Source organism: Halovibrio variabilis (assembly GCF_007991175.1).
Classification (GTDB): domain Bacteria; phylum Pseudomonadota; class Gammaproteobacteria; order Pseudomonadales; family Halomonadaceae; genus Vreelandella; species Vreelandella variabilis.
In genome coordinates this window covers 1-57671 of the sequence record NZ_BJXV01000021.1, presented here as the reverse complement: position 1 = coordinate 57671, position 57671 = coordinate 1, and the positions used below count along the sequence as shown (strand labels likewise).

Sequence of the window (57671 nt, the reverse complement as noted above, 5' to 3'; positions counted from 1 at the left end):
AGACTGTTTAAATCAGTACCTATGAGGAGTTCTATGCGACTGCGCATCCTGTCTGATCTACACCTGGAATTTTTTGATGGCCACCGCGAGCTGCCTGAGGTGGACGCTGATGTGGTGGTGTTAGCCGGGGATATTCATCGCAAGAGTGAAGGATTGGCTTGGGCCCGCCACCGTTTTCCGCACACGCCGGTTATCTATGTGCCCGGCAATCACGAATTCTACGATAGCTGTATGCCACTGCTACGCGATGAGCTGGCGCTTGAAGCCGAGCGGCTCGACATTGAGCTTCTGGACAACCGTGCCGTCACCCTCAATGGCGTACGCTTTTACGGCACTACGCTATGGACTGACTTTGCGCTTTACGCCGGTGATCCAACTAAAAATCCCGCCGATACTGAGTCTAAAGCGCTGCGCTACATGCCCGATTATCGCATCGTGCAGATCGCTCCAGGGCGTGTTTTCACGCCCGACGCAAGCCGTCAACTGCATGCCGAAGCGCTTGACTGGTTAGAAAGTGAGCTGGCTAAACCCTTTGATGGGCCCAAGGTAGTGGTAAGCCACCATGCCCCGCTGCATAACTGCATTCCCGGCCAGTACCTGGGCGATGTGCTTTCCCCTGCGTTTGCTTCCAACCTGCCTCATCTAATGGGCCAGATGGATCTATGGGTGCACGGGCATGTCCACGAACCCGTGGATATTCTGCGTAACGGCACCCGTGTCATTGCTAATCCTGGCGGTTACCCTCATGAGTTTACGCCAGCGCTGTTTAAACCAGATGTTGTGGTTGAGGTTTAAAGGCTCAGTTTTTCCAAAGTTAAGTTTTAAAAGCTTAGTTTTTAAAAGCTTAGTGATAGGCCTGGGCTGCCTATAGGGATGTGAGCTGTATGGCCGCTACTGCTACTTTGGTTTAAATTTTGATCTTTGTTCTTGCGTCATATTGGCGCAATACTTATTGTCTCAGTTGTATGATGTATTACAAAGGTTGTTGGCTAACTAATCATGTCGGCTCGTTGAGTGGTCAGCATATTTTTAAAGAGGGCGCAAAGTGACATTTTCAAGAGAAGCTGTAACAAACGCTATCGGCGATGGCTTATTGTCGTTCCCGATTACGGATTTCGATAGCCAAGGCCGTTTCGATGAAGCGAGCTACCGTAAGCGCCTGGAATGGTTCATCAGCCACGAGATCTCGGCGGTCTTCGTCGCAGGTGGCACGGGAGAGTTTTTCAACCTGTCACTTGAAGAGTATCGCGAGATTGTCCGTGTTGCCGTTGAGGTGATTGATGGGCGTTTGCCGGTCATTGCCAGCGCGGGCTTAAGCGTGGCAACTGGAATCGAGTTTGCGCAAGCAGCAGAAGAGGCGGGCGCCGATGGCATCCTGCTGATGCCGCCGTACCTCACCGAGTGCCCCCAAGATGGCCTGGTGGAATATGCCCGTCAGATTTGCGATGCCACGGCCGTCAACGTGATTTATTACAACCGCGGCAACGGTATCTTGAACGCCTCATCGGTTCAGCAACTGGCCGACCAGTGCCCGAATTTGGTAGGGCTGAAAGATGGCAAAGGCGATATTCAGGCGTTAAACAAAATCGTCAAAACCGTGGGTGATCGTCTGGTGTATATCGGTGGCGTACCCACGGCGGAAATTTTTGCCGAGGCCTATGTCTCCATTGGCGTGAACACCTACTCATCTGCCGTTTTCAACTTCGTACCGGAAATGGCGGTGAAATTCTACAAGGAATTGCGTAAAGGTAATAAAGACGTGGTGAAACAGATCACCAACGACTTTTTTATTCCTTTCGTGGATCTCAGGGATCGAAAAGCGGGCTATGCCGTTAGCCTGATAAAAGCAGGCGCTGACATCGTGGGTCGTCCCGCGGGTAGTGTCCGCGCGCCACTTGTAATGCCAACCCAGGAGGAGTGTCAGGAGCTTAAAAAGCTGATCGATAGTGTTAAGTAGTGAGATAAGAAGCCGCTTATTCCTAAGCTGCTAACTCATTAGGCCACTGAGCTATAACAATTTAACAATGAGCAAAAGAGGTGAAAGTATGATCGTTTCCAACAAGTTAATGACCAGTGTCGGTTCCGCAGCGCTGATGGCAGCATTGAGTGTCAGCTCAGGTGTTGCCATGGCCCAGGACGGCCCACTGCGCGGCAACGTGCGCATCGTCATCGGCTCGACCTCCACAGGGGGCGATACGTATCAGAACTCCAGCATCGTTGCTGATCACCTGGCTGAGCACCTTGATATCAATATGAAGGTTGATGCCGTTGGTGCGAGTTCTGCATTTCGGACGCTGGATCGTGATTCCCGCGGCAATACCCTAATGATCTTCCACGATCAGTCTTATCTGGGTTACCTGTACGGCGTGCAGGGCTACGACAACATCTTTGAGAAGTATACTGTCGGCCCAACCGTGGCTATCAATCCGGGTAACGCTTATCTGGTGCCTAAAGATTCTTCCTATGAAAATCTTGAACAAATCATGGCAGCTGTTGGTGATGGCGAAACCGTGCGTGTTGCCATTCAGCCCGGCGGCGTCTCGGAGATTGGGTTCAGTGCGCTGAAAAATGCCATCTCTATTGAGTACCCGGGGATGGAAGATAACCTAGTCGCCGTCAATACCGGTTCACAGTCAGATAAGAACCAGCAACTCTTTGATGATCAGGTCGACATGATCCATGGCTCGGTACAGGCCAATGAGCAGTACACCCGTCTACCCGAAGATGATCAAAAGGCCATGCGTTTTGTTTGGTTGACGGCACGCCAGAGCACCATCGAGCAGGCGCCGGAAGAAGGCATGGGCAAGACCTCTCGCGAGCAGCTGCTGGAATATGTAGAGCCGAACGTGCATGTCACCATGGGAGACGATGAGAACTTCACGTTCGATAAAGAATTCTTCTTCCTCTATAACAAAGACATGGATCCAGCGATTGTTGAGCAAATCGATGAAGCGCTAGCGGATATCTATGCGGAAGGTGAAATACAGGAGATTCAGAAGAACGCCTTCTTTATTCCTAACTTCAAGCCTTCTGATGAAGCCGCCGCGTATCTCACCGAGAAAATGGCTCGCTACGAAGAAATTATCAGCAACATCAAGTAAAGCGTATAGCACCCGCTGCGTGTGCGGCGGGTGCCACACCTATGCGTGAGCCGCTATAGAACTATGGTAAGCAGGATACCCTGCTGCTTATGCCCGGAGCCGTTATGGAATCAGGTCTTTCAAGTCTGCTTAGTGTTTCAATCGATTTTGAGACCTCCCACCTGTTCTTCCCGAGGATTATCCACTGGATCTTGGCGGGACTCTTTGCCCTGATTTTAGTGACGAAGGTAGCACCCTTCATGGCCGCGGTGAAACGGGGAGAGCGCAAGCTGCCCATTGTGGGGGAGGCTAGGGATAGTTTCCGCTTTTTCGGCACTCTTGTCTTGATTGTGGCGTATTTCTACCTAATGGCGGTAGTGGGCAACATGTTCCCTTATACCGGGTACGGTTTCCTGTTTGTCTCGATGGGCTTCGTCTTACTTATGGCGTTTCTATATATGCATGAGTGGACGAAAAAGGCGGTGATCACCGCTGTGATTACTGCCATTGTCGCGCCCAGCCTGGCCTGGTTTGTTCTGGCCAAGCTGTTCAAAATTACTCTGCCGTGACCGAAGTGAGTGCCCCTATGGAATTCCTGTCACTTCTTGATATAACTTTCTTCCTTCTCGCTGGCCTGGGTGCTCTGGTTGGCATCATTTTTGGTGCCATTCCCGGCATGACCGCCACTATGGCGGTGGCTGTCTGTTTGCCGCTGACTTATGCGCTGGGCCTTAACCATGGTCTGGCGTTGCTTCTCGGTCTTTACGTGGGGGGTATCTCGGGCGGCATGGTGCCGGCGGTTTTGCTCAATATTCCCGGCACACCCTCCTCGATTACCACCACCTTCGACGGCTATCCAATGGCGCAGAAGGGAGAGGGAGAGAAGGCGTTGCGCGTTAGTGTTATCGCCTCTGTCGTTGGCGGACTGATCAGTGCCGCTGTGCTCTTTTTCTTTGCTCCGGTGCTGGCGGACTTTTCAATCAAGTTCTCCTACGTGGAGAAGTTTTTAATCATCTTCTTAGCCTTAACGGTCATCGCCTCACTGTCCAGCAATATGCTGGTAGGGATATTTAGTGGCGTGATCGGTATCTGGCTTAGCTTGGTCGGCGTTTATAGCACCTCAGATGGTGGCAACGGCAAGACGCGCCTGATGTTTGACGCTATGGAGCCTTATCTCTACGAAGGCTTTTCGCTGTTGCCTGTGTTGATCGGCATCTTCGGTATCTCCACGATCCTGCTTGAGGCGGAAAAAGGGGTTAAGAGAGACATTGCTGGCGAGCGCGTGAAACTCGGTAAGGGTAATAGTGGCTTCTCCTTGTCAATCTTCAAAGGTCGTATGACCAATCTAGTTCGTTCCTCCTTCATCGGCACCTTCGTCGGCATGCTGCCGGGTGTGGGCGGTAGTGCCGCCTCTGTGCTGGCCTATACCCAGGAAAAAAACCTGTCGAAGGATTCTTCCCAGATGGGTAAAGGCGCACCTCAGGGGCTTATCGCCTCGGAGTCGGCCAATAATGCCCTTACCGGTGGCGCTTTGATTCCCCTTCTTTCCCTAGGGATCCCAGGCGACTCAACGACAGCTGTTTTGATTGGCGCCTTCACTCTTCAGGGGATTCAGGTAGGGCCACTGTTTATTCCGGAGAACGTCAATACCTGGTACGTCATGATGACAGCGCTAATCTTTGCAAACATCGTGATGTTCTTCTTAATGTTCTACGCCATCAAGCATATTGCCAAGGTGGTGATGGTGCCCAAGCATCTTCTCTTCCCGATTATCGTGATGATGTGTGTGGTGGGAGCCTATGCGATTAATTACGGCATCATGTTTGATGTCTGGACCCTTTTGATCTTCGGCGTATTGGGTTACGTCATTCAGAAGGTCGGGCTTGAAGTGGCTCCCTTGATTATCGGGTTCATTCTGGGAAGCCAGGCGGAAATCTACTTCGTCAAGAGCCTCGAGTCATTCGGTACTTTCTCGATCTTTTTCACCAAGAGCCCCATCGCTATGGTGCTATGGGCGTTGATTGTTGCCTCGGTCGTCTTTTCCATTGTCGTTGGTATGAAAACCCGTGCTAAGCAGAAGATGGAACTGAGCCAAGTGGCCGGCAGCACGCAAGTGAAGCCAGGAAAAGATCGTGACCAAAACAGCCGCTAACGCTCGCATTATCTACGTACACGAAGGCGACATTGTCGCCTTCGTTGTGGTGGAACACGGTTGTCTCGCCGAAGGCACTGGGGTAGATGATTAAGTCGGGCAATGCGCCAATCGTTGCTGTGAAGTGGTTCAGGTGCCCTGAAGAATGTTTCAAGTTTTTCAACTATAAGAGAGGTATACGAGATATGTTTCCTAAGATTAAACTAATGAAAGTGGTTCCTGTCGCTGGCTACGACGGTTTCTTGTTAAACCTCAGTGGTGGTCATGCCCCTTGGTTTATTCGCTGCGTGGTCATTCTTGAAGATGATGCGGGTAACCAAGGCGTTGGTGAAATTCCTTCCAGCGGCGGCATTCTTAACGGGCTGGAGCAGTGTCGCGAGCTGGTAGAAGGCTCGCAGATCAATCATATTAAGCACACCCTTAATCAGGTCCGCTTGCAGCTAGCGCAGAACGGCCGCGAAGAGCGGGGCCGTCAGACGTTTGATTTGCGCGTAGCGGTTCATGTGATTACGGGCATTGAGTCGGCGCTATTAGACCTCTATGGGCAGGCGCTACAAATGCCTGTTGCAGATCTGCTCGGTCAGTACGGCCGTCAGCGTGATGAAGTCGAAGCATTGGGTTACCTGTTTTTACTGGGAGACCCTGGCAAGACAGACCTTCCGTATCCTAAAGCGCACGACCCTCAAGATAGCTGGGACGAAATACGCTACCAAGAAGCACTGACACCTGAAGCAGTGGCTAATTTGGCCAAAGCCGCCTATGAGCGTTATGGGTTTAAAGATTTCAAGTTAAAAGGCGGTGTATTACGTGGTGAAGAGGAAGCCGACTGTATCCGCGCGCTTCATGATGCGTTCCCCGATGCGCGGCTAACACTTGATCCCAACGGTGCCTGGAAGCTTGATGAAGCAGTGCGGGTGCTGGAGCCCATCAAACATCTGTTGAGCTATGCCGAAGACCCCTGTGGTCAGGAAGAGAGTTATTCAGGGCGCGAGACCATGGCCGAGTTTAAGAAACGCACCGGCCTGCCCACGGCTACCAATATGATTGCGACAGATTTCAAACAGTTGCAGTACGCCGTCCAGCTTAATTCTGTTGATATACCGTTGGCCGATTGTCATTTCTGGACCATGCAGGGCGCTGTGAAAGTCGGAGAGCTGTGCAATGAATGGGGCATGACCTGGGGCTCTCACAGCAACAACCACTTTGATATTTCGCTCGCCATGATGACCCACGTGGCGGCCGCTTGCCCAGGCGAGATTACCGCGATTGATACCCACTGGATTTGGCAAGACGGGCAGCGTATTACTAAAAACCCTTTCCAAATTCGCGATGGAAAGCTCCAAGTGCCAAAGACACCTGGTCTTGGGGTTGAGATTGATGAAGATAAACTTATGCAGGCGCACCATCTTTATAAGTCGTTAGATACCACGCAGCGCAATGATGCCATGGCGATGCAGTTTTTAATTCCTGGCTGGGAGTTTGATCCCAAGCGTCCTGCACTCGTTCGTTAGGGCGCTTTCTAAATGACAACGGGGTAAGCAAGACGTATTAACGATAGAGAGATGAGGCCAAATGGTTAAGCGCTCGACTTTGTACTAGTTTTTTAAATCTCTCTATTGTGACTTGAGTTGACATCAGCAATATAAAAGCAGGCCATGCCGTCAGGGCTATCGCAGATGGACTAGACATATCGCCTCGTAAGCACGCATCCTGAGGACACGTAGTGGTAAACAAAAAAGCTAGGTTGTACGATATAATACAACTAGGCATAAACTAAGGATAGCTTCCATGGCCAAACCCAGCGCAACGGCATCTGCCCTAAAACCGCTTCAAGTAAATAAAGTGACGCAGCAGGGAAGTTTGTCCGTGCACGTGGCCGATCAACTGGAAGCGTTGATTACCCAGGGCAAAGTCGCAGTAGGGGAAAAACTGCCCACAGAGAACAGCCTTTGCGACTCCTTTGGCGTTAGCCGCACAGTGATCCGTGAGGCGATTACCCATCTGAAATCGCTGGGGCTAGTGGAAACTCGCCGTGGCGTAGGTACCTCGGTTCTGCATTCTTCTACGCTAGAGGCGCGGCCTGCCGAGCGTATCAATCCGACCACTGTGGAAGATATCCTGCACCTGCTGGAGCTTCGCTTAACGCTAGAGCCTGCCGCGGCGGAGCTGGCGGCCTTACGCCATGACGATGAAGATCGCCAGCGGCTCGAAGCCCAGCATGTCGCTTTTAGCAATGCATATGCTGCAAAAACCCAAGCGCGTGAAGAGGACTATTTGTTCCACTTTGCGATCGCTACAGCGACCAAAAACCCTTTTTTCCAATCGTTTTACCAGCAGTGGAGCCAGAGCGTTATTCCCCGCGCGAAGCTGCTGAGTATTGATATTAACCCGATCTCTTCTGAGCGTTATTTAGAGCGCGTCCAGGAAGAACATACCCATATTCTCGACGCTATTCTTTCCCGCGATGCGCAAGCGGCTCGCGAAACGATGTATCAGCATCTGAATCGGGCGCGTAACACCTATGCCCAATATCGTGACCACTAGCATCGCAACCAGTGATATCACTGACACTATCCTATCAAGGAGCAACCTATGACGATTCGAGGCGAAATGCTGATCGGTCAACAAACAGTGACCGGTACCCAGGCCAACATTCAAGCGGTTAATCCGGCGAGTGGCGAAAAGCTAGACCCCATCTATGTCGGCGGCAGTCGTGCCCACGTTGAGCAGGCCTGCGTGCTGGCTGAAACGGCGTATGCCACCTACCGCGAAACCTCGTTGGAAGAGCGGGCAACCTTTTTAGAAACCATCGCCAGTGAAATTGAAGCCATTGGCAGTGAGCTGGTTGAGCGCGCTATGGCCGAAACGGGCCTGCCCCAAGCGCGTATCGAAGGCGAACGCGGTAGAACCTGCGGCCAGCTGCGCTTGTTTGCTTCGGTAGTCCGTGCCGGCGAGTGGTTAGATGTACGCATCGACCCGGCGATGCCAGATCGCCAACCGCTACCGCGTGCCGACCTGCGTCAGCGCCATATCCCTCTGGGCCCTGTGGCTGTGTTCGGTGCCAGCAACTTCCCGTTGGCGTTCTCCGTCGCGGGTGGTGACACCGCTTCAGCCCTGGCCGCTGGCTGCCCGGTGGTGGTTAAAGGTCACTCTGCACACCCAGGCACTTCGGAGCTGGTCGGGCAGGCGATTCAAAAAGCCGTAAAAGCCTGCCAGTTACCAGAAGGCGTGTTCTCGCTGCTGTTTGGTGCCGGTAGCGAAATTGGCCAGGCGTTGGTCGATGACCCGCGTATTCAGGCCGTTGGTTTCACCGGTTCACGCAGTGGCGGTATGGCGCTGATGAAAACCGCCCAGGCGCGGCCCCAGCCGATTCCGGTTTACGCCGAAATGAGCAGCATTAACCCGGTTTTCTTGCTGCCGGCGGCACTTAAGGCGCGCGGTAAAGCGCTGGGCGAAGCATTTGTCGGTTCGCTTAACATGGGTGCAGGCCAGTTCTGTACCAATCCCGGTCTGGTGATTGCAGTAAAAGGCCCGGAGTTGGACACCTTCATTGAAGCGGCAAAAGGCGCAGTAGAAGCCAGCGGCGCGCAGACTATGCTGACGCCGGGGATTCATCACGCCTATCAAGAGGGTGTCTCGACGCTGAGCTCAGATGCCAAGGTGCGTGAAATCGCCCGCGGCCAAACTGGCAGCGATTATCAGTGCCAGACAGGCCTGTTTGCTGCATCAGCAAGTGATTTCCTAACCTCTGAAGCGCTGCAGGCGGAAGTGTTCGGTGCCACCTCGCTGGTGATTGAGTGCGAAGATGCGGCGGAAGTGAAACGTGTTGCTGAACAGCTAGAAGGCCAGCTAACCGTCACACTGCATATGGATGACGCCGACCTGGATACCGCTAAAGCGCTGATGCCTACGCTTGAACGCAAGGCTGGGCGTATTCTTGCCAACGGTTGGCCCACCGGTGTCGAGGTGTGCCATGCCATGGTACACGGCGGTCCGTTCCCGGCGACCTCTGATTCACGTACCACGTCGGTAGGCTCGGCGGCCATTCATCGCTTCTTGCGGCCGGTTTGCTACCAATCCCTGCCTGAGGGCTTGCTGCCCGAGGCGCTTAAAGAGGGGAACCCGTTTAACGTTTCTCGTTTAGTAGACGGCAAACGCGAGCTGTAATTGACCACTTGTTAGTCAGCATAGCTTTACATAGCGGCCTTCGGGCCGCTTTTTAATGCGCGTTTATTTGGGGGCTGGTTAAAAAGCTGACTAGACTCGGTTTGAAGGCTTCACTATTGCAAGCCAACTCAGTACACCGGGCCTGGGTGTGAACAAAAATCAAACTGGAGAGCGTTCCCATGGAGACCCTCGAAGTAGTCATTGGCCCGCTGCGTGATGGTCTCTATGCCATCATGATGCCCGTCAGTAACTTTATCTGGAGTTACATACTTGTCTATCTGCTGCTAGGTGCGGGCCTGCTGTTTACCATTATGACCCGGGGTATGCAGTTTCGATTGTTTAGGCACATGGCCTATGTGACGTTCAGCGCACGCGGTGCCGGGGATGGCATTAGCGGCTTCCAGGCGTTTGCCACATCGATGGCGGCGCGGGTCGGCACTGGGAATCTAGCCGGGGTGGCCCTGGCGCTTTGGATTGGTGGGCCGGGGGCCATCTTTTGGATGTGGGTGACGGCGCTGGTGGGCTTCGCCACTGCGTTTATTGAGTCGACCTTGGCCCAGGTTTATAAGCACCGCAATGAGGATGGCGTATTTCGCGGCGGTCCTGCCTACTATATCGAGCGCTGCTTAGGGTGGCGCTGGCTAGGTGCGCTGTTCGCGGTGTTTCTGATCATTGCTTACGGTTTAGCGTTTAACGCCGCCCAATCCAATACCATTGCACAAGGTATGAATGGCGCCTTTGGCATACCCAACTGGATCACCGGCGTGGTGATTGCCATATTGGCAGGCTCGGTTATTTATGGTGGTCTCAAATCGGTGGCGCGGACTGCCGAGAAAATTGTCCCGGCAATGGCAATTGCTTACCTGTTAGTGGCGCTATGGATCCTGTTGACTAATCTGCCAGCAGTGCCCGATATGCTTTCGCTGATTGTAATGAGTGCCTTTGGACTTGGCCCGGCCGTTGGCGGTGCTGCGGGCTACGCGATCAAAGCGGCGATGGAGAATGGCGTCAAGCGCGGCCTGTTTTCTAATGAAGCGGGCATGGGCTCAACGCCCAATGCGGCGGCTCAGGCAACCGTGAAACACCCGGCCGCCCAGGGGCTGGTGCAATCCTTTGGGGTGTTTGTCGATACCATTGTGATCTGTAGCTGCACGGCGGTGGTGATTCTGCTTTCCGGCGTTTATGAGCGGCTGATGTCAGACTCGCCGGGCGACAGTATCGAAGGTATTCAGCTCACCCAGGATGCCATGGTCGACCATCTAGGCGGTTTTGGAGAAATATTTATCGCCCTGGCGATTCTGTTTTTTGCCTTCACGTCTATCTTGGCCAACTTCTCTTTCTCGTCGGTGAATATCGAGTTTTTGTTTCGCCGCCACGCCAAAAAAGCGGTCAGCGTGTTCAAGGTGATTATTATCGCCATGGTGCTGTTAGGCTCAGTGGCAGAGCTAAGCGTGGTCTGGGACTTTGCCGACTTGGCCATGGGGCTAATGGCGACGACCAACCTGTTTGCCATTCTGATCATGGGGCCGATTGCCGTGGCGGTATTGAAAGATTATGAACGCCAACGCCGTGACGGTATTAAAGAGCCGTTATTTGATCCGGCCATTCTTAAACGCCCTGAACTGGTGGATGCGGATGTATGGCCAGTGAAAGAGGCAAACCCCGTGGGTGAATCAAAATAGCCGTAAACGATAGCGGCCTTGTCGTAGCGGCTTGTCAGTAGCCGATGTAGGGCCGCTTTTTTATCAATGTTTTTCTACTAATAGTCCACATGAGGGCGCTGCCCAGCGGGTGTTGGCAGTAAATACCACGTCACATACCACGGGAGAGTAATAGCGGCGTACTTCATCATCGACGCGTGCGCGTAATGAATCCTGGTTGGTGACCGAAACGTCGGATGCTTCTGGCAGCACCACATGCACGATGACATACAGCAGGCGCCCGGGGCGCACTAAGCGTACGCGCACTTCTTGCGTATCAGTGTCAGCGAGTGCTCGCGCCACGGCTTGGCGTACCGGCGCCGCGATGGTTTCTTCTGGGGTTTTGTTGAGGAGTTCCTTCAGCGCTTGGGATGCCATGCGCACCGGGACACCCAAACAAAGCAGCACGACGCCAATCACTAGCAGCGGGTCGATATAGGGCAGCGCTAGCTGCCAGTTTGCCCGCTCTAGCAGCAGCACGAGGCAGAATGCAGCGAGTACTGCTGCCGAAATAACGCTGTTGATCACCCAATTGCTCTTATCCGCCTCAATCAGTGGGCTGCGTAAATGGCGCAGGCTTTTGTGCATTACCCAGGCGGTGAGTGAGCAAGCCATAGTGGCAAAAAGTGCGTAGACAATGGCGATGCCTGCCGCGATAGCGCGCCCGCCTGTCAATAGCGCACCAATGGCGTCCACCAAGGCAAATACCGCGACACCAAAAATCAGCAGCCCTTTGCACAGGTTCACCAGCGACTCAAAGTAGCTATAGCCGAACGGGTAGGATTCGCTGTCGGGGCGGCTGGCTAATTTGCTCACCTTGATCGTCACTAGCGCTACGCCAAAATAGATAAGGTTAAATAGCCCATCCAGAAGGATTGCTTGGGAGTTAGACGCCAAGGTGGCGGCGATACCCGCACAGCCGATGAGTAGCGCCATAAAAGCGGAAAATGCCAACGTACTTGATTCAGTTTTCACGAACTTTTTTGCTCCACAGCGCACATAGGGAATATGGATGGTCAGCATAGCAATTTTGTTAGCAACTTATCTAATCCGGGTAGCTCATGTCAGTGTTTGCTGGGCGGGTTTGGTAAGCCTTTGCAGTTGTACTAGCCTTACATGGCATAGACATCATTAACGTTAGCCAAACCGGAGGGGTAGACGATGCCGATGTTGAGCGTAGGAACGCAGAACGGTACACCCGTTGAGCTTTATTATGAAATGCACGGGGCTGGTAAGCCGGTGGTGCTCATTCATGGTTGGCCACTCAGCGGTCGTTCCTGGGAAAAACAAGTTTCTGCACTGGTTGAGGCGGGTTATAAAGTGGTCACTTACGACCGCCGTGGCTTTGGCTGGTCTACCCAACCTTACGGTGGTTATGACTACGATACCTTGGCAACCGACCTAAAAAAGCTGATTGAAACGCTCGACTTGAACGATGTTAGCTTAGTGGGCTTTTCCATGGGCGGTGGTGAAGTGGCGCGCTACCTTTCAACCTACGGCACGGCACGTGTCCTGAAAGCCGTGTTTGCCGCCGCGGTGCCGCCTTACCTGTATAAATCCGACGATAACCCTGAAGGTGGCCTGGATGATGCCACGGTTAAGCAGTTTCTAGACGGGGTAAAAGGCGACCGTATCGCCTTTCTGGAAGAGTTTACCAAGAGCTTCTTTGCCGCAGGCGAACGCAGCGATTTAGTCAGCGAGCCGAACCGCCAATATCACCGCGATATTGCGGCGTTTGCGTCCCCCCAAGCGACCTATGAGTGTATTAAATCGTTCAGCTATACCGATTTTCGCAACGACCTGCCCAACATTGATGTGCCTACATTAGTGCTGCACGGCGATTCAGACGGCATCGTGCCCTTTGAAGTCAGCGGCAAGCGAGCCCAGGAGTTACTGCCCAATGCCCAAACGCACGTGATTAAAGGCGGCCCGCATGCTATCAATGCCACCCATGCCGAGGAGTTTAATCAGGCGCTGATTACGTTTTTGGATGATTAAGTTTTGGATGAATAAGCGTTATGGTGAATAACGATTGAGAACCACTGCCTGCAACGACAACGCCGCCCTTAAGGGCGGCGTTGTCGTTTTATCGAAGCTAATCAACCTCTTTACCCCTCAATCCACACCTCATCGCCTTTGAACGCGATCTCCCAGGTACGCAGTTTGACGTTCTCATCCTCTAAGCACTGGCCGCCTTCAAGGCGGAAGTGCTGCTTGTAGATAGGCGAGGCGACCACCGGCGCGCCTTTCAGGTCGCCGACGATGCCCCGGGCGATCACGTTGGCGTTAGAGAAGGGGTCATGGTGGTCGAGGGCGAAGAGCTCATCGCCCTTTCCTTTTTCCGGCCCAGGCAAGTAGAAAATAGCGACCTGGGCAGGGCCGTCGCCGGTTTCAAGCCAGGCGGCGACACCAGAGAAGGCTACCAGATCATCTTTAGTACAAACTTTTTGCCACGCCGTGTTGTTTTCAGAAGCGTGGTTTTGAGAAGCTTCGCTGTTTTGAACATCTGCCATATCCATCTCTTTTTTCATTGCCGTTGCGGTCATGGTGGTGCCTCTTTTTTATTCAGTGACAGGGCTTAGCGTCGCTTAAGCGGGGCGAAGCTGGCCGCGCTCGGAGGTCATAATGATCGATGGGTCCGGGCGGTCGTCGTTGACGAAGCTGCGGAAGCGCTTGAGTTTCTCCGGGTCGCTGATGGCGTCGGCCCATTCGCACTGGTAAGTATCCACCACGGTTTGCATCTGGCGATCCAGCTCGTCGTTAATACCTAGGCTGTCTTCCAGAACCACCTCTTTGAGGTACGCCAGGCCGCCGTCGAGGTTTTCACGCCATACAGACGTACGCTGTAGCCGGTCGGCGGTGCGCACGTAAAACATCAAGAAGCGGTCGATGGTGCGGTAGAGCTGTTCATCGTCAAGGTCAGTGGCGAACAGTTCTGCGTGGCGCGGGCGCATGCCGCCGTTACCGCAAACGTAGAGATTCCAGCCGTTTTCGGTAGCGATAATGCCGATATCTTTGCTCTGGGCTTCGGCGCACTCGCGGGTGCAGCCGGAAACGCCGAACTTGATCTTGTGGGGCGAGCGCAGGCCCTTGTAGCGGTTCTCTAGCTGTATCGCCATGCCGACGCTGTCTTGCACGCCGTAGCGGCACCAAGTGCTGCCGACACAGGACTTCACCGTACGCAGTGACTTGCCGTAGGCGTGGCCGGTCTCGAAGCCTGCCGCAATTAGCTCGCTCCAGATATCCGGCAGGTCTTCTAGGCGGGCACCAAACAGGTCGATACGCTGGCCGCCGGTCACTTTAGAGTAGAGGCTGTATTTTTTGGCCACTTCGCCCAGCACGATCAGCTTGTCCGGAGTGATCTCGCCACCGGCAATACGCGGTACCACCGAGTAGGTGCCGTTTTTCTGCATGTTGGCCATGAAGGTGTCGTTGGTATCCTGCAAGGGGATATGCGCCGCGTCGGTGATCGGCTCATTAAAGCAGGAGGCCAGAATAGACGCCGCTGCGGGTTTGCAGATGTCGCAGCCCAGGCGGTGGGTGTCTTCGTTGCCGTGTTTTTCGATCAGCTCGCTAAAGGTTTTGATGCCTTCTACACGCACAATGTCGTAAAGCTCCTGGCGGGTGAAAGCGAAGTGCTCGCAAATCGATTTATCGACCTCAACGCCGCGGGCTTCCAATTCGTGGTCAACCACGCTTTTGAGCAGTGCGGTGCAGCCGCCACAGCCGGTGCTGGCTTTGGTGACACCTTTTACGCCGCCAAGGTCAACCGCGCCGTCATCGATGGTGGCGCAAATATCGCCCTTGGTGACGTTGTGACAGGAACAGATAGTGGCGGTTTCCGGCAGCGCGCCGGGGCCGAGCGTGGGCGCGGCGTCGCTGCTTTGCGGCAGAATCAATGAAGCGGGTTCATCGGGTAGCTCAATGCCGTTGGAATAGTACTGGAGCAAGGTGTCGTAAACGCCGTTGTCGCCCACCAGCATGGCGCCGAGCAGTTTTTTACCGTCGCTGGAGACCACCAGCTTGCGGTACTCCTGCTTGATGGGATCTAGGTAGCGGAACATCCGCGCGCCGGGGTTCTGGTTGCCGTGGGCATCACCGATCGAGCCCACATCCACACCCAAGAGCTTGAGCTTGGTGCTCATGTCGGCGCCGCCAAACTGGGTGTCGCCTTCGGTTAGCGTCGAAAGCGCAGCTTTGGCCATTTGATAGCCGGGGGCCACCAAGCCAAAAATACTCTGATTCCACAGCGCCACTTCGCCAATCGCCAGAATGGCGGGGTCGCTGGTCAGGCACTGGTTATCCACCACCACGCCGCCGCGTTCGCCAATTTCCAGGCCGCAATCGCGGGCTAGCTGGTCGCGGGGGCGAATGCCTGCCGAAAACACAATCAGGTCGGTTTCCAGCACCTTGTCGTCTTGGAAGACCATACGGTGTCGGCTCGCCTCGCCATCTTCAATGCGCTGGGTGGCCCGCTCCAGGAGTACTTGTACCCCCAGTTCCTCGATTTTTTCCCGCAGCAGCTCGCCGCCTTCGCTATCCACCTGCATGGGCATCAGGCGTGAGGCGAATTCCACCACGGCGGTATCCAGGTTTAGCCCGCGCAGGGCATTAGCCGCCTCCAAGCCAAGCAGGCCGCCGCCCACCACCACGCCGGTGGTGGCGTTTTCGGCGGCGGCTTGGATAGCGTCTAAATCATCCAGGGTGCGGTAGACCAGGCAGCCGTCGCGGTCATTGCCGGGAATTGGCGGCACAAAGGGGAAGGAGCCGGTGGCCAGGACCAAACGGTCGTAGGCGTAACGGCCCTGATCGGTCACCACTTCTTGCGCGCTGCGGTCGATCTCGATCACGGCTTCGCCGGTGCGCAGTTCCACGCCGCTTACGGCGTAGTAATCCGCCTCGCAAAGGGCCAGTGAATCGGCATCGCGTCCGCTGAAGTATTCAGATAGGTGCACACGGTCGTAGGCGCGGTGGCGCTCTTCGCCAAATACGGTGACCTGATAGCGATCAAGGGCGCCGTTATCGACGAGCTGCTCGACCAAGTGATGGCCGACCATGCCGTTGCCAATAATGATTAATTGCTGTGTGGTTGCCGTGTTCTTGGAAGACATGTTTTGAATAGCCATTATGCCGCCTCTGAGGTCGATAAATCGGGGGTGTCGTTGTGCTGGTCAGCCATGCTCGCCTGTAGCACTTCTACATCGGCTGCGCCAAACAATAGGGCTTGGCGATAAGCGTTGAGATCGGCACCTGCCAGCGCCTGTTCGAAGTACCAGGGGCCTTGGCTGGTGTCGCCATAAAGCATTGCGCCTTCAATTTGGCCGTCGCGCAGTAGCAAGCGCCGGTAGTCGCCTTGTTCGGGGTCGTGGTAGCTCAGCACTTCATGCCCGGCGCTGGCCTCAGTGGGGCCAAAGGCGTAGAGCGCCACACCGCTGATTTTGAGTTTGGTGGCGCTGGGGGCATCCGTGTAACCCTGGGTAGATGTGCCGCATAGCGTGGCAGCGAGCACCTCAACCTGACGCCAGATCGGCTCCACCAAGCCGTAGGTAGTGCCATTGAACTGGCAGCATTCGCCGAGGGCGGAAATGGCCGGGTCAGAAGTGGTAAGAAACTCATCCACCACAATGGCGCGTTCAGTGGTTAGGCCCGCTTGGCGGCCCAGTTCTGCATTAGGGGTAATGCCTGCGGCGACGATCACGCTGGAGGCGTTCAACTGGCGGCCATCGGCAAGGTGCACCGCGGCGACTCGGCCCTGGGTATCGCTCTCTAGCCGCGCTAATTGGGCGCCCGTAATAATCTGTAAACCGCGCTGAGTAAGCGTATCTTTAAGCAGGTGCGCGGCGGTCGTATCCAACTGGCGGTTCATCAGCCGTTCGCTGCGCTGGAGCACGTTCACTTTGATATCATCGCCGCGTTTGCGCAGACCTTCTGCGGCCTCCAGGCCTAATAGACCGCCACCGATGACCACGGCGTTGTCTCCGCGCTTGGCAATCGCCTCCAACGCGTCGGCATCCTGCAGGTCGCGAAAACCGTGCACACCCTCAAGCTCGATACCGGGAACGTCGGGCAGAGCAGGGCGCGAGCCGGTGGCGATTATCAAATGATCATAAACAAGCGATCGGCCGCTATCGGTGGTGACGGTTTGGCTTTTCCGATCAAGCGTTTCAACTTTTTCGCCAAGAATCAGCGCGACGTCCTGGTCGGCGTACCAGTTGGCATCGCGTAGGGTTAGCGCGTCGGGCTGCATTTCGCCCGCGAGCAACGGCGACAACAAAATGCGGTTATAGGCAGGCGCTGATTCGGCGCCAATCACCGTGATGCGCTGAGGGCGTGTTGGGTGTTTGACCAGCGCCTCAATCAGGCGGTGGCTGGCCATACCGTTGCCAATAATCACTAAGTGGCTATTGGCTGAGCACCGGGAAGTGGTTTCCATGGGTGGCTCCTCTGTGTCGTCGTTGCTTGAGCACCAAACAAAAAAACGCCCCTGTCGCGCTCTCTTTTCAGCAGATTGCGGAAAGAGAGCACAGCAGGGGCGTCGTTGCCCGATAGTATTGTTTAAAATAACAGTATTTAAAATCTGTATTTTAAGCACCGGCAACCGCCATTGGCCGCCATCTGTTTAAAACCTTGTCCAACCTTTCATAGTAAGAAGCAATTAGTGGGCCAACCGCCCGGCATATTTCTTTTTGTTAACTGAGTCAGTTGCTTAGAGGAAAATGAAAGAGACAGTGAGTGAGCGGCTGGGTCGCTAGTTTGCACAGGGATGGTGCGTTTACGGAGCGGTTGTGCACTTCCAAACAACATTTGGCCCGTGTTTAGGCCGAAAAAGTTTGCTGGCGTTTAATCCGTAAATTTTTAACTATTTGTTTATAAAGATTAATTTTTTAAATAGGCGATTCGCGGCTTGGGTTTTGCAGCATTGTTAGGTAACAAGTCAAAAAGCGCTCATTGCTAGGCGATGGCAGCAAATAACTCCAACGCCGTAAAAAAATAACTAACCGCTAGAAAATGTGTAGCTGTTAGAAAAGCAGTTGTTGGAAAAAGTAGTTGTTGAAGAATAGACAGCTGTTGGAAATTTTTCAGTTGTAGAGCAATTGTAGATTAATTGAAAAAAGTTAGTTTGCACCGATGAAGGTGCGCTGTGGCAACGACGTCCAGCCCTCTTCTCTTGATGCGTTTAAAGCGCATAGGAGGACAGGCCTGGGCGTTTTTTTATGCGTGGCGCTATGAGCAAAACCCGAGGAGTAGCTATGACTCAGGCCAAAACCACATGCCCCTACTGCGGCGTCGGCTGTGGCGTAACGGCGACCGTTGAAGCGGGCACGCTGACCGCCGTAGAGGGCGACCGTGAGCACCCGGCTAACTTCGGGCGGCTGTGTGTCAAAGGGTCTGCGCTACACGAAACCCTGGGCGACCAAGGCCGCTTGACCCGCCCGCAGGTCGACGGTGTCGACGTCTCCTGGGAGACCGCGCTGCGTGCTACCGCTGAGCGCATCAATGCCCTGCGCGCCGAGCATGGCAATCAAACGGTTGCCGCTTACCTGTCTGGTCAGCTGCTCACCGAAGATTATTACGTGGCCAACAAGCTGTTTAAAGGCTTTTTGGGCACGCCCCATTTAGATACCAACTCGCGGCTGTGCATGGCCTCCGCGGTGGCCGGCTATAAGCGCGCCTTCGGTGCGGATGCGGTGCCGTGTAACTACGAGGATTTAGAAGAGGCAGAGCTGATCGTGCTGGTGGGCTCCAACCTGGCCTGGAATCACCCCGTGCTCTATCAGCGCATTAAAGTCGCTAAAGAGCGCAATCCGCTGATGCGTTTGGTGGTGATCGACCCGCGGGTAACCGATAGCTGTGAAATCGCCGACCTCTATCTAGGCGTAAAACCGGGTACGGATGCCTACCTGTTTAACGGCTTGCTGGCGTGGATGGCGCAGCGTCGCAAGCTCGATAGCCTGTATCTTGAGCGCCACACAGAGGGATTTGACGAGGCGTTAGCAGCCGCGAAGCAAACCGCGGGCTCCATTGCCGAGGTGGCCGCCGCTTGCGATATCGACCCAGAGCGTTTGGAAACGTTCTACTACTGGTTTGCCAGCCAGTTGCACGTAGTGACGCTCTACTCCCAAGGGGTTAATCAATCGTCTAGCGGTACCGATAAGTGTAACGCGATTATTAACTGCCACTTGGCCGGCGGCAAAATAGGCTTGCCGGGGGCAGGGCCGTTCTCGATTACCGGCCAGCCCAATGCCATGGGCGGGCGTGAAGTCGGCGGGCTGGCCAACCAGTTGGCCGCGCATATGGATTACCAAACCCCTGGCGCTCTTGATCTGGTCAGCCGCTTTTGGGCCACCAAGAGCCTTACACCAACGCTGCCGGAAGCGCCGGGCTATAAAGCCGTTGCGCTGTTTGAGGCTATTGAACGCGGTGAGGTAAAAGCGCTCTGGGTGATGGCGACCAACCCGGCCATCAGCCTGCCCGATGCCGCGCGGGTGCGCGCCGCGCTGGAAAAATGCCCGCTGGTGATTGTCTCCGAGTGCGCCGCCCATACCGACTTGCTGCCCTACGCGGATATCGTGCTGCCTGCCTCGGGCTGGTCGGAAAAAGACGGCACCGTGACCAATTCTGAACGGTGTATTTCGCGTCAGCGGGGCATGCTACCGCCGCCCGGTGAAGCCCGCCACGACTGGTGGATTATAGGCGAAGTGGCCAAACGGTTAGGGTTTGGCGAGGCGTTTAACTACGCACACCCCTGGGAGATTTTCGACGAACACGCCCGGCTCTCTGGGTTTGAAAATGCTGCGGCGCCCGGCAGCCCGAAGCGGTTGTTTGATATCTCGGGCCTGGTGGGGCTGGGCCAGGATGGCTACGACGCGCTTGCCCCGATTCAGTGGCCGGTCACAAAGACCGCCCCCCACGGCACGGCGCGGCTGTTTGAGGATGGCGAATTTGCTACCGCCAGTGGCCGCGCCAAGCTGCTGGCGATCCATCCTCAAGGGCCCGAGCAGGCGCTGAGTTCGGCCTATCCGCTGCGTTTGAACACTGGCCGAATCCGCGATCAGTGGCACACCATGACCCGCACTGCGCGTGCACCGCGGTTAATGAATCACCGCGCGGAACCCTTTATGGATGTTCACCCCGACGATGCCCACACTGCCGGTGTCACCGATCAGGGGTTAGCCGTGTTAACCGCTGCGAAAGGCGAGTTTCGCGCCCGGGTGCGGGTCTCCAATGCCCAGCGCCGCGGTGAGGTCTTCGTGCCCATCCATTGGACCGACTGCTTCACCCAGCAGGCCAGAAGCAGCGTGCTGATCGACAGCATTACGGACCCGCTTTCCGGTCAGCCGGAATCCAAACACGGCGCCGTGGCGTTGGCACCTCTGGCGACCGATTGGCAGGCCACCCTGCTGGTCGCCGAGGGGGCAATAGAATCAACGCCGTGGTGCGCTAGCGCCTATTGGACACGGATTCCCATGCGCGGCTGTCAGCGCTGGCAGCTTGCCAATACCCAGCCGGAGGAGGCGTGGTTAACACGACTGAAAGCGTGGTTACCGACGCCCGTTTCTGTATGGAGTAAAGATCCTACCCACGGTCGGCTGCGCGCCGCTGGGGTCGAAAACGGCAGGCTGCGCTGGTGGCTAATGGTCGGCCCGCCCAGTGAGTTGCCCGGTTTAGCGTGGCTGGAAGCGCGCTTTAACGAGACGACACTGAGCGACACTCACCGCCGCCGCCTATTGGCCGGTTGCGACGACGGCGCTGCAGATGTCGGCCCGATTGTTTGCAGCTGCCACCAAGTAGGTCAAACTACCATTGCCAACGCCATCCGCGAGGGCGACACCAGCGTCGAAGCGTTAGGCGCCAGGCTCGCCTGCGGCACCCAGTGCGGCAGCTGTATTCCCGAATTAAAATCACTGATCGAAGAGGAGCGGCCCAATGCCCGCGCTAAGCAACCCCTTGCTACAGAAGTGGTTTAACGCCTTTATGCGGCTGTCGCAGCGCGCGCTTTCGCCGTTGGCTCGCCATGCGTCTGACGTACAGTTGCCGCTGCGAGGCAAGTGCCGCGCGGGGCAGGTTTATTTGGTCGGCGCGGGGAGTGGTGATGTCGAGCTATTAACACTCAAAGCGGCTCGGCTGCTGATGCAGGCGGACGCGGTGGTGTATGACCGTCTGGTCGGCGATGAGGTGCTGGCATTGATTCCGCGCGGCACCGAGCGCTACTACGTGGGCAAAGCCCGCGGCCACCACAGCGTACCGCAAGCCGAGATTGGCGCCTTGATGGTCAAGCTTGCCGGCGAGGGCAAGTCGGTCGTGCGCCTGAAAGGCGGTGATCCGGCGGTATTCGCGCGCATGGGCGAAGAGCTGGATGCGTTGGCTAACGCCCAGGTGCCCGCCGCCATTGTGCCGGGGATCACCGCCGCCTCTGCCGCTGCGGCCTGTATGGGCATTCCGCTCACCGACCGCGGCCATGCCCAGCAGCTGCGCTTTGTAACCGCCCAGCTATGCCGCGAAGACGGCACACCGGATTGGTCATCGTTGGCGCGTAAAGACGAAACCCTGGTGTTTTACATGGGGCTTTCCAAAGTGAGTGCGATTTGCCACGGCCTGCGCCAGGCGGGCCTGCCGGATGAGTGGCCGATCATGCTAGTAGCCAATGCCAGTCAGCCTGAGCAGCAGTCGCTGGTGGGTTCACTTGCTGATATGCCTGAGCAGCTCGCCGCCAACCCTTTGCCGTCTCCGTGTTTGATTGTGGTGGGCAGCGTCGTACAGCGGGTCGCCACCACGCCTGCTGCGACGACCACTGATGTGCTCTCTGCGCAGGCGATGTATCGCTAGCCTATGAACGCTATGTCGCAAAAAGCACTGACCATTTCGCTCGGTCAGCACTCTGACAAAGGGCGCAAACCAAGCAATCAGGATTTTTATGGCGCCTATTTGCCCACCGAACCCCAGCTGTCGACGAAAGGCATTGCGATCGCGCTAGCGGATGGCATTAGCAGCAGCGAGGTGAGCCGCGAAGCGAGTGAGGCAGCGGTGGGCGGTTTTTTGAACGACTACTACGCCACCCCCGCGACCTGGACCGTTAAAACCTCGGCCCAACGAGTGCTTCAGGCCACTAACGCCTGGCTTTATGCCCAAACCCGGCAAAGCCAGCACCGTTACGATCTGGATCGCGGCTATGTATGCACCTTGAGCGCGATGGTGATTAAGTCCACCACCGCGCACTTGTTTCACGTTGGCGATAGCCGTATCTATCAGCTTGCGGGCAACACATTGGAGCCGTTGACCGAGGATCACCGCTTCTGGGCGTCGCGGGAAATTAGCCATTTAAGCCGCGCCATGGGCGCCGGCCAACACCTGGAGTTGGATTACCGCGCTGTTTCGCTCAATACTGGCGATGTGTTTTTGCTTACTACCGACGGGGTTTATGAGTGGCTGACGAGAGCCGAAATGGCCGCGCTGGTTCATGCCCATTGGGGGGATCTTGACGCAGCAGCCGAGGCGCTGGTCGCTGTCGCTCTGGAAAAGGGCAGCGACGATAACCTCACCGCGCAAATAGTACGTATTGATGGGCTGCCTGAGCGTCATTCCAATGAGCTTTACGAAGCGATCAGCGCCTTACCATCACCGCCTGAATTACGCGCGGGGAGCGAGCTGGACGGCTATCGTATTGTGCGCCAGCTGCATGCCAGCAGCCGCAGCCATGTCTATTTGGCCGAAGAGATACAAAGCGGCGATAAAGTGGCGCTGAAAACACTTTCAACCGAATTAAGCCAAGATCCGGCAAGCGTTGAGCGATTTGTGCGCGAAGAGTGGATCGCACGGCGCATCGACAACGTGCACGTACTCAAGGCGCCTGCCCAAGAGCGCCCCCGTCACTACCTTTATACCGTGCTGGCGTACATCGAAGGGCAAACCCTAACCCAATGGATGCGCGACCACCCCAACGCCGATTTGGCCAGCGTACGGCCGATTGTTGAGCAGATCGCTAAAGGGCTGCGTGCCTTTCATCGTCTGGAAATGCTGCATCAGGATTTGCGCCCCGACAACGTGATGATCGATAGCCACGGCACGGTCAAACTGATCGACTTTGGCGCCGCTAAGGTAGCCGGCATCGCCGAAGCGGAGAGCGAAGGGCAGGACAGCGGCGATATCCTCGGCACCGCTCAGTACACCGCGCCGGAGTATTTTCTGGGTCAAGGCGGCACGCCTCAGGCGGATCAATACTCCCTGGCGGTGATCACCTATCAGATGCTAACCGGCACGCTGCCTTACGGCACTGAGGTGGCCAAAACCCGCACCCGAGCCGCCCAGCACAAACTGGCCTATCAATCGGCGCTAGGCGAAAACCGCGAATTGCCCGCCTGGGTGGATGAAGTGCTCAAAAAGGCGCTCCATCCTAATCCTCACAAACGCTTTCCGGCGCTTTCAGAGTTTGTCTTTGAGCTGCGCTCGCCAAGCTCACCGTTGCTTAAGCGCGCGCAGTTACCGCTGCTGGAGCGCGACCCGGCACTGTTTTGGAAGGGTGTCTCGCTGGTCTTGGCGCTGGTGGTAGTCGCTTTGCTAGTGCGTTGAAACGCCGCCGTGGATTAGGCAACAAAGCACGCAAAGGGGTTGAAGTAGGGCAAGCGCCGCCCCATATTAGTTAACACGCTATCAATAGAAAAGGATGTTAATGATGCAAAACGTGATGCCTAACCCCGGTTTCGGTACCTTTCGCCTGGAGGGCGATACGCTCAAGCAGAGCATTCATGCGGCGCTTGAGGCAGGCTACCGGCACATCGACACGGCGCAGTTTTACGGTAATGAAACGGAGGTTGGTGAGGCGATCCGCGATAGCGACGTACCCCGCAGCGATATCTTTCTAACCACCAAGGTATGGTTCGATAATCTTGAGCCGGCAAGATTGAAAGCCAGCGTGGATGAAAGCCTGCAGAAATTAGGTACTGACTATGTCGACCTGCTATTAATCCATTGGCCATCGCCCGATGATGAAGTGCCGATGGTCGACTATTTAACCGCGCTAAAAGAAGTAAAAGCCGAGGGGAAAGCGCGGCATATCGGTATTTCCAACTTCACCTGTGAGCAGGTGGACGAAGCGGTCAGTATTTTGGGTAAAGATGAAATTTTGACCAACCAAATCGAGGTCCATCCTTTCCTGCAGAACCGCAAACTAGCCGATCACTGTGAGCAGTATGGGATTCAAGTGACCGCCTTTATGCCCCTGGCGGTAGGCAAGGTCATGGAAGACTCGACCCTGAAGCAGATTGCCGGTGCGCATGACGCCACCCCCGCGCAAATTGCCCTGGCCTGGGTAAAACAGCGCAATATGATTACGATTCCTTCATCGACCAAAGCGCGCAATATTCAAAGCAACATTGCCGCCTTTGATCTAGTGTTAAGCGATAGCGAAATGGCGGAAATCGCCAAGCTGGATCGTAAAGAGCGCATTGCCAACCCCGGTATTGCGCCCGCCTGGGATGAGTAAGGAGGGCATGACTAAGCGGGTTGAAGAAGCTAAATGTCAACGCTCAACTTGGAACGCTAAGCAATAGAACGTTAAGCAATAAACCGTGTCATATAAACGCCTGTTGCTAGCAGGCGTTTATTCAAGTCTCAAACGAGGATAAGCCCATGAAAAAGCGCAAGATTCACGACAACGCGTTAAAAGCGCAGCTGCGCACACCGATGTTTAAGATGCAGCAGCAAACGCCCAAAAAAGGCAAAGGCAGCTACTCTAGGAAAGGACAGGGAACAAAGTCTGTAATGAAGCAGGAATATAGCCAAGCTGCTTGAGCTGGGCCTTTTGGCTTAGCATATTGAACGCATTAGTTTGCACCAAGCATTTTGGCTATATCTCTACACAAAAGTATGTCCCCCAACGCCTTGGTCATTTTGTATGGCCATGGCGTCGGTTATGCCGGTCTACTCCCGTAGTACGACAAACGGCTATTGAGCCTGAGCTACTTGTTCTACGTGGGTGGTTTGGCAGGTCTCCATTCGGTACCCCGACTGATACACGCTGCGCAGACGCAAGCCGTGTCGTCCATCCAGCTCCAGCTTGCGGCGCAGGCGGCTTACGTGGGTGTCCACCGTGCGCGTTGAAACATCGCCTTTAATACCCCACACGAGCTCCAGTAAATGAGCCCGTGTGATCAGTTCACCGATTTTTGAGAAGAAAAGCGCCGCTAACCGATACTCACGTTCGGTTAGATCAATAGCGCTTCCCGCCACGCTGATGTAATGCGCGTCGGTATGCAGGGTAAAGGTGTTGGGGTAGGCCGTGGCTGGGCGTGGTGCTGCATAACTAGAACGCCTGCCTAGGGCGTTCACCCTGGCAATCAACTCTTTGGGACGCAGGGGCTTAGCCAGAAAATCGTCCGCGCCTTGCTCCAGCGCTTTAACGACATCGTCTTCCCCCTGACTGGCGGTAATAAACAAAATGGGCCCGCGCCAGCTATCATGCTGGCGTAGGTGGGCGACAACATCCATGCCGCAACTATCGGGAAGTCGCCAATCAATAATAAGAAAATCAAACGTTTGCTGCTGAGTCGCGCGACGCAACTCGCTGGCACGAGTAAATAAAGACACCTGATGGCCTGCATTTATTAGGCACTGCTCAATAAAGGCCTGCTGGTCGAGGTCATCTTCAAGTACGCCAATATGCATAGTGATTTCCCTTATTATCGTCTTATAAACGTCATGCGCGGAGACGTGGCAAACTCATACATAAAGTTTAGTTGATATGGATGCGTTGACACAAAGGTTCACAGTTAAACCGTAAACGGCCGATATATACTCCTTGCACTTAATCGTTAATGCCGAGGTGCAGTTTAATGCGTGGTGCTTTGCTTCATAAATGCAGGGTTTTCATTACCGCCGTCGGGATTGTCATGCTGTCGTCCCAGGCTATCGCTCTGGAAGTGCCTGAAGGCCCAGTGATATTAGTGGTGAGTGGTAAGGTGGGGCAGCCAAACGTGGGTGACGAAGCCCATTTTGATAAAGCGATGTTAAAGGCCTTGGAACAGCACGAAACGATTACTCACACGCCCTGGTACGATGGTGTGACGCGCTTCTCTGGCCCCTTGGGCCGAGCCATATTAGAAGCCGCCGGTGCCGAGGGGAAAAAAATGCGTGTGATAGCGTTGAATGATTATGCGGCAACCATTCCGGTCAGTGATTTTGAGCATTACGATGTGATTTTTGCCATGCAGGCAAATGGCAAAGCGCTGCGTGTTCGCGATCAGGGGCCGCTATTCGTTATTTACCCCTTTGACCAGTACCCGGCGCTGATGAACGAAGAGATTCTAGTGCGCGCGGTGTGGCAGGTGGCGCGTATCGACGTTGAATAAAATAACCGGATAATTGCCATGCTGGCTTTATTGAAGTTCTATTTTTCCCGCAGTACCAGGGTCGCTACGTTTTCAGCGATCCTTTTTTTTCTGTCAGCGCTAACCACTGGCGGGGTTATTTATAACCGCCAGCATACGCTGGAGAATCGACTGCTCGAAAACCTGCTATGGGCCGGGTATCAGTTTGATCGAGAGGTGCGCGAGTTTCGCTTAACGCTACTCGAAGCACGATCCGATAACGCCACCGTTGACGATGTATTGCTGCGTTATGAAATTCTCTTCAGTCGGCAATCGCTGTTTTTTCAGGGTGATATAGGGAAGGTGGTGAATGAGTTTGAGAGTGTTAAAGAGCTTGTTCAGCAAACTGAAGAATTGATCTTAGCCATGGAAACGCTGCTGGAACCGCTCTGGGATGACCCGGCTGAATTAAACAGCGCCTTAATGGCTACCCTCTTGGAGAGGGCAACTAGCCTCCAGCAGTTCACCGGCACCATTTTGATCGAAACCAATGCCCATGTTTCACGCATGCGTAGCGAAGAACGCCGAGTGTTAACGAATCTCTACGGGTTGGTGCTAGCGTTGATTATCCTCCTCATGTTTTCTGGTGGAATGTTAGTTCGCGCGCTGATTCTAGAAGGGCGATCCAGTCATCATAAGGCTCAGGCGTTAGAAGCCAAGAGTCGCGAGTTGAAGGAGGCTGCCCAGCATGCTGAGAAAGCCAGCCTAGCCAAATCAGAATTTATGGCCGTGATGAGCCATGAAATCCGTACGCCGCTGAATGGCGTTGTCGGCATGACGGACTTGTTACGCGAAGAGGTTGAAACAGAGAAAGCCAAGGCCTATTTAGCCGCGCTAAGGCGCAGCGCGGAGAGTCTGCGTGCGGTAATCAACGATATTCTCGATTACACCAAAATTGAGTCCGGGTGCCTCGACCTGGATGTTCAGCCGTTTGATCTCCACCAGTGCATTGACGAACTGTGTGAAAGCTATAGGCTTCAAGCGCCTAAGGCAAACGTGATATTTAGTTACGCTATCGCCCCCACTCTGCCGCGTTATGTGATGGGCGACATCGCGCGATTACGCCAAGTGATGATGAATTTAATTAACAATGCGCTGAAGTTCACAGAAGAAGGCTTTGTAAAGTGTCATGTCAAACCACTGGCGGGGGATAATATTCTTTTTGAGGTTCACGACACCGGCTGCGGTATCAGTGGAGCCGATCAAGAACGGCTATTTTCAGCGTTCACCCAAGTGGATACTTCCATGGCCCGTCGCCACGAAGGGACGGGGCTCGGGCTGGTGATCTGCAAGCGACTGGTTGAGGCCATGCAGGGAACGATAGGGATTAACAGCCAGCAGGGGCTGGGAAGCCGCTTTTGGTTTAGCGTTAGCCTGCCGGAAACTCAATCGTTGAGCCTTTACCAACGCGGTGACAGTTGGCAAGCCGTTGCGGCTCATCAGCATATTTTAGTGGTAGAGGATAATCCGTTAAACCAAGCGGTGGCACAAGTGATGCTGGAACGCCTTGGCCAACAGGTGACCATAGCTGAAAATGGGCAAGCGGCGCTTAAACAACTTGAAGCCAACCATAGTGGGTTTGATTTAGTGTTAATGGATATGCAAATGCCCATTCTCGACGGGACACAAACCACTCGGCAATGGCGCCAATTTGAGCAAACGCATCAGCTGGCGAGACTGCCTATTGTGGCGATGACTGCCAACGTGATGCCTGAACACCGCGAACGCTGCATGCAAAGCGGTATGGACGATATGATCCATAAGCCCTTTACCCGCGATGAGCTGTACCAGGTGATTTGCCGCTATCTATTGTCTGAAGAGCTATTGTCTAAAGAGCTGTCGAGCGATGAGAGCGCTGAGCACGCCATGGGTTTGGTTTATCACCAAGCGGCTGCCACTCGCCAGCGACTGGCGCCGCGCGAAGCGGCCTTTCAACTGCTGGACGAGCGTATCTGCGCAGAGCTGAAAGACACCTTTGATCCAAGCGCATTGGATGCACTGATGAGTACGTTTTTAACCCGGCTTAGTGAACGTAGTACCCGGCTGTATGCCTGTTGGCAGTCAGAGGATCGCAACGCCTTAAGCCAAGAGGCGCATTCACTCAAGGGAGCGGCGTCCTCTTTAGGTTGCATTGCCATTGCCGAGCAAGCCAGCCGGCTGGAACTGCGGACGCTTGAAGCGCCATTCAGCGAGCTGGCCACCTATCTAGATCGCATAACAACCCTTCAGGTTGCTACTCAGCAAGCCTTGCAGCGAGCGGGCGTTCTTTGTCCCTAGGCTGATTCTGTGCCACTGAAGCCGTCAGTAAGTGCTTGCCAAACCAAGTGGTAAAGGCGCTGGCGGTTAACGGGCGAGCAATATAATAGCCTTGCCCAACCGCACAGCCCGCGTCAATCAGCCGGGCGTACTGTGCCGCCGTTTCAATACCTTCGGCAACAACGGTAAGCCCCAGACGTTTGCCCAGGTCGATACTTGAAAGGGTTATCGCCAGGGCGTTTTGATCCTGCTCTATGCGTGAGACAAAACTAGCGTCGATTTTAAGTTCGCTAAACGGCAGCCGATAGAGTTGGGTTAACGACGAGTAACCGGTGCCAAAATCATCCAATGCCAGTTTGCAGCCGCGTGTTTGCAAAGCTTCCAAGACATGGCAAACGTAGCCCAAGCATTCAACGCCCACCGATTCGGTGAGCTCCAGAGTAATATGGTTCAGTGAGGCATTGCTGTTTTGGATAAGCTGATCAAACGAGGCCAGCATGCCCTCTGCTTGAATAAAGGCCGCCGGTATATTAATCGCCACATTTAAGTCCCATCCTTGCGCCTGCCACTGAGCTTGCTGTGCCAACGCCAGCTCAAGAACACGCCAAGTGAGCGGAACAATCAGCCCGCTTTGCTCTGCTAAACGAATGAAGCTATCAGGGAAAAGTACGCCGCGTTGGGGATCTTGCCAGCGCACCAGTGCTTCAACGCCGATCACCAGGCCCCGCTGCAGATCGACTTGAGGCTGAAATTCTAGAAATAGTTGCTTATCACCAATTGCATGTGCCAATTCGTCGCTTGAAGGGGCGCTGGGCGCCTTTCTTAATGGCTTCAGGAAAGCTGTAAGCCCAGCGAGTAGCGTTGTTTTAGGTAAAAAACCTAGCATACGCAACCCTTTGGCTTTACCTACTTGAATAGCACGCGCTGCGGTTGTTTTGGAACAACTACTGACTAGCAGTATTGGGGTGTTTAAGCGTAAATCATACAAATAGTCAAGAATATCCAGGCCGGTAAACTCGCCTAACCGGAAATCCAGTAAGATTAAATCAGCATTGAGCAGGCCCGGCTGGCGGGCCAGTTCACCGAAGCTGCCCGCCGCGGCCACTTCATAGCCGTGCTGGCTTAGCAACATTTTGCCTAGCAGTTGAGCATCACGATCATCATCAATAATTAACGCATTAGACGGCATATCTCATCCTTGACGATCAGTGGTTCGCGTTGCTTATATACAGTGTTATCAACAGGCCGTTACGCTTCCTTGGGCTCAGCGAGACGCCCAAGGGAGCAAAAGGAGCTTGCGTAGGTTTAAAACGACTCCCACTCGGGCGGCTGGGCACTCGCCAGGCGCCGCGGTGCTGTAGGCGATGGCTTTTTAGTGGCGGGAAGAGAGGGGGCGCGCGATTCAAGCTGCCCGTTTTGTGAATTACTGAGTTTGAAGGCACCCACCAGTACACCAAGCCGATCGGCTTGTTCTCTTAGCTCCGCTGCGGCGGCGCTGGACTCTTCCACCATGGAGGCATTGTGTTGCGTCATGCTATCCAGCTCGTTAACGGCGTCGTTTACCTGGCCGATACCCACACTTTGCTCTTTGGCGCCGGCGCTAATTTCGGCGATCACGTCAGCCACCCGCTCAATGCTTTTGACCATTTCCTGCATCGTAGTGCCGGTTTGCTTAACCTGATCGACGCCGGACTTAGTGCGGCTTAACGAGGTATTGATCAACGTGGCAATACCCTTTGAGGCATCGCTGGAGCGGCTGGCTAATATACGTACCTCTTGTGCCACGACCGCAAAGCCCCGTCCATGCTCACCCGCACGGGCGGCCTCTACTGATGCATTGAGTGCCAGGATGTTGGTTTGAAAAGCAATGCTGTCAATTAGAGTGACGATGCTACTGATTTCAGATGACGAGTCGTTAATGGAATCCATGGTTTGCTCGACGCTGTGCATGGAGTGCAAGCCCTGCTGTGCGAGCTCCTTGGTTGAGAGCGCTAGCTGGTCAGCCTGCTGGGCTGAGTCAGAGGCGTTGTTAACCACCGCGGCAATTTCTTCCATTGAAGCTGAGGTCTGCTGTAAATTCGCAGCGGCTTGTTCAGTGCGTGCGGCAAGTTCCTGGCTGCCTTTAGCAATTTCAGTAGATGCATGCTGAAGGCTAACGGTGCTACCGCTAACTGACTGAAGCGTATCGTCAATGCGTTTAATAAAGGCGTCAAACTGTTGGGCGAGTTCACCAATTTCATCACGGCGTTGGCTCTCAATCCGCGCGGTTAAATCGCCATCGCCTTCGGTGATCTCTTTAATACGTCCACTGATTTGACGAATCGCGCGAGACATCATTAGCGGACCCAGTAATGCAATAAGTACGGCCGCAATAAAAACAACTAGGGAAAAAATGATAGTCGAGGTTTGCTGTACTTGGATTCGTTCAACCACCGCGGCTTCTGCGTCATAAATGGCCGTTTCTATATTCTCTCCCGAAACATCAAATACATCGCGTAGTGCATTAAAGTGCTCTAATGATAAACCTTCTAATAAGCTTAAAGCATCGGTGGTTTCGCCGCGCTGGTGCAGCTCAAATACTCGCTCAGCCCCTGTTTTCCAGTCACTGTATAGCGTTTCAAAGCTAGCTAAATGAGCGGTTAACGCCGGGTAGTCCTGCATTAGCTCGGTATACTGTCCCATGCGGTCATAAGTCTGCTGGGCATTTTCTTCAAAGTCGGCGATTAGCGCGTCGGCTCGGTCGCTGTTAGGGCTAGTTAAAAGATATTCGATCTCTGCTACCCGTGCTTGGTAAAGATCACGATCGCCATTCAGTGTGGCTGAAATGGCAGGAATAAAGTTGGTGATAAACGTATCTAAACGGCTTTTTACCTTGTTAACGAGCATCGCATCGGCGACAACAATAACAAGCAGTGCTAATGCAACACTGATAAAAGCAAGCGCGTACTTAACTTTTATTTGATGGAAGCGGTTCATGTGTGCCATTCCTGTAGTTAAGAAGAGTAGAGAATAATGAGAGCACATTACCTTTAAAGGATGAGTACGGTCGATGGTTTTATGGCAGGTGTCACGTTTGTTTACGATCTGTGGTTTAAGTAACTTTATAACAAATAGTCTACGCGGCTACATAACAAATTAATGGTTGTTAGAATAAGAACGATTAATGTTGGAAGGTCTATTGGTATCCTGCCGCTTGAAGCTGAAATAGCTTGGCGTAACGGCCTTCCGCCGCGAGCAGTTCCTCATGGGTGCCGCGCTCGATGATGTAGCCCTGGTCGATGACTAGAATGATATCGGCGCTGCGCACCGTCGAGAAACGGTGTGAGATTAAGATCGCCATTTTATCGCGGCTGTGTTCACGGAAGCGGTAGAACACTTCCGCTTCTGCGGCGGCATCCATGGCGGCGGTGGGTTCGTCGAGCACAATAATGTCGGCATTCTCGCGCATGTAAGCGCGGGAAAGGGCAATTTTTTGCCATTGGCCGCCGGAAAGTTCTTGGCCGTTTTTGAACCACCGGCCTAATTGGGTTTGGTAGCCGCTGGCCATCTGGGTAATAAAGTCATCCGCCATGCCGTGGCGCGCGGCCTGCTGCCAGCGTTGCTGATCGTTGAAGGCGTGGGTATCGCCAACACCCAGATTTTCACCCACTTGCAGCTGATAGCGGACAAAATCCTGAAAAATAACCCCGGTTCGCTCACGTAGCGCCTGGGTGCTCCAGTCGCGCAGGTCGCTGCCGTCTAGCAGAATTCGCCCCTGGGTGGGGTGGTACAGCCGCGTTAAAAGCTTGATTAGGGTGGTTTTGCCTGAACCATTTTCGCCCACCAACGCCAGGCTTTGACCAGGGGCTAGATGGAGAGAAATATCGTGGAGCACATGCTCGCCACCCGGGTAGGAGAAGCTAACCTGCTCAAAACGCAGCCCATCACCGGGCAATGCCCCCTGGGTTAGCGTGCCGTGTTCGGCCTCTACCGGCTGCTCCAAATACTCATACAGATTGGAAAGATAAAGGTTATCTTCGTACATGCCGCTAATCGCGGTGAGGCTGGCGGAAAGCGCCGCCTGGCCCTGTTTGAACACCATCAGGTACATGGTCATTTGGCCCAGGGTCAACGCGCCGATAATGGTTTCGACCACTACCCAGCCGTAAGCCGCGTAAAACGTTAGCGTACCCAGCAAGCCGAGTAGAAACCCCCAGGTTTCGCGGCGCAGCGTTAAACGCCGGTCCTCGGCGAATAGGCGGGAAAAAATATCCTGGTAGCGCTGAAGAAACAGGTTTTCCAGGCCAAACAGTTTGACCTCTTTAATGCTGTCTTCCCGGGCCAGCACCGTTTCTAAATACATCTGCATGCGTGTTTGCGGTGAACGCCAGCGAAATAGCTTAAACGCCTCGCCTGAAAACTTTGCTTCTGAGATAAACACCGGCAATGCGCCGGCGACCAGGATCAGCAGTGCCCAGGGAGAAAACTGCACCAGCAGTACCCCAAAGCTGCTAAGCGAAATAGCATTTTGCAGCAGCCCAAAGGTTTTATTGACCAAGGCCAGCGGTCGGGTAGAGGCTTCGCGCCGGGCACGCGTGAGCTTGTCGTAGAGCTCTGAATCCTCAAACTGGCCAAGCGATAGCTGGCCGGCTTTTTCCAGGATCATCACGTTAACCTTTTGGCCCAGCAGCGCTCTCAGCAATGATTGCTGGGCGGCCAAGCCGCGCTGAGCCAACGCTATTAGCGCGATAATCAAGGCTTCGAACGCAACCAGCTGAAGGACCGGCGTGATAGTGGCGAGCAGGTTAGGGTCGCGGGCCTCTTGGTGGGTTTCCATGGCGCTGACCACACCATCAACAATCAGTTGGCCCACCCAAGCCGCCACTGCTGGCAGCACCCCCGCCACCAAGGTGCATAGCGCGAGGCCCAGCATCATCCAGCGTGAGGTTTCCCACACCAAGCCAAGCGCGCGACGGCTGTAGCGGAAAACGCCCAAGAAACTGCTAAGCGTAGAAGAAGGCGGGGCGTACGAAGGCGGTGGCGACATAAAAAGGGGAGCGATGACCTAGCAAAAAGGAATGCCATGATGCGGTGGTTAAACGTGGATAGCCAGCCCCACCGCCGGTTGCCTTCAACGGCAACGCAATGGTCGGGGTGGCGAGTAGGACGTTTATCAATACATCGGATGAGTGCAGCCGTCTATTGGCCGCTGTTTACCAGGGCAACACGGCCCCATCGGTGCGCGGCTCGGTGCCGCCTTGCAGTACGCCCGTTTCAGGGTGGCGTAAAATGATTTGGCCCCGCCCGAAGCTGATGGAGTCGGCGACTTTGACGATGTCGTGACCGCGCCGGGCCAGCGCGAGTGCTAAGTGGTTGGGGAAGTCGGCCTCGACTTCGATAGTCTTGCCTTGGGTCCACTTCCAGCGCGGCATATCCAGCGCCGCCTGCGGGTTTAGCAGATCATCAAGCATCGCCGTGACGACCTGCACATGGCCTTGGGGCTGCATATAGCCACCCATCACGCCGAACGGCCCAATGGCTTGGTTATCTTTAGTGATAAAGCCGGGGATAATGGTGTGGTAGGTGCGTTTGCCGGGCGCTAGCGCATTAGGATGCTGCGGGTCGAGGGAGAACGACCAGCCACGGTTTTGCAGGCTGATGCCGGTGCCAGGAACGACCATGCCCGAGCCAAAGCCTTTGAAATTGCTTTGAATCAGCGACACCATATTGCCTTCGTTATCAGCGGTCGCCAGATAAACGGTACCGCCCTTAATCGGGTTGCCGTGGACCGGGTCAACGGCCTGCTCGCCAATCAGTCCAGCCCGTGATTTCAAGTAATCGTCGTCCAGCATTTGCGCAACGCTGGGGCGCATGGTGTTGGGGTCAGTGATATGCGCAAAGCCGTCTACATACGCCAATTTAGTGGCTTCAATACGACGGTGCAGCGTTTCAACCGGTTCACGGCTCTCTTCGCTCAAACGCTCCAGCATGCCTAGCGCTTGCAGCGCGATCATGCCGCTGCCGTTAGGGGGTATTTCCCAAATATCATGGCCTTTGTAGCGCACACTAATCGGGTCGACCCATTCTGGCTGGTAAGCCGCCAGGTCTTGCTTACGCAAAAGGCCGCCGTGTTGGCGGGAAAAGGCGTCGATAGCCTCAGCCAGTTCGCCTTGGTAAAACGCCTTGGCATGGGTGTCCGCAATCGCTCGCAAACTTTTAGCGTGGCCTTCTGAGCGCCACAGCTCACCGGGCTCAGGGGCTAGCCCCTCGGGGGCGAAAGTATCAAACCAAGGTTGGAAGGAAGCCTCGCTGTAAGCTGAATAGGTGTCGAAGGCCTCTTGCCACATCTGATGAATGACCGGCGAAACGGGAAAACCTTCCTCCGCCAGCGCAATAGCAGGGGCCAGCAACTCGGCAAACGGCAGCTTGCCGAAGCGCTCAGACAGCGCCGCCCAGGCGGCGGGTGCGCCAGGCACTGTGACAGGCAGCATGCCATGGTTGGGAATAGCGTCGTGGCCAAGTGCTTTCAGCGCTTCAATACTCGCCGCTTGCGGGGCAGGCCCGCTGGCATTCAGGCCATGCAGCTTGCCATTCACCCACACAATGGCGAAGGCGTCGCTGCCAAGCCCATTAGAGGTTGGCTCCACCACTGTCAGCGCCGCCGCCGTCGCAATGGCCGCGTCAATTGCATTACCCCCTTGCTGCAATATGCTAATGCCCACTTGGGCTGCGAGTGGTTGAGAAGTAGCGACCATGCCTCGTTTACCGAACGTTGCCATTCGACGTGAGGCGCTGGGGTAGTAAAGTGCATCGTGTTGCATCGCTGAGTCCTTGTATTGTGGTTAGCGGCGTTAGTCGTGACTTTATCGGTTCTTAGCCGAGAAAGAGCCCTCCATAAACCAAGGCTGCCATCACCACAAACGCAGGATGCGTTTTGAAACGAATCAGTGCGATGGCGGCAACTATCCCGATAATCAGGGTGTGAATAGCACCGCTGGTGTTAAGGCTTTCGAGTAGAAAGCCCAAGGTCAGCCAGGCCATCATCATGGCGATGACCGGGCGAACCCACTGGCTCATGCGTTTAACGCGGGGGGATTCGCGATGACGATAGAGCAACCCCAGCGCCCCCAGCATTAATAGCAAGGTGGGAATCACCGTGGCGGCAACGGCTACTAAAGCCCCGCCGATGCCAGCGACCTCGTAGCCAACATAGCCGGCCATCTTGGTCGCGATAGGGCTAGGCAGGGCGTTGCCCAGGGCTAATGTTTCAGCGAAGGTTTGCGCGGTCATCCAGCCATAACGGCCAACGACTTCGGTTTCAATCAGCGGAATAATCGCTGGGCCACCGCCATAACCAATAATGTTAGGGATAAAAAACGCTAAGAAGAGCTCCCAATAGATCATGCCGGGCCCTCCGGTTTTTTAGAACCCGTGGGTTTGGTGCCAGAGGGGCGTAGCAGGGCGGCGACGAGGATGGCGCCCACTACCCAGCCAGGGTGAACGCCAAGCCAGTAAATGAGGCCCGCCGCGATAATGGCCATCACCGCGCTGACAAGCCAGCCAAGCGAGGCTTGCGACTTATCAAAAAAGTCCCAGGTAAGCTGTGCCATCATTACCATCACGACGGGTACCACGGCTTGGCCCATGCCGCGAATCCATGCCACATCGCGGTAGCGGCTGAAAATGCCTAACATAGCAATCATCGCCACTATCATCGGGACAATAATGGCAATAACGGCGGCGACACAGCCGGTAATGCCGCCCACACGGTAGCCAATATAGCCAGGCATTTTGGTGGCAATGGGGCCGGGTAAGGTATTGCCAATCGCCAGCACATCGGCAAATTCTTCATCGGTTAGCCATTGGTGGCGGGTAACGACCTCCGCGCGCACCAGAGGGATCATCGCGGGGCCGCCACCAAAGCCAAAAATACCAACGCGGAAAAAAGCCCAGAACAGCTGCCCGGAGACGCCGCGTGTTTTCATGAACGCGTATCCTGCAAAGCTAATGAGGAGATCAGAAGCATACCTAGGCCTTATTTATCGTTTGTAGGTTAAAAAATCGATTATCTTGTCTAAAATAGAATATAGGGAGTGACTGATCTGACGTCAACAGTGAAAAATGCAACGCACAGCTTACGCCGAGGTAAATAAAGGACATCGCCATGAATACTTCTTTGCCCAATAACGCTTCATCTAAGTCAGCAGGGCCAGCCGGTACGGCATCAAGTCGCGTGTTTGAGCATTTACGTAAAGATTTGGTAGGCGGGCGTTTTGTTGCCGGCGAAAAACTCGCTATTAATGCGCTGAAAGAGCGCTACGAAGTTGGCTTGAGTCCGCTGCGCGAAGCGCTGACTAAATTGGCAGCCTATGGGTTGCTGGTGCAGGAAAACCAGCGTGGCTTTCGGGTGCCCAAACTATCGCGGGATGAGCTTGAGGACATTGCCCAGATGCGCTTGGAAATGGAGGGGATGGCGCTAGAGAGGGCAATAGCCCACGGCGACTCGCTATGGGAAGCCGACTTGCTGGCCGCCGCCCATCGCCTAAAACGTGCCGATATCAGCTTGGATAAAGGCGAGGCGTGGGAGCATCTGCATACTCAGTTTCACCGCACGCTGGTGGCACCGTGTGGATCCGTGTGGCTATTGCGATTTATTGAGCAACTTCATGACCAGTTCGATCGCTACCGCCGCCTGGGGCCGAAAATGCCGACGATTCGTCAAGAGCTGGATGAGCAGCATCATCAGCTCGTGGAGCTGGCGCTGCAGCGTGATACCCAGGCGGCGCGTGAATTAATGGACGATCATATCCATAAATCTTACGAAGTCGCCCTGAAACGCTATCAGGCGCACGTTTAAGGGCGATTCATCAGTGTGGGATCGTGTGACAATGACGACATAGCGGCGGTGCCCTGTGTAAACTGCGCACCCACAACGTCAGCCATCACCGACCCAATGCTCAAGAGGATGCCATGCACACGGATAACGACATTGTCGCGCAAACGCTAAAGTGGGTGCGCACCTTCATCGTGGCACAGGATATATGCCCATTTGCCCAGCGCGAGTTGGCGCGAGGGTCCATTCGCGTTGAGGTTGTGCGTTCTAAAAAAATCGAGGTAGCGCTTGAGGAGTTGATGGTCGAGGTGCAGTGGTTGGATGAGCATCCTGAAACGGAAACCACGCTACTGGTGTTTCCAACGCTGTTTAAAAGCTTCGATCACTATCTGGATTTTGTTGAGTTGGCTGAAAGCATTCTGGTTGACCAGGGTTATGAAGGCGTCTATCAGCTCGCTACTTTTCATCCTGATTACTGCTTCGACGGGGCTGAGCCTGATGACGCCGCTAACTACACCAACCGCTCTCCCTACGCCATGGTGCATCTGCTGCGCGAAGAAAGCGTCGAAAAGGCGATCGAGTTTTACGGCGATACCGAGGCTATCCCCGCCCGCAATATCGCCAAGTTGACAGCCATGGGTAGCGACACCGCCGAGCAGCAGCTGCAGCAATGTTTTGATGTTAATGGCTAGTTTGACGTTAATGGTTAGGCGTGTGAATCACTAGCTGATGTTTGCCCCTGCTTTTGGCCGCGTACAAGGCGTCGTCCGCAAGCTGGAGAACCGTGCTGATATGCAGTCCGTGGTGGGGCCACCAGGCGGCACCTAAGCTACAGCTAACGCATCCCCACTGATCATCCGGTAAGGCAACGGGTTGGTTGATGGAACTCAATAACCGTTGGCTAATGTCATGGGTGAGCATTTTCAGGTGCGCTTGCTTGGTTTTCAGCACCATGACGAACTCATCGCCGCCCAGGCGTGCCACCACGTCACCGCTCCGCAGGGCGCTTTTCAGCCGCTGGGTAATCTCTATCAGCAGAAGATCACCGGCATGGTGGCCAAGCTCATCGTTGACCTGTTTGAAACCATCCAGGTCGATGAAAATCACCGCCATGCTTTGCTGATTTCTTTCCGCTTCGGGGACGGCCAGCTGCAGGTAATGCGTCAGAAATGCACGGTTTGGCAAGCCGGTTAGCGGGTCGGTGTTGGCTAAATCCTCCAAACGGTTGATCGTTTGGCGTTGATCCAGCAACCGGCCGACCATGTTGCGTAAAGAGATCGATAGGCGCTTCATTTCAGGAGAACCGCTTTCCAGGGGAATGCAGTCGGCGCCCTCGCCATCCTGTATTTGATCGGCGGCATGGGAAAGGCGTGTTAGCGGTGCGACCATGCGCGAGGCTATCACCCAGCCAATCACCGCTAACAGCAACGCCAGTAACAGGCCGGCCCCCATAATTGCAGTTTGTAGTTTTTCAACCGGCGCGAAGGCAGCGCCAATGGGTTGGCGGCTAACGGCAATCCAGCCTAACCCAGGAAAGTCTTCAAAACCGCTGCTGCGAGCGTAACCTGTCACATAGCGTTCGCCGTTGGGCCAGGTTTCAATGGCCCACTGCGGGGCTGTATCGCCAGGGCTAGGTAGCTTTACCAGCGAGTCGAGAGGTTGGCCAAGAAGCGTTTGCGGCCCTAATAACACCGTGCCGTCTTCCGCTAGCAGTAACATATCCGCGCCGAGCTGCTGGCTGGCGGGTGAGAGCATTGTGTCTTGGACGTATTCGGCCCACTGCCAACTTAAATGCACGGCGAGGACGCCACGGAGCTCGCCGCTGCGGTCATGCACCGGGGTAGCGATATCGACAAACTTAAGGGCTTCGCCGGTGGGGTTGGGAAGTAGCTGAGCCAACAGCACGGCCTCGTGAACATCACCAATCCAAAGCTGCTGCTCTCCTTCGATAAACACCGGGCGATGGGCGATTGAAACCCCTTCTAAAATTCCCCCTGTCGCCGCTTGCACGATCCCTTGCGGGTCGGTAAAGCCGATCCATGACACGACGCTGTGATTATCTTGCAAACGCTCCAACTGTTCCCGCAGCACATTGGGGCTCGTGTCATTCGTTAGCGCCTGCATCGCGAGCAGTAACTTCACCTCTTTGATGCGCGCGTCCATGCTGCGATCCAGCTTATCCACCATCTGGTAGGCCGCCTCAGAGGCCGCGTCCCCAATATCGGCCTCCATCTGGTCAGCGGTTTGCCCAGACGCCACCCAACCCAGCAGTAGCGTTGTGGCAAACACCAAGGTGGCAATCAGGGCAATAAACCGAGAACGCAGCGAGAAACGCGAGAAAAATGAGGAGCTTAACAACATTAATAGATGCTTTACCGTGAAAAGTGCCGTACTCGCTTGGCAGCGGCGTTAACGAAACGCTTAGCTGCCAAGCGACATGATGTATGTGACGAACGGAACTTTACCGGAAAAATGTCCGCTATGCGCGGTATTTGCTGTAGGTGCTAAGCGGAGCAGCCACGCTGATGGGGTACGCTTAAGCGCGCCTTTACCGAGCGACCTCGGTAACAATCTCGTAGCTGCGCAGCCTGTCTGAATGGTTATAAAAGTCGCTGTTAATCATTAGCTCATCGGCGCCGGTACGTGCTTGAAACTCCTCCAGCTCCGCTTTCACCGTCTCGGGGCCACCGATAATGGCGGCACCTAAAAACTGGCTGACTTGGGCCTGCTCGACCGGCGACCAGTCCAACTGTTCAACCGGCGGCTGAGACTGCGTCGGTTTGCCGCGAATAAGGTTAAGAAATTTTTGCTGCGCGCTGGTGGCCAAGTAGTGGGCCATCGCGTCGTTTTCAGCCGCCATCACGGGCAGGCCGACCATGGCATACGGTTTATCAAGGTGTTCAGAAGGGCGGAAGTTGTCGCGATATAAGCGCAGCGCCTCGAATAAATAGCCCGGTGCAAACTGGGCAGCAAACGTAAAGGGCAAGCCCAGCTTGGCCGCCAGCTGTGCGCTGTAGCCGCTGGAACCCAGCAGCCAAATCGGTACATGAGTCCCCTGGCCAGGCACCGCTTTGACACGTTGTTGCGGGTCGGTATCGCCTAAATAGCTGCGCAGTTCATTGAGCAACTGTGGGAAGTCATCGACCCCCGCGCGGGCGTTACGGCGCATTGCCTGCATGGTGGCGCCGTCTGAGCCCGGTGCGCGGCCCAAGCCTAAATCAATCCGTCCGGGGTAGAGCGTTTCCAGGGTGCCGAACTGCTCGGCAATCACCAGCGGCGGATGGTTAGGCAGCATAATACCGCCACTGCCAACGCGGATAGTGGCGGTTTGTCCGGCGATATGCCCGATAAGCACAGAGGTCGCCGCGCTGGCGATACCGGCAATATTGTGATGTTCGGCGAGCCAGTAACGGGTATAGCCTAACCGCTCGGTTAATTGGGCTAATGCCACGCTGTCGTTAAAGGTCTCAGCGGCGCTGCCCCCTTGGCGAATAGGCGCTAGATCAAGGACAGAAAGCGCCGTGGAAGCGAGTTGGCTCATGGTTCACCTGCAAACTGATTCGTGGGCGCGTAGAGCAAGAAATTACTTAGCGCGCTTGGTATTGTCACGTTATGCGGTCAGTGCAGATGAATTGCAAGGTGTCGATGATCAAGAAGCCGTTTTGATGACGACTCCTTGAGTTTTGATACAGCGATTATTTTATCTAATAGGGTATTTATTCAACGGGCGGGGTGGGGCGAACGAGTATTTCATTGACGTCAACGTGGGCAGGCTGCGAAAGCGCGTAAATCACCGCGCTGGCGATGTCGCGGTCTTCTAACGCATGTTCCGGCGGCTCATCAAAAAATGGCGTATCGACCATGCCAGGCTCAATCAGCGTTACGCGCATGCCCGTGCCGCGCAGTTCTTCGCGCAGGTTATAGCCAATCCCGGTGACCGCCCATTTGGTTGCGCTGTACATAGAACCCGGAATGGTCGCTCGGCCAGCGGCTGAACCGGTTAATAACACGTGGCCTTTGCTACGCTTTAGGGCAGGTAAGCAGGCCTGAAGGGTAAGGCCGACGCCATAGACGTTGGTGAGAATCATCTCCCGCCATGCATCGTGGTCGGCGCCGCTAAACCCGCCGGGGGAGCCGCCACGGCCAGCGTTGGCAAAGACCGCATCTAATCGGCCAAAGGTTTCCAGCGCCTGTTCGACCATGGCCTGCTGCTGCTCCATATTGGTCACGTCGAGCTGACAAGTCAGCACATTTTCCGGGCCCAGCTCTTGAGCCAGCGCGGTGAGCTTGTCGCTAGAGCGGGCAGCAAGTACCAGTTTGTAGCCTTCACGCGCTGCTGAGCGCGCGGTGGCCGCGCCAATGCCACTCGATGCACCGGTAATTAATAACACGCCGTCACGCATGGATGGGACTCCTTGCTTTGTTAGCCAGAAAAGTCTTTAGCATGGCCAAGGTCATGCCATCATGCAAATATAGGATTGAATCAGTGGGCGTGCCCCTCTTCTTTGCGTTTTAGCATGGCGGAAAGATCCAGAATGGCTTGGGCCATATCCGCCATGCTTTTGCTCTGATCCATCGAGGTTTTGCGTAAAAAACGGTAGGCCTCTTCTTCGCTCATTTCCTGGTGAGCCATGATCAGGCCTTTGGCACGTTCAATGAGTTTGCGCTCGCGCAACGCTTTGCGGGTATTTTCCAGCTCGTCGCTAAGCCCTTGCAAACGACCGGCCTGCGCCTGGGTGAGCTCGATGAGCGAGCGACCTAGCGGCGACGTCAGTGCATTGGCGGTTAAGTCACCCAATGGCTGCGCACCACCTAATGCCAGCAGCTGTTCGCAGGGCGCGGGAGAATGCCCATAAGGCTGGCCCTTGGTTTTCGCCAAGGCGTGCTCGGCCTGGGTGATTTTGCGTTGGCAAAGGACACTCAGCTGGGCAATCAGTGCGTCTTCGACGGTTTTAATCGTATCAATACGCAGGGTGGTGAGTTCGTACCAGGTTTCGCCCAGCGTATCCGGCGTTTCTCTTGCCGACGATGGCTGTGTGCGTTGGCAGGCGATGTCGCGCAGATGGCAAATGCCCGCCAGCGTGCGCGGCGATAACTCTTTTGCCCACGCCTGCTGTGCCTCCGGGGTGGCGAACTCTTCAAAGGTGTCAAAGCAGCGCTGTTGATCGGCCATTAGCTGGTTTAGCAGCGCGCGATGGGGCTCATCGAAGTGGCCCTGGGTAAAACCAAAGGCGCCACAGGCGCGCTCCTGACCGGCTAATTCTTTCCCTTGCATCAAATGAAAAATGGCCACCAGGGTGCGCGTGATATCAGGGTCTGCTGAGGTATCGGCCGCCTCAAAGACAATCGCCAGCAGCCCACTGGTTAACTGGTTAAAGGCCTGGGTAGCGGCATCGGGGGTAATCGCAAAAGCGTCAATGGCTTGGCGCAGGGCATCAAGTTCATCAAGGGCATGCCAAACGGCCGCAATACGCCGCAATAAGCGTGCTGCTGCCTGTGGCCGGGCCTCTTGGCTAAGCGTTTCTAACCGCTGCCGCATTAACGTTTCGGCCTGTTGGCTGTGCTGGCGGTAGGTGTCCCGGCGGGTCTTGAAGCGCTGACCCCTGGAGACAAGGTAGATAGTTGAGGCCCCGCGTTCACGCTGGAGCATGTGAATAAAGCGGCTAATATCGCCGACAATCTCGGTGGTGGTGGCAAGGTGAGTCAGGTTATCGATATCACAACGGATGGCGGTTAATAGCAGTTGCTGCGCTGAAGACATAGCAGTTTCCTCAATGACTCGCCGCCTAACAGTATACGCTCCCATACTGCGGCGTCGCCGTATGGGAGCGTAGGGTAGAGCTTAAGCTTAGCGTAATGAAAGTGCGCCCGCCCCAACGTCGTCGCCAACCGCATCAAGATACGCTTTGGCCTCTTCGGCTTCGGTAGCATCGCTAAAGCGTACCAGCAAAACACAGGAGGCCAGCGCAAGCACGGTAAGGCCTAGATAAAAGAGGCCCTGCTGATAGCTGAGGCTTTCGCTACGAAACAAAAATGCAGCGCCGACCGCCCCCACGTTGCCCCCAGCGCCGACAATACCGGCAACGGCCCCGAGGGCTTTTTTATTGATAAAGGGGACAACGCCGTAGGTCGCGCCTTCGGCCATCTGTACGAACAGGCTAAACACTAGCATGATGCCAATCGCAAGGCTCAGTACATGCATTTGCGAGAAGGCTACTAGGGCAATGCCTTCGCAAACCAGGGCAATAAACAGCCACCGTACACGCCCCTTTAGGCCACCTTGTTTAGCGAAAAGGTCTGAGAAGACACCGCCCAGCGTGCGCGCAAAGATATTCATTAACCCGAATAAACCAGCGATGAGACCCGCCGTTGCCAGGGTAAGCTCGAACTTATCAAAGAAGTAGATGGCGGCAATATTGTTGATCGTTAGCTCCACACCAAAACACAGCCCATACACGACAAATAACGCCCAAACACGCATATCTTTGGCGGCGGCTAGAAAGCTTTGCGCAGCGCCATTTTCACCCGAGGCTTCAGGTAGCTCACCGCGTGCACGCAGTTCACTGAAATTGCCGTTGGGTGCATCCTGAGTGAAGAACCAGTAGCCAATGCCGGTAAAGAACATTACAACGCCAGGCACCATCATGGCTAAGCGCCAGCCAAAGGCTGCATTGACACCCAACATCAACATGCCCGAGAAGATCAATGGCATCAGAATCTGTGTGGTACCGCCGCCCAGGTTACCCCAGCCAGCGCTGGTGGCGTTGGCGGTGCCGACCACGTTGGGAGCGAACATCATCGAGGTGTGGTACTGGGTGATGACAAAGGAGGCGCCGATAGCACCGATTGCTAAGCGCGCGAGCAGAAAGGTTTCGAAGCTATTCGCTAAGCCAATGCCCATGACGGGAATAGCGCCCAGCACTAACAGGCCGGTGTAGGTTTTACGCGGGCCGATTCGGTCGCACAGCACGCCAATGGCAAGGCGAACAACCACTGTAATCGCCACCGAAGCAATAATTGTGTTACCGATTTGAGTTTGGGTTAACGAGAGGTCTTCGCGAACGATCGCCATTAACGGGGCGATGCCGAACCAGCCAAAGAAGCAAATATGGAAGGCGAACCATGAAAAATGGAAAGCGCGCATCTGGGGGGTGGAGAAGTTAAGTAGTCGAATACGGTTGGCTTTGTTACGTATATCCATGGGATGGCCTCACGGGGACGAGTTTATCGTTACGCAACGCCAATGGGTTTGGGCGCTACGTGAGCAATTTACGAGAACATGCCTTCGCCATTGAAGGTCAGGTTCGACGCACTCGTACCCGGTTGGGCCTGGTCCACGCCTACCACCACGCCTTTGGTCATGCAGGTAGTTTGCCAGTTCGATTTTTACTGTTATAAATCAATAAAATATTTTATTTGGCGCATGCTTTTAACCCATAAAAAAACCGCCACCATGCTGCATGATTGGGCATGCAGCACAGGCGTTGCGGCATATTGGTGCTGATAGGGGGTGGATAGTGTTGGTGGATAGTATTGATGGCTAGTACTGCTATTCGTGTAGGTAAACGGCTTCGATATCGAGCGTCGAGTGATCGCCGATAGCGTCAAAGTGCTCGTTTAGCCAGCGTTCAGCCGCTGCTTGGCCCTGATCAAACAGGTGGCATAGAAACGGCCATTCGGAATTGGCTTTGCTGGAGACCGACAGCTCTTCGAGTGCCTGCTCGCCGCTAATGCGGTGAAACAGTGCCTGTTGGTAGCCGTTTCCAATACCTTCTTCTTCAAACGCATTCTTGAGCAGCGAGATCATGCGAATCTCTTTAATCAACGCCGAGTTAAACGTGATTTCGTTAAGCCGGTTCATAATGGCTGACGCCGAGGTGGGTATCTCTTGGCGAACGATGGGGTTAATTTGCACCAGTAGGATGTCTCGCGCAGTGCACTCTTCCATCAGCGGGAACAGCGCCGGGTTGCCCATATAGCCGCCGTCCCAGTAAGCCTCACCGTCGATCTCAACGGCTTGAAACATAAACGGCAAGCAGGCAGAGGCCATGACAGCGTCAACGCTCATCTCTTCGCGGCGGAAGACACGTTGCTTCCCGGTACGCACGTTGGTCGCTGCGACAAACAGCTTGAGCTGTTGGCATTGTCGGACGCGTTCGAAATCGATATGGCTGGCGACGATATCGCGTAGCGGATTAATGTTGAGCGGGTTGAGTTGGTAGGGGGACGCCACGCGTGTTAACAGGTCCAGGGCAATAAAACCGGGGGAGTTGTCAAGGCTCCAATTGCCGGTCAGCACATCCATGGGTGAGCGGCGAATGGGGCTTGCCATGCCAGCTCGGCTGACCGCTTGCCAAAAATCGTGCAGCGCTTGGCGGGCCGTCTGGTTGTCGCCTCGGGTGAGGGCATCGGCCATCACCACGCCGTTCATCGCGCCCGCGCTGGTGCCACTGATACCCTCTATTTCGATGCGTTCATCCGCTAATAGCCGATCAAGTACACCCCAGCTATACGCCCCATGTGCGCCGCCACCTTGCAATGCTAGATCCAGTTTTTTTACCTGTGCCATGTGCTTTCCCCATTGCGACGGGTGAAGAATGTGGTTGCATTGAAACCAGCATGCCACAGGCCGCTAGGGAAAACGAAACGCTATTCTTCGCAACAACCTGTGGGCCGCTTTCACTGGCAAAATAGTTTAGGGCCATCACCGTTATTAAGGGGAGTCCGCTAACGGTGAGTGACGGTTGGCAGGGTAAGGCGCTTCATACATGGCGTATTCCATCAGGCTGTCCAGCTTTAGGGCGAGCTGCTGGCTGGCTTCTTCCATCCTGCCTAACGCTGCCAGTTGGCCTTTGCGGTTGCCTTCACGGGCAAGCTTCAGCGCCTCGGCGCCGCTGGCATGCATCTGGCGGTGTGGCGCCGTCAATGCTCGGAAGGCAGCGCTGAGTGCATAGCGTTGATGGCCTTCCCCGTATCGTTGCCATTGCCCCAGCCGACATTGGTGGTCATCTTCTAACGGTGTGTCCGTATCGGCAGACAGCAGCTGCTTATAAAGCCGACATTTCCACACCGCATGGTCCAGCTTGGCGGAGTGCAAAAAAGCCGCGGTAGCGTTTTGATGGATAACTTTGTGCATATGCCTCGCTTGGTCACCAAGCTGACACAGGTCGTGCTTGGCCGTTTGCGCGGCTTGGGCAATCTCATCGTCGGCGTGGCGTTTTTTCGCCACGGCTTGAGTGTGCTCGCTCACTTGGCGATTGGCTTGCTCCATCAATGCGCTGAACTGGTGACTCAGTTGCTGCATGTTAAGCGCTAAGCGGTGAACGTCATCCGCAATGGCCGTCAATCCAGGCGTTTGCTGGTCTTGGCTATGGGCCGTTTCCAACGCCGTGCTAACCGCTAACGCCTGAGCGTGGTCAGCATTGCGCGCGAGCGCTGCCTTGAGTTGGCTAAGATCCTGCAGCGTGTTGGCAAACACCAACGGCGAGGAGGATAGCGTGTCGGCATCGTCGCTGCACTGGCAGCGCTGGTGCAGCGTATTGACCGCCTGTTCGGCAGCGGCAATAAACGTCAACGTTCCCGTCAAGGTGGCGCGCTCACCGGCGAGCTGGTCGGCATACGTTTCAATGTCCGTATTAAGCAACGCAAGCATATCCGCCCCTTGCGCTTGCAGCACACCGATTGACTGCTGTGGGCTGATTAGGCTTAGCAAGCGACCACTGGGGGAGGGAGCTTCAAGCTGGGCGCGTAAGTCGGCGACCTGCTGTTCTAAACGACGAATTTTTTGGTAAGGATTCATAAAGGTAAACATGGCAGACACCTGCGGCAGAGTGCAGTTGTTTGTGTTGATTTGTCACAAAGTATTGCAGAAGGTGCCGTGGAGTGCCTGCTTTACCCGCCGTAAATGAAGAAATTCAACGCTTGGCGGCCAGAAAGACTGAGGGTGTTGGCGTTTTACACAGCAAACCGCTAGTTAAACGCTAGCGCTCGGCAAGCTTCGTGGCAGCGGTCGTGCAGCCGAGGAACGCTGAGTTTGCCAGCCACTTTACGTCGGGATAATAGGCAAAGACATATTGGTTCTCTTTTAGACTGTCGATCAGCGGATAAGTCACATCTTCACGCACCGCAGGGCAGCCATGGCTGCGCCCAAGCCGACCGGTTTGGGTGATAAACGCATCGCTTACGTAGTCGGCGCCGTGGATCACAATGGCGCGCTCAAAAGCGAGATCGTTGACGTCGGGTTCCAAACCTTCCAAGCGCAGCGAGTAGCCATTACGCCCGTAATAGCTGTTCATGGTGCGAAATAAGCCGATACTGGATTGGTGGCTGTCGGGGGTGTTGGAGAAGGTCTCAGCTTGGGCATCGCCTGAACCTTGCCCATGCGAGACCAGCTCTTTGAAAAGCAGTTTATGCTGACGCAAATCGAATACCCAGAGCCGTCGCTGGGTAGACGGCAGTGAGTAATCGATCACTGCCAGGCGTTCGGCACTGGGTTCGGCGCAGTTGAGCGCTTGAGCGGCTAAGCGCAGCGCTTCAGGTGTCGCCTGCGGGGCTAACTGTAGTAACTGATGATGCAAGGGCAGTATGCCGTGAGGCGGCGTTGAATCAACCTGGGCAAAAAAGCTGTCGGCGTGTAGCGGTAATGTAAATAATGTAAAAGGTAGCGATAATAATAACCTAGTGACATGTAAACGCAGAGCCATATAAGTCGATCCTACAAGCAATATCAGTCATGATGAAGATTAGCCGACGATTATAAAAAAGCCGGTCGGCGAAGGTGGAAGGCTATAGTAACGCAAGGAGAGGGCAATGAACGAGATGCAGCCAACAAGACGATGGGCGATGGGAGCCGCTCTGTGTCTAATGCTTAGCCACGGCGCTTTAGGGGCTAACACTGTGCCTGTAGACGCCGCGCCGCTAGAGCAGGATTTAGCGCAGCAATTAACGGCGGTTCAAACGCACGGCCTACCCATCGCTGAGTTTTATCAGCTGCGTGGTGGCAAGCCTGCCTGGCAGGCTGGGGAAGCGGTTGAATCGCTGGTAGCCGCATTGAACAGTTTGGAAACCGATGGCTTAGCGCCCGACGAGTATCACGCCGACACGCTACTTGATCAGTTTCAACGTAGCCAAACAGCCGGGACCGCGGCGCGAGCAGCGTTTGATATCCAAGCCACTCAGTCGCTGCTGCTGGCCCTGGATCACCTAGAGCGCGGCAAGGTAAACCCGCGCGATGTCGAACCCGAATGGGAGACGCCCCGCCCGGAGAGTCGCTATTCGCTGCTACGCGTGGTGCATGCGGTTGAGAACCGTGAGCTAAATGATGCCTTTGCGCTGGTGCGCCCTGGTTCGGCAGCGTATCAGCAGTTGCGCGACGCTTTGAAACATCACTACCAGCTGGCCAACCTTGGCAGTGCGCCATATCTAGCCTCGCGGGAGGCGTCGCTGCGGCCAGGCGACGAGGCAGACGATGTGGCCGTACTGCGCCAGCGCCTCTCGCTGTGGGGGGAGGCGGACTTACTGGTGGCTGATAGCAGCGCTTATCCGCTGATTGGGGTGGAAACCGCGGCTAACCGACGCAGCTTTGATGCGCCACTTGAAGCCGCTGTTAAACGCTTCCAGCGACGCCATTTGCTGCAAGAAGACGGCGTGGTGGGCGAACAAACCCGTTTGGCGCTGAACACCTCGGTGAACACACGTATTGACCAACTGCGGGTCAATTTAGAACGCGCGCGCTGGATTAGCCCGATGCAGGCTGACGAGCCGCGGGTGTGGGTCGATATTGCCGGGTACCGGATGCACTATGTGCGCCCTAACGGCCAGCACTGGGATGCCCGCGTGGTGGTGGGCTCGGCGCGTCGTGAAACGCCGATTATTCATTCCACCATCAGCCATCTAACCATTAACCCCTCCTGGACCATACCGCCTACGATCATGCGCGAGGACGTGTTGCCCCAGGTGCGTGCCGATAGCGGCTATTTAGCACGTAAGAACATTCAGGTAATCAGCCCATCGGGTGAGCCGCTTGTCGCCGAAGATATCGACTGGCAGCGCCCAGGCAGTCTCATGCTGCGCCAAGTAGCGGGCGCGACTAATCCGCTGGGTCGCGTTGTCGTTCGCTTTCCCAATGACGACATGATCTATTTGCACGATACCCCAGCGCGGGGGCTGTTTCAGCGCCCCCAGCGCGCGCTCAGCTCGGGCTGCGTGCGCGTTGAAGGTGTCACGGAGCTCGCGCAAATGCTCTTGCAGGACACCGGCAGTCGTTACCAAATGAGCAGCCTATTGAAACGGGGGAGCGACCAAAACATACGCTTGACCCAGCGTATTCCCATTGCGCTGCACTATCTAACCGCGTGGCCGAATGCGCAGGGCGAGGTGGAGTTCAGGCCTGATATTTACCGCCGCGATGCGAAGCTGCTGGCAGCGTTATAGCTTGTAACCAACCGCTTGCACGCGACTCAGTTGATGATCTGAGCGGCTTGCAAAACTGGCACACTATCCCTAGACGCACCCTCAAACGCACAACACCGCCCGATGGCGGTGTTGTGCGTGATGGTAGTGTGCGATGACCATTTGCAATTTGAGCAGTCACTACCACTAAGAATTGCTAGTCGTCGTCTTGCTCATGGTTAGCCACGCTAACCGGCCCGGTTTCGCCGCTTTCCAGTGTGGCCAGGATGGGTCTCGCTTGGTTGCGGAAGGCAACCAAGGTGTCGCCACTCAAGCTGGTGTTTTCGGGCAGTTCGACGTTCATCGCGTTAACGGGGGTGTTGTTGACGATGACTTCATAGTGCAGGTGGGGGCCGGTGCTGCGGCCGGTATTGCCCGACAACGCAATACGCTCACCCATGGTGACGCGATCGCCTTGGCTAACCAAGGGGCGTGAAAGGTGCAGGTAGCGCGTCCGGTAGCCGTTGTCGTGGCGCACAACGATATAGTTCCCCGCAGCGGGGTGGTGTCTAACACGCTCAACGCGGCCGTTGGCGGGGGCCAGCACGGACGTTCCAATCGGCATGGCAAAATCGGTGCCGTTATGCGGGCTGATGCGCCCGGTAACCGGGTGTCTGCGATTTGGATTAAAGCCCGAGCTTAACCGGTAGCTGCCGTCAAACGGGCGACGTGCAAACGCAGGGTCCAGGCTGCCGCCTTCAGGGGTATAGAAGTTGTCGTCGGTGGCATTGCGTACCACGGTTAAGTCCATACGCTCACCGTCGTATTTGACCGCCAGTACGCGGGAGTCAAGGGTCTCCCCGTCAATCATGTCCGACTCGACCAACACCTGAAAGCGGTCTCCGCGACGGCTGTCACGGCGGAAATCGAGCTTCTTTTCGAGTAGCTTGGTGAGTTCCGTCACTGAGCCGCTGTTTAAACCGGTCGCTTGGGCGGAGCGTGCAAAACTACCGCTGACGCTACCCGCATAGAGGCGCTGCACAGGCTCGCCCTGTCGCTCGATGACGGTGATCGCGAAGTGGTCAGCGTCGCGTTCCAATAATACGCCGTCGCGGGTGTTTTTCATCATGCGCAGCGACAGCAAACGACCTTGTTCATCTAACTGATAGTCAAAGCTGTGACCGGCACGCCAATTGGTTAGCATGCGCTGATCGGGCAAATCCTCAAGCAGGGCCATCACTTCGCTGTAGCCAAGCCCCAGCTCATTTTGAGCCAACATGGCAAAGGTTTCGCCGGGTTCAACAATATGGGTTTCCCATTCGGGCACAAACGGCTCTTCTGCCGCTAATTCTAAATCCAAAAACGAGACATCGCCGAATAGATCGGTGCCGTAATCTTCGTATGAAGTGGCATCGGCGACTTCAACCGAAGCGTTGTTGTCGACGTCCAGCATGCCGCTGGTCAGCGTGCCCACTACGATTGCCATGTGCAGCGCACCGCTATCAAACTTGGTGGTGGCAAGCACAGGGACATCAGGCGTGGCGGGGCTCAGTGTCGCGGTATCAAACACTGTTACATCATCACTTAGGGCAGGCTGCGTCGCCATGTCGGCATCGGCGCTGTCGATCACATCGACATCGAGATTGACGATTTCAGTGGCTTTTAATTCACTTAAGGGGATGTTTTCGCGGGTAGCATCGAGGGCGCGGGAGGCACGATTGATGGCTTCTGCCACCGGCGTTCGTTCCTGGTTGAGAGACGGAATCCCCGGTGCAGAATCGCTAGGAAGCGGTACCAGCACGCTCTCAAGCGGTGTGTTAGGTTGATTTAAATCATGATATGTCGTCAGTAGCTTTTGTGTGCCCAGCACGGTGACCATAGTGGCCACGGGTAACAGTAATAATTTGTGCGCACGGGGCAGCGAATGAAGGATTCGCAACATGGGTAAATGGACCGCCGGATTCGTGATTAAAAGTAACAATAAAGTGTATAAACCCGGAAACCATACCCGATGAGGGGGGGAAGTGCCTAGACTGTACATCTATACATAAAGTGAATTTAAATAACTATATGCCCATAACTCGCCCAATTTACTATTTATAAACACTGTTTGTTAACAAGAGTAAATAATACAGCGTGCTAATTAAATAACCCAAGTTAACCATGTACGAAAATTGTCATGTTAAAAGGGCTGATATAATAGGTGTCTAGTTTCTGTCTTATGGTTTTGTCTTCTCGCGCTTAAGGGTATCCACCATCCTCGCGCATCAACCACTTACCCATGGCAGGCATTAACCGCCATTCACTAAGCATGGGCAGCATTTAACATCTTTTCCTGGCATTCTAGGCATATTTTTCGAATATTAAGCGCGTTGTTTGGCTGTTTTGCGTCGAGGAAATCGAAATGTCACGGGTAACTCTTTCACAATGGCAAATGTTGGCCGCCGTGGTTGATCATGGCGGATTTGCACGTGCGGCGGAGGTCGTTCACAAAAGTCCCTCAACCCTGAATCACGCCGTGCATAAATTAGAAGAGCAACTGGGGGTTCAGGTGCTGGAGCCCATTGGTCGGCAGGTTCGCTTGACCGAAGCGGGCGAGCTGCTGCTTCGCCGTGCGCGTCAATTGATTGAGAGCGCCGCCTCGCTTGAAGATGTCGCCACCCGATTAGCCGCCGGTCTCGAGGCCGAAGTCGTGGTAGCGATCGACCAGATTTTTCCTGCCGCCGCCCAAGCCAAAGCGTTGGAGCGTTTCTCTGCCACATACCCCCAGGTGCGCGTGCAATTACACGAAAGCGTGCTCAATGGCGGCACGGAAATGCTCTACGATGGCCGTGCAGACCTGGTGGTCTCCGGCATTGAGGCGCAGGGCTTTTTAGGCGAACCATTGGTCACCGTTCGGTTTGTGGCGGTGGCTCACCCCCAGCACGCGCTGCATCGGCTAGGCCGCTCGTTAGACCTGCGCGATTTGGCTCAGTACCGTCAGCTGGTGGTGCGCGACTCCGCATTGCGCCAAGCAACCAACGCAGGCTGGTTGAAGGCCGAACAGCGCTGGACAGTCAGTCATCTCAACACCTCGCTTGATATGCTCAGGCGCGGCTTGGGCTTTGCCTGGATGCCCGAAACACGTATTGCTGATGAGCTGAAAAATGGCCAGTTAAAGCCGCTGCCATTGCCCGCAGGAGGCATTCGCGAGGTGCCAATGCAGATGATCTTCCGCGACCGAGACCGAGCCGGTCCCGCTGCGCATGCCATGGCTTCGGCGCTTAAACAGGCGGTGCTAAGCGAGTGCGCGCGGCATGATTCGATTCTCTCGAATGAAAGGCCGTAAAACATCCGCTTGAGCATCCTCAATGCGAGCGTATGCTGAGAACAGTGACTGCACTCTGACACCCTTTTTCAGGAGACGCCCCATGGGACTGCTCGTTGATGGTAAATGGCAAGACCAGTGGTACGACACCAAAAAGCACGGCGGTGAGTTTGTACGTGAGTCTGCTCAGCTGCGCGACTGGGTAGGCGATCAGCCCGAGACCGATGGCAGCTGTTATCCTGCCGAAAAAAACCGCTACCATCTGTATGTATCGCTTGCTTGCCCATGGGCGCATCGCACTTTGATCATGCGCAAGCTGAAAGGGCTGGCGCCACTGATTGGCACCTCCCATGTCAGCCCGCTGATGCTAGACCAGGGCTGGACCTACCGCCAGGATGAAGGCGCTAGTGGCGACCCGATTAACGGCGTCGACTTTCACCACCAGCTGTATACGATGACTGACCCGCACTACACCGGTCGTGTCACCGTGCCCGTGCTCTGGGACAAACAGCGCAACGCCATTGTTAATAATGAGTCTGCAGATCTGCTGCGTATTTTTAACCACGCGTTTGACGAGCTTACCGGTAATGACCTGGATTTTTACCCCGAGGAGCTACGTAGCGTCATCGATGCAGTCAACGCCGATGTGTATGACCACATTAATAACGGGGTGTATAAGTCCGGTTTTGCCACGGAGCAGGGCGTGTATGAGAAACACGTGCAAGCCTTATTTGACGCCCTGGAGCGCATGGAGGCACGTTTGGCTGAGCAGCGCTATCTCGCAGGGGAGTGGTTCACCGAAGCTGACATTCGTCTCTTTACCACGCTGATCCGCTTTGACGCAGTTTACTACGGCCACTTCAAATGCAACTTCAAGCGCATTGAGGATTACCCCAACCTTGCCAATTACGTTAGGGAAATTTACCAGTGGCCTGGCGTGGCTGAGACCGTCAATATGGATCACATCAAACGCCACTACTATTACAGCCACGACACGATAAACCCAACGCGTATTGTTCCCGCAGGCCCGCTGCTTGATTTTCAGCAGCCTCACGACCGGGAGCGTTTACCGGGTAACGGGGTGCGGCATAAATAGCCTGCTTAGCTTGAAACGGTTGCCATCGAAAAAGGGCCGCTCAAATGGGCGGCCCTTTTACTTACTTAGTGACTTATTTACTTACTTAGCGCTGCGTTAGCGTATGACACAGCGAGTCAGCGTTAATTAATTATCGTTACTAGTATCAAGTGCTTCGCGAGTGCGCTGCCACGCACTTTCAGCGCCTTCTTGGGTCGTTTGCCAAGCATCACGGGCATTGGCTTTGGTCTGTTCCCACCAGTCGTTGTCGTAAGTCGGGAAGGCTTCGACTTCTTCCTGGCTGGCTTCGACCATGATGCGATGTTCTGTATCACCATTGGCTTCCGTTTCGGTTTCGAGGGTGAAGTAATCGGTATCAACAACGATCTCACGGCCGCCTAGGCCAAGCACTGAACCACTTTCGATCACAATCGCGGTAATGCGCATCTCTTCATCAAACAGGATGTCATCAACCTCACCAATCTCTTCACCGGAACCGCCGGCAAAATAGACCTCTGCGTCAAGAATGTCTTCGGCTGAGTACATGCCCTGGGGCTCGTCTTGGGCATGAGCGCCCATTGCAAAGCTTCCCAGTAGGGCCGTGCCAATAGCGATCGTCAGGGGTGTTTTACGCATAGCATCTCTCCATGTCGCTACGATTAATAATCGGCAGTTACTGCTTGTCAGCCCATTCATCAGCCTGACGCTCAGCTTCCTCGCGTTCAAGACCATATTTCTGCTGCAGTTTGCCGACAAGCTGGTCTTTTTTACCGCCGATCTGGTCGAGCTCGTCATCGGTAAGTTCGCCCCAGCTAGCGCGGGCTTTGCCTTTTACTTCCGTCCATTTGCCTTCGATTTGATCCCAGTTCATTGCATCGCTCCTTGAAGATAGTGAACCTAAGTCAGTACATTCAGACTAGCCCAAATGTGCACAAGTGCAAGCCCTTGATTCACTGTGGTGGGGGTTAAAAAACTAGTCATAAGCAAGATGAGGTGGTAGGATGCGCATTCCTCGCATGTGTTGACCCCTCCATCACGACGATAAGCGCTTGCTTACGAAGTTAATTCATACGTAATAGCGCTTGCTGGAACATCTCGCCAGTTGCCAGATGTTCATTGCTGTGAAGATGGCGCGCCTCCAGTATTTCACCGCACGGGTGAAATCGGCGCAGAAGGTCGCCACAGCGGTTGGCCCGCACAACGCGGTGTTGCCAACCGGATGCTAGGTGCGACCGGCGTCTCCGACTCCATTGATGGCTATGACCGCTAAGGCGGTGCCTGTTGTCGATAACGACCTCATATTTTGTCGTTACGCGATGACAGAGTCAGAGACGCTTATGATGTTTTTTGCCGGTAATTGCCGGCCTACCAAGGTGTGATTAATGACCTCGACTTCTGTCGCCTCGCCGAGCTTCGGCGATCTGGCTCTATTGCCTGCCGTTCTATCTGCTGTTGAATCGCAGGGCTACCTAGTCCCTTCGCCGATTCAGGCGCAAACCATTCCTGCGCTGCTTGAAGGCCGCGATATGCTGGGCCAAGCCCAGACGGGTACCGGTAAAACCGCTGCTTTTGCTTTACCCCTGTTATCGCGTCTGGAACTCCAGCGTCGCGAACCCCAAGTATTAGTGATGGCGCCGACTCGCGAGCTTGCTCAGCAAGTGGCTGCCTCGTTTAGTAAGTATGGTCAAAACCTCAAAGGTCTCGAAGTCGCGACCCTGTGTGGTGGCCAAGAGTACCGTGAACAGTTGGGCGCCCTTAAGCGCGGCGCGCATGTTGTTGTCGGTACGCCAGGCCGGATTATCGACCACCTGGATCGCGGTAGTCTCAAGCTTGACGGCCTGTCCGCCCTGGTGCTGGACGAAGCCGACGAAATGCTGCGCATGGGCTTTATCGACGACGTAAAACGCGTGGTTGCCGATACCCCTAAAGATGCTCAGCGCGTGTTCTTCTCGGCCACGTTGCCGGCTGAAATCGAACGTATTGTTAACCGTTATTTGGTTGACCCGGTGAAAGTGGCGATTGAGAAGGGCACTACCACTGGCGAAAACATCGAACAACGCATTGTGCGTATTGATGGCGGCGCTAAGCTGGAAGCCCTTTCGCGTATCCTCGAAGTCGAGCCGGTCGATGGGGCCATCGTGTTCGTACGTACGCGTGCGGCCTGTACCACCCTGGTCGAGCAATTGACCGCCCGTGGCGTCAACGCCGCAGGCCTGTCGGGCGATCTGGACCAAAGCCTGCGTGAGCGTACCATTACGCGTTTGAAGCGTGGCAAAGTCGATGTATTGATCGCCACCGACGTGGCCGCGCGCGGTCTTGATGTGTCGCGTATTACCCACGTTATCAACTACGACCTGCCCCAAGATGCGGAAGCTTACACGCACCGTATCGGCCGTACCGGCCGTGCCGGTCGTAGCGGTATCGCGATTACCTTTGCCGGCTTCCGTGAAGGTCGCAAAGTGGGTTGGATGGAGCAGGCAACCGGTCAGAAAATGGCTGAAATGCCATTGCCTGACGAAGCAGCGATTCGCGCCCACCGCGATGACGTCTTCCATCACCGCGTTATTGCCTCGTTGACCAAAGGCGCCGAAGAGCAGCGTGCGCTGATTGAGCGTCTGATTGAAGAAGGTCATGACCCAATCGAGCTTACCTGCGCATTTGCCGCCATGGCGCGTGCCGATGAGGCGCCGATTGGTCGCCTGCAAGCTCCGCGTAAAGAGAAGCCCTCGCGTGATAGCGCGCCTGCCGCCGGTAAGCCGGGTGCTCGCCGTGAACGTACGAGTAGCGGTCCGACCGAAGGCATGACGCGCTACCGCGTGTCGGTTGGCCATAAAGATGGCGTTAAGCCGGGCCAGCTAGTCGGTGCGCTTGCTAATGAAGGCGGCATTGAAGGCGCGCGTATCGGTCGTATCGATATTCGCAACGCTTTCTCTGTGGTGGAATTGCCGAGCGGCTTGCCCTCGACAATTCTTGACAAGATGTCGCGTGCCCGGGTCTCCGGTCGTCCGCTAGAAATCAGCGAAGACAGCGCACCGGCTGAGCGTGCTCCGCGCCGTCGTCGTGATGAAGGCGATGCGCCGGTTCGTCGTCGTGAACGCGCCTAAAACGATTAATCAGCGGCCCAGCGGCCACTGAAGACATCTCAACGCCCCCGCCCCTTAACTGGTGCGGGGGCGTTTTTTTGCTGCTTTATGGCTCTTCGCCACTCAGTGTGGAATTAATTCTGCCAGCATGATAATAGCTCCCGTGGGAGGGAGCTTCAGCTCGCGAATGTTTGGGCTCCTAGCATGATGAAGCCAAGGGGGTGCCTGCGGCAACTTTCGCCGAGATGTCGGACCACCGAAGTGTCGGACCACGCTGAAGCGGCCTT

The 57671-nt window shown here is 55.1% G+C and carries 45 protein-coding genes; 23 read left to right on the top strand and 22 right to left on the bottom strand.

What is annotated here, in order from left to right:
* Positions 1-33 precede the first annotated feature (33 nt).
* From HVA01_RS15615 to HVA01_RS15575, 9 genes are all read left to right on the top strand, one after another.
* Complete coding sequence (locus HVA01_RS15615; protein ID WP_146876337.1) at positions 34-795, top strand: metallophosphoesterase; 762 nt, start codon at positions 34-36, stop codon at positions 793-795.
* A 250-nt stretch (positions 796-1045) separates the two neighbouring features.
* Positions 1046-1957 (top strand): 5-dehydro-4-deoxyglucarate dehydratase, encoded by a 912-nt coding sequence (gene kdgD, locus HVA01_RS15610; RefSeq protein ID WP_146876336.1) that lies wholly within the window; start codon positions 1046-1048, stop codon positions 1955-1957.
* 88 nt (positions 1958-2045) lie between these two features.
* Positions 2046-3101: an ABC transporter substrate-binding protein gene (locus tag HVA01_RS15605; protein ID WP_146876335.1), complete on the top strand. Its 1056-nt coding sequence runs from the start codon at positions 2046-2048 to the stop codon at positions 3099-3101.
* Between the two features lie 104 nt (positions 3102-3205).
* A complete protein-coding gene (locus tag HVA01_RS15600) occupies positions 3206-3649 on the top strand; it encodes a tripartite tricarboxylate transporter TctB family protein (RefSeq protein ID WP_146876334.1) in 444 nt (147 codons plus the stop codon).
* Between the two features lie 17 nt (positions 3650-3666).
* Positions 3667-5232, top strand: a complete 1566-nt coding sequence (locus HVA01_RS15595) for a tripartite tricarboxylate transporter permease (protein WP_146876333.1) — start codon at positions 3667-3669, stop codon at positions 5230-5232.
* A 185-nt stretch (positions 5233-5417) separates the two neighbouring features.
* Entirely contained in the window at positions 5418-6743 is a 1326-nt protein-coding gene (locus tag HVA01_RS15590) for an enolase C-terminal domain-like protein (RefSeq protein ID WP_146876332.1), read from the top strand.
* Between the two features lie 277 nt (positions 6744-7020).
* Entirely contained in the window at positions 7021-7776 is a 756-nt protein-coding gene (locus HVA01_RS15585) for a FadR/GntR family transcriptional regulator (RefSeq protein WP_170243530.1), read from the top strand.
* A gap of 48 nt (positions 7777-7824) precedes the next feature.
* Positions 7825-9399, top strand: coding sequence for an aldehyde dehydrogenase (NADP(+)) (locus HVA01_RS15580; RefSeq protein ID WP_146876331.1), 1575 nt, complete (start codon positions 7825-7827; stop codon positions 9397-9399).
* 179 nt (positions 9400-9578) lie between these two features.
* A complete protein-coding gene (locus tag HVA01_RS15575) occupies positions 9579-11081 on the top strand; it encodes an alanine/glycine:cation symporter family protein (RefSeq protein WP_146876330.1) in 1503 nt (500 codons plus the stop codon).
* A 63-nt stretch (positions 11082-11144) separates the two neighbouring features.
* Here the strand turns inward: HVA01_RS15575 and HVA01_RS15570 are convergent, their stop codons facing one another.
* On the bottom strand, positions 11145-12074 hold the full coding sequence (locus HVA01_RS15570; protein WP_146876329.1) for a cation diffusion facilitator family transporter: 930 nt from the start codon (positions 12072-12074) through the stop codon (positions 11145-11147).
* A 186-nt stretch (positions 12075-12260) separates the two neighbouring features.
* On the opposite strand from HVA01_RS15570, the gene HVA01_RS15565 reads away from it, so the two are divergent.
* On the top strand, positions 12261-13097 hold the full coding sequence (locus HVA01_RS15565; RefSeq protein WP_146876328.1) for an alpha/beta fold hydrolase: 837 nt from the start codon (positions 12261-12263) through the stop codon (positions 13095-13097).
* A 110-nt stretch (positions 13098-13207) separates the two neighbouring features.
* Here the strand turns inward: HVA01_RS15565 and nirD are convergent, their stop codons facing one another.
* The 3 genes from nirD to HVA01_RS15550 are packed head-to-tail and all read right to left on the bottom strand — an operon-like array spanning position 13208 to position 17532.
* Positions 13208-13645: a nitrite reductase small subunit NirD gene (nirD, locus tag HVA01_RS15560; protein WP_146876327.1), complete on the bottom strand. Its 438-nt coding sequence runs from the start codon at positions 13643-13645 to the stop codon at positions 13208-13210.
* A 42-nt stretch (positions 13646-13687) separates the two neighbouring features.
* The gene (gene nirB / locus HVA01_RS15555) at positions 13688-16225 is read right to left on the bottom strand and encodes a nitrite reductase large subunit NirB (RefSeq protein WP_281288478.1); all 2538 of its coding nucleotides are present in this window, start codon (positions 16223-16225) and stop codon (positions 13688-13690) included.
* Complete coding sequence (locus HVA01_RS15550; protein WP_146876326.1) at positions 16225-17532, bottom strand: NAD(P)/FAD-dependent oxidoreductase; 1308 nt, start codon at positions 17530-17532, stop codon at positions 16225-16227. Before HVA01_RS15550 ends, nirB begins: the two co-directional genes overlap by 1 nt.
* A gap of 817 nt (positions 17533-18349) precedes the next feature.
* Here HVA01_RS15550 and HVA01_RS15545 point away from each other — a divergent pair.
* The 5 genes from HVA01_RS15545 (at position 18350) to arfA (ending at position 24887) form a co-directional block, all read left to right on the top strand.
* Complete coding sequence (locus HVA01_RS15545) at positions 18350-21067, top strand: nitrate reductase (RefSeq protein WP_146876325.1); 2718 nt, start codon at positions 18350-18352, stop codon at positions 21065-21067.
* On the top strand, positions 21027-21926 hold the full coding sequence (cobA, locus tag HVA01_RS15540) for a uroporphyrinogen-III C-methyltransferase (protein ID WP_146876324.1): 900 nt from the start codon (positions 21027-21029) through the stop codon (positions 21924-21926). Before HVA01_RS15545 ends, cobA begins: the two co-directional genes overlap by 41 nt.
* A 12-nt stretch (positions 21927-21938) precedes the next feature.
* A complete protein-coding gene (locus HVA01_RS15535; protein WP_146876323.1) occupies positions 21939-23666 on the top strand; it encodes a bifunctional protein-serine/threonine kinase/phosphatase in 1728 nt (575 codons plus the stop codon).
* Between the two features lie 94 nt (positions 23667-23760).
* Entirely contained in the window at positions 23761-24579 is an 819-nt protein-coding gene (dkgB, locus tag HVA01_RS15530; RefSeq protein ID WP_146876322.1) for a 2,5-didehydrogluconate reductase DkgB, read from the top strand.
* A 146-nt stretch (positions 24580-24725) separates the two neighbouring features.
* A complete protein-coding gene (arfA, locus tag HVA01_RS15525; RefSeq protein WP_146876321.1) occupies positions 24726-24887 on the top strand; it encodes an alternative ribosome rescue factor ArfA in 162 nt (53 codons plus the stop codon).
* A 153-nt stretch (positions 24888-25040) separates the two neighbouring features.
* On the opposite strand, the gene HVA01_RS15520 is transcribed toward arfA, so the two are convergent.
* On the bottom strand, positions 25041-25760 hold the full coding sequence (locus tag HVA01_RS15520; protein WP_146876320.1) for a response regulator transcription factor: 720 nt from the start codon (positions 25758-25760) through the stop codon (positions 25041-25043).
* Between the two features lie 224 nt (positions 25761-25984).
* Between HVA01_RS15520 and HVA01_RS15515 the strand changes: the two genes are divergently transcribed.
* Together HVA01_RS15515 and HVA01_RS15510 are read left to right on the top strand one after the other, a co-directional pair.
* Entirely contained in the window at positions 25985-26443 is a 459-nt protein-coding gene (locus tag HVA01_RS15515) for a putative pterin-binding protein (RefSeq protein WP_246129676.1), read from the top strand.
* 18 nt (positions 26444-26461) lie between these two features.
* Complete coding sequence (locus HVA01_RS15510) at positions 26462-28738, top strand: ATP-binding protein (protein ID WP_146876318.1); 2277 nt, start codon at positions 26462-26464, stop codon at positions 28736-28738.
* On the opposite strand, the gene HVA01_RS15505 is transcribed toward HVA01_RS15510, so the two are convergent.
* From HVA01_RS15505 to HVA01_RS15480, 6 genes are all read right to left on the bottom strand, one after another.
* Entirely contained in the window at positions 28695-29906 is a 1212-nt protein-coding gene (locus HVA01_RS15505; protein WP_146876317.1) for an EAL domain-containing response regulator, read from the bottom strand. The two genes, HVA01_RS15510 and HVA01_RS15505, sit on opposite strands and share 44 nt — an antisense overlap.
* Before the next feature lie 116 nt (positions 29907-30022).
* Positions 30023-31693 (bottom strand): methyl-accepting chemotaxis protein, encoded by a 1671-nt coding sequence (locus HVA01_RS15500; protein ID WP_146876316.1) that lies wholly within the window; start codon positions 31691-31693, stop codon positions 30023-30025.
* A gap of 199 nt (positions 31694-31892) precedes the next feature.
* Positions 31893-33743 carry an ABC transporter ATP-binding protein gene (locus HVA01_RS15495; RefSeq protein ID WP_146876315.1) on the bottom strand — a complete coding sequence of 617 codons (1851 nt, stop codon included), beginning with the start codon at positions 33741-33743 and terminating at the stop codon, positions 31893-31895.
* Between the two features lie 166 nt (positions 33744-33909).
* On the bottom strand, positions 33910-35517 hold the full coding sequence (locus HVA01_RS15490) for a gamma-glutamyltransferase family protein (RefSeq protein ID WP_146876314.1): 1608 nt from the start codon (positions 35515-35517) through the stop codon (positions 33910-33912).
* Between the two features lie 52 nt (positions 35518-35569).
* The gene (locus tag HVA01_RS15485) at positions 35570-36100 is read right to left on the bottom strand and encodes a chromate transporter (RefSeq protein WP_146876313.1); all 531 of its coding nucleotides are present in this window, start codon (positions 36098-36100) and stop codon (positions 35570-35572) included.
* A complete protein-coding gene (locus HVA01_RS15480) occupies positions 36097-36681 on the bottom strand; it encodes a chromate transporter (RefSeq protein ID WP_146876312.1) in 585 nt (194 codons plus the stop codon). The genes HVA01_RS15485 and HVA01_RS15480 overlap by 4 nt, the downstream gene beginning before the upstream one ends.
* Before the next feature lie 179 nt (positions 36682-36860).
* Here HVA01_RS15480 and HVA01_RS15475 point away from each other — a divergent pair, with 179 nt between their 5' ends.
* Both HVA01_RS15475 and HVA01_RS15470 read left to right on the top strand, forming a co-directional pair.
* Complete coding sequence (locus HVA01_RS15475) at positions 36861-37553, top strand: GntR family transcriptional regulator (protein ID WP_146876311.1); 693 nt, start codon at positions 36861-36863, stop codon at positions 37551-37553.
* A 113-nt stretch (positions 37554-37666) separates the two neighbouring features.
* Positions 37667-38221 (top strand): DUF1415 domain-containing protein, encoded by a 555-nt coding sequence (locus HVA01_RS15470; RefSeq protein ID WP_146876310.1) that lies wholly within the window; start codon positions 37667-37669, stop codon positions 38219-38221.
* 7 nt (positions 38222-38228) lie between these two features.
* On the opposite strand, the gene HVA01_RS15465 is transcribed toward HVA01_RS15470, so the two are convergent.
* From HVA01_RS15465 to HVA01_RS15430, 8 genes are all read right to left on the bottom strand, one after another.
* Positions 38229-39890, bottom strand: a complete 1662-nt coding sequence (locus tag HVA01_RS15465) for a sensor domain-containing diguanylate cyclase (protein WP_146876309.1) — start codon at positions 39888-39890, stop codon at positions 38229-38231.
* 187 nt (positions 39891-40077) lie between these two features.
* A complete protein-coding gene (locus tag HVA01_RS15460) occupies positions 40078-41070 on the bottom strand; it encodes an LLM class flavin-dependent oxidoreductase (RefSeq protein ID WP_146876308.1) in 993 nt (330 codons plus the stop codon).
* A 175-nt stretch (positions 41071-41245) separates the two neighbouring features.
* Positions 41246-41932: an SDR family oxidoreductase gene (locus tag HVA01_RS15455; protein WP_146876307.1), complete on the bottom strand. Its 687-nt coding sequence runs from the start codon at positions 41930-41932 to the stop codon at positions 41246-41248.
* A gap of 80 nt (positions 41933-42012) precedes the next feature.
* The gene (locus tag HVA01_RS15450; RefSeq protein ID WP_146876306.1) at positions 42013-43290 is read right to left on the bottom strand and encodes a nitrate regulatory protein; all 1278 of its coding nucleotides are present in this window, start codon (positions 43288-43290) and stop codon (positions 42013-42015) included.
* Positions 43291-43377: 87 nt separating this feature from the next.
* Positions 43378-44730, bottom strand: a complete 1353-nt coding sequence (locus HVA01_RS15445) for a NarK family nitrate/nitrite MFS transporter (protein ID WP_146876305.1) — start codon at positions 44728-44730, stop codon at positions 43378-43380.
* Positions 44731-45078: 348 nt separating this feature from the next.
* Positions 45079-46098 carry a patatin-like phospholipase family protein gene (locus tag HVA01_RS15440; protein ID WP_146876304.1) on the bottom strand — a complete coding sequence of 340 codons (1020 nt, stop codon included), beginning with the start codon at positions 46096-46098 and terminating at the stop codon, positions 45079-45081.
* A gap of 144 nt (positions 46099-46242) precedes the next feature.
* On the bottom strand, positions 46243-47340 hold the full coding sequence (locus HVA01_RS15435; RefSeq protein WP_146876303.1) for a CZB domain-containing protein: 1098 nt from the start codon (positions 47338-47340) through the stop codon (positions 46243-46245).
* Between the two features lie 169 nt (positions 47341-47509).
* Positions 47510-48232, bottom strand: a complete 723-nt coding sequence (locus HVA01_RS15430) for a murein L,D-transpeptidase catalytic domain family protein (RefSeq protein ID WP_146876302.1) — start codon at positions 48230-48232, stop codon at positions 47510-47512.
* A gap of 106 nt (positions 48233-48338) precedes the next feature.
* Here HVA01_RS15430 and HVA01_RS15425 point away from each other — a divergent pair, with 106 nt between their 5' ends.
* A complete protein-coding gene (locus tag HVA01_RS15425; protein WP_146876301.1) occupies positions 48339-49961 on the top strand; it encodes a L,D-transpeptidase family protein in 1623 nt (540 codons plus the stop codon).
* A 175-nt stretch (positions 49962-50136) separates the two neighbouring features.
* On the opposite strand, the gene HVA01_RS15420 is transcribed toward HVA01_RS15425, so the two are convergent.
* The gene (locus tag HVA01_RS15420; protein ID WP_146876300.1) at positions 50137-51861 is read right to left on the bottom strand and encodes a peptidoglycan DD-metalloendopeptidase family protein; all 1725 of its coding nucleotides are present in this window, start codon (positions 51859-51861) and stop codon (positions 50137-50139) included.
* 462 nt (positions 51862-52323) lie between these two features.
* Between HVA01_RS15420 and HVA01_RS15415 the strand changes: the two genes are divergently transcribed.
* Both HVA01_RS15415 and HVA01_RS15410 read left to right on the top strand, forming a co-directional pair.
* Entirely contained in the window at positions 52324-53247 is a 924-nt protein-coding gene (locus HVA01_RS15415; RefSeq protein ID WP_146876299.1) for a LysR family transcriptional regulator, read from the top strand.
* Between the two features lie 82 nt (positions 53248-53329).
* Positions 53330-54322: a glutathione S-transferase family protein gene (locus HVA01_RS15410; RefSeq protein WP_146876298.1), complete on the top strand. Its 993-nt coding sequence runs from the start codon at positions 53330-53332 to the stop codon at positions 54320-54322.
* 126 nt (positions 54323-54448) lie between these two features.
* Here the strand turns inward: HVA01_RS15410 and HVA01_RS15405 are convergent, their stop codons facing one another.
* Both HVA01_RS15405 and HVA01_RS15400 read right to left on the bottom strand, forming a co-directional pair.
* Positions 54449-54937 carry a PRC-barrel domain-containing protein gene (locus HVA01_RS15405; protein WP_170243529.1) on the bottom strand — a complete coding sequence of 163 codons (489 nt, stop codon included), beginning with the start codon at positions 54935-54937 and terminating at the stop codon, positions 54449-54451.
* Between the two features lie 37 nt (positions 54938-54974).
* Positions 54975-55172 (bottom strand): CsbD family protein, encoded by a 198-nt coding sequence (locus HVA01_RS15400; RefSeq protein WP_146876297.1) that lies wholly within the window; start codon positions 55170-55172, stop codon positions 54975-54977.
* A 511-nt stretch (positions 55173-55683) separates the two neighbouring features.
* Here HVA01_RS15400 and HVA01_RS15395 point away from each other — a divergent pair.
* Positions 55684-57405 (top strand): DEAD/DEAH box helicase, encoded by a 1722-nt coding sequence (locus HVA01_RS15395; RefSeq protein WP_146876296.1) that lies wholly within the window; start codon positions 55684-55686, stop codon positions 57403-57405.
* The last annotated feature ends 266 nt before the right edge of the window (positions 57406-57671 follow it).

Bases quoted from the DNA above. Each gene is read 5' to 3' on its own strand.
- HVA01_RS15615 (WP_146876337.1), top strand. From the start codon at position 34: ATGCGACTGCGCATCCTGTCTGATCTACACCTGGAATTTTTTGATGGC.
- HVA01_RS15605 (WP_146876335.1), top strand. From the start codon at position 2,046: ATGATCGTTTCCAACAAGTTAATGACCAGTGTCGGTTCCGCAGCGCTG.
- HVA01_RS15600 (WP_146876334.1), top strand. From the start codon at position 3,206: ATGGAATCAGGTCTTTCAAGTCTGCTTAGTGTTTCAATCGATTTTGAG.
- HVA01_RS15595 (WP_146876333.1), top strand. From the start codon at position 3,667: ATGGAATTCCTGTCACTTCTTGATATAACTTTCTTCCTTCTCGCTGGC.
- HVA01_RS15590 (WP_146876332.1), top strand. From the start codon at position 5,418: ATGTTTCCTAAGATTAAACTAATGAAAGTGGTTCCTGTCGCTGGCTAC.
- HVA01_RS15585 (WP_170243530.1), top strand. From the start codon at position 7,021: ATGGCCAAACCCAGCGCAACGGCATCTGCCCTAAAACCGCTTCAAGTA.
- HVA01_RS15580 (WP_146876331.1), top strand. From the start codon at position 7,825: ATGACGATTCGAGGCGAAATGCTGATCGGTCAACAAACAGTGACCGGT.
- HVA01_RS15575 (WP_146876330.1), top strand. From the start codon at position 9,579: ATGGAGACCCTCGAAGTAGTCATTGGCCCGCTGCGTGATGGTCTCTAT.
- HVA01_RS15565 (WP_146876328.1), top strand. From the start codon at position 12,261: ATGCCGATGTTGAGCGTAGGAACGCAGAACGGTACACCCGTTGAGCTT.
- nirD (WP_146876327.1), bottom strand. From the start codon at position 13,645: ATGACCGCAACGGCAATGAAAAAAGAGATGGATATGGCAGATGTTCAA.
- nirB (WP_281288478.1), bottom strand. From the start codon at position 16,225: ATGGCTATTCAAAACATGTCTTCCAAGAACACGGCAACCACACAGCAA.
- HVA01_RS15550 (WP_146876326.1), bottom strand. From the start codon at position 17,532: ATGGAAACCACTTCCCGGTGCTCAGCCAATAGCCACTTAGTGATTATT.
- HVA01_RS15545 (WP_146876325.1), top strand. From the start codon at position 18,350: ATGACTCAGGCCAAAACCACATGCCCCTACTGCGGCGTCGGCTGTGGC.
- cobA (WP_146876324.1), top strand. From the start codon at position 21,027: ATGCCCGCGCTAAGCAACCCCTTGCTACAGAAGTGGTTTAACGCCTTT.
- HVA01_RS15535 (WP_146876323.1), top strand. From the start codon at position 21,939: ATGTCGCAAAAAGCACTGACCATTTCGCTCGGTCAGCACTCTGACAAA.
- dkgB (WP_146876322.1), top strand. From the start codon at position 23,761: ATGTTAATGATGCAAAACGTGATGCCTAACCCCGGTTTCGGTACCTTT.
- arfA (WP_146876321.1), top strand. From the start codon at position 24,726: ATGAAAAAGCGCAAGATTCACGACAACGCGTTAAAAGCGCAGCTGCGC.
- HVA01_RS15520 (WP_146876320.1), bottom strand. From the start codon at position 25,760: ATGCATATTGGCGTACTTGAAGATGACCTCGACCAGCAGGCCTTTATT.
- HVA01_RS15515 (WP_246129676.1), top strand. From the start codon at position 25,985: ATGCTGTCGTCCCAGGCTATCGCTCTGGAAGTGCCTGAAGGCCCAGTG.
- HVA01_RS15510 (WP_146876318.1), top strand. From the start codon at position 26,462: ATGCTGGCTTTATTGAAGTTCTATTTTTCCCGCAGTACCAGGGTCGCT.
- HVA01_RS15505 (WP_146876317.1), bottom strand. From the start codon at position 29,906: ATGCCGTCTAATGCGTTAATTATTGATGATGATCGTGATGCTCAACTG.
- HVA01_RS15500 (WP_146876316.1), bottom strand. From the start codon at position 31,693: ATGAACCGCTTCCATCAAATAAAAGTTAAGTACGCGCTTGCTTTTATC.
- HVA01_RS15495 (WP_146876315.1), bottom strand. From the start codon at position 33,743: ATGTCGCCACCGCCTTCGTACGCCCCGCCTTCTTCTACGCTTAGCAGT.
- HVA01_RS15490 (WP_146876314.1), bottom strand. From the start codon at position 35,517: ATGCAACACGATGCACTTTACTACCCCAGCGCCTCACGTCGAATGGCA.
- HVA01_RS15485 (WP_146876313.1), bottom strand. From the start codon at position 36,100: ATGATCTATTGGGAGCTCTTCTTAGCGTTTTTTATCCCTAACATTATT.
- HVA01_RS15480 (WP_146876312.1), bottom strand. From the start codon at position 36,681: ATGAAAACACGCGGCGTCTCCGGGCAGCTGTTCTGGGCTTTTTTCCGC.
- HVA01_RS15475 (WP_146876311.1), top strand. From the start codon at position 36,861: ATGAATACTTCTTTGCCCAATAACGCTTCATCTAAGTCAGCAGGGCCA.
- HVA01_RS15470 (WP_146876310.1), top strand. From the start codon at position 37,667: ATGCACACGGATAACGACATTGTCGCGCAAACGCTAAAGTGGGTGCGC.
- HVA01_RS15465 (WP_146876309.1), bottom strand. From the start codon at position 39,890: ATGTTGTTAAGCTCCTCATTTTTCTCGCGTTTCTCGCTGCGTTCTCGG.
- HVA01_RS15460 (WP_146876308.1), bottom strand. From the start codon at position 41,070: ATGAGCCAACTCGCTTCCACGGCGCTTTCTGTCCTTGATCTAGCGCCT.
- HVA01_RS15455 (WP_146876307.1), bottom strand. From the start codon at position 41,932: ATGCGTGACGGCGTGTTATTAATTACCGGTGCATCGAGTGGCATTGGC.
- HVA01_RS15450 (WP_146876306.1), bottom strand. From the start codon at position 43,290: ATGTCTTCAGCGCAGCAACTGCTATTAACCGCCATCCGTTGTGATATC.
- HVA01_RS15445 (WP_146876305.1), bottom strand. From the start codon at position 44,730: ATGGATATACGTAACAAAGCCAACCGTATTCGACTACTTAACTTCTCC.
- HVA01_RS15440 (WP_146876304.1), bottom strand. From the start codon at position 46,098: ATGGCACAGGTAAAAAAACTGGATCTAGCATTGCAAGGTGGCGGCGCA.
- HVA01_RS15435 (WP_146876303.1), bottom strand. From the start codon at position 47,340: ATGTTTACCTTTATGAATCCTTACCAAAAAATTCGTCGTTTAGAACAG.
- HVA01_RS15430 (WP_146876302.1), bottom strand. From the start codon at position 48,232: ATGGCTCTGCGTTTACATGTCACTAGGTTATTATTATCGCTACCTTTT.
- HVA01_RS15425 (WP_146876301.1), top strand. From the start codon at position 48,339: ATGAACGAGATGCAGCCAACAAGACGATGGGCGATGGGAGCCGCTCTG.
- HVA01_RS15420 (WP_146876300.1), bottom strand. From the start codon at position 51,861: ATGTTGCGAATCCTTCATTCGCTGCCCCGTGCGCACAAATTATTACTG.
- HVA01_RS15415 (WP_146876299.1), top strand. From the start codon at position 52,324: ATGTCACGGGTAACTCTTTCACAATGGCAAATGTTGGCCGCCGTGGTT.
- HVA01_RS15410 (WP_146876298.1), top strand. From the start codon at position 53,330: ATGGGACTGCTCGTTGATGGTAAATGGCAAGACCAGTGGTACGACACC.
- HVA01_RS15405 (WP_170243529.1), bottom strand. From the start codon at position 54,937: ATGCGTAAAACACCCCTGACGATCGCTATTGGCACGGCCCTACTGGGA.
- HVA01_RS15400 (WP_146876297.1), bottom strand. From the start codon at position 55,172: ATGAACTGGGATCAAATCGAAGGCAAATGGACGGAAGTAAAAGGCAAA.
- HVA01_RS15395 (WP_146876296.1), top strand. From the start codon at position 55,684: ATGACCTCGACTTCTGTCGCCTCGCCGAGCTTCGGCGATCTGGCTCTA.